The 55,913-nt window shown below is 59.9% G+C and carries 54 protein-coding genes and 2 pseudogenes (1 of these 56 running past the window's edge); 25 read left to right on the top strand and 31 right to left on the bottom strand.

The genetic code is table 11. The features are described 5' to 3' along the window. Positions 1-611 carry the 3' portion of a DODA-type extradiol aromatic ring-opening family dioxygenase gene (locus GIV26_RS17500; RefSeq protein ID WP_057976653.1) on the top strand. It extends 157 nt beyond the left edge of the window, so only the last 611 of its 768 coding nucleotides appear in the window; the start codon falls outside the window, past its left edge; the stop codon is at positions 609-611. A gap of 133 nt (positions 612-744) precedes the next feature. Here the strand turns inward: GIV26_RS17500 and GIV26_RS17495 are convergent, their stop codons facing one another. Next, positions 745-2,418: a DEAD/DEAH box helicase gene (locus GIV26_RS17495; RefSeq protein ID WP_014717677.1), complete on the bottom strand. Its 1,674-nt coding sequence runs from the start codon at positions 2,416-2,418 to the stop codon at positions 745-747. 423 nt (positions 2,419-2,841) lie between these two features. Here GIV26_RS17495 and GIV26_RS17490 point away from each other — a divergent pair, with 423 nt between their 5' ends. Next, positions 2,842-3,633, top strand: coding sequence for a crotonase/enoyl-CoA hydratase family protein (locus GIV26_RS17490; RefSeq protein ID WP_236281659.1), 792 nt, complete (start codon positions 2,842-2,844; stop codon positions 3,631-3,633). A 127-nt stretch (positions 3,634-3,760) separates the two neighbouring features. On the opposite strand, the gene GIV26_RS17485 is transcribed toward GIV26_RS17490, so the two are convergent. Then, positions 3,761-4,516: a spermidine synthase gene (locus GIV26_RS17485; RefSeq protein WP_034127149.1), complete on the bottom strand. Its 756-nt coding sequence runs from the start codon at positions 4,514-4,516 to the stop codon at positions 3,761-3,763. Positions 4,517-4,639: 123 nt separating this feature from the next. Between GIV26_RS17485 and GIV26_RS17480 the strand changes: the two genes are divergently transcribed. Next, positions 4,640-5,986, top strand: coding sequence for a class II 3-deoxy-7-phosphoheptulonate synthase (locus GIV26_RS17480; RefSeq protein ID WP_054897897.1), 1,347 nt, complete (start codon positions 4,640-4,642; stop codon positions 5,984-5,986). Between the two features lie 96 nt (positions 5,987-6,082). Here GIV26_RS17480 and GIV26_RS17475 read toward each other — a convergent pair whose 3' ends face one another. Continuing rightward, positions 6,083-7,312: a winged helix-turn-helix domain-containing protein gene (locus GIV26_RS17475; RefSeq protein WP_034127147.1), complete on the bottom strand. Its 1,230-nt coding sequence runs from the start codon at positions 7,310-7,312 to the stop codon at positions 6,083-6,085. Positions 7,313-7,357: 45 nt separating this feature from the next. Next, a complete protein-coding gene (locus GIV26_RS17470) occupies positions 7,358-7,564 on the bottom strand; it encodes a DUF1127 domain-containing protein (protein WP_054920152.1) in 207 nt (68 codons plus the stop codon). Between the two features lie 70 nt (positions 7,565-7,634). On the opposite strand from GIV26_RS17470, the gene GIV26_RS17465 reads away from it, so the two are divergent. Beyond that, positions 7,635-8,516 carry a LysR family transcriptional regulator gene (locus GIV26_RS17465; protein ID WP_072448173.1) on the top strand — a complete coding sequence of 294 codons (882 nt, stop codon included), beginning with the start codon at positions 7,635-7,637 and terminating at the stop codon, positions 8,514-8,516. Here the strand turns inward: GIV26_RS17465 and GIV26_RS17460 are convergent. After that, a complete protein-coding gene (locus tag GIV26_RS17460) occupies positions 8,506-9,255 on the bottom strand; it encodes a sulfite exporter TauE/SafE family protein (RefSeq protein WP_034127144.1) in 750 nt (249 codons plus the stop codon). The genes GIV26_RS17465 and GIV26_RS17460 overlap by 11 nt on opposite strands. A 108-nt stretch (positions 9,256-9,363) precedes the next feature. Between GIV26_RS17460 and GIV26_RS17455 the strand changes: the two genes are divergently transcribed. The 3 genes from GIV26_RS17455 (at position 9,364) to GIV26_RS17445 (ending at position 11,957) form a co-directional block, all read left to right on the top strand. After that, positions 9,364-10,314: a LysR family transcriptional regulator gene (locus tag GIV26_RS17455; protein ID WP_198790750.1), complete on the top strand. Its 951-nt coding sequence runs from the start codon at positions 9,364-9,366 to the stop codon at positions 10,312-10,314. 81 nt (positions 10,315-10,395) lie between these two features. Then, positions 10,396-10,848, top strand: a complete 453-nt coding sequence (locus GIV26_RS17450; protein WP_034127142.1) for a MarR family winged helix-turn-helix transcriptional regulator — start codon at positions 10,396-10,398, stop codon at positions 10,846-10,848. Between the two features lie 689 nt (positions 10,849-11,537). After that, complete coding sequence (locus GIV26_RS17445) at positions 11,538-11,957, top strand: organic hydroperoxide resistance protein (protein WP_034126737.1); 420 nt, start codon at positions 11,538-11,540, stop codon at positions 11,955-11,957. Between the two features lie 65 nt (positions 11,958-12,022). On the opposite strand, the gene GIV26_RS17440 is transcribed toward GIV26_RS17445, so the two are convergent. Together GIV26_RS17440 and earP are read right to left on the bottom strand one after the other, a co-directional pair. Then, positions 12,023-12,595, bottom strand: a complete 573-nt coding sequence (locus GIV26_RS17440) for an elongation factor P (protein ID WP_032892737.1) — start codon at positions 12,593-12,595, stop codon at positions 12,023-12,025. Between the two features lie 49 nt (positions 12,596-12,644). Next, a complete protein-coding gene (gene earP, locus GIV26_RS17435; RefSeq protein ID WP_236281657.1) occupies positions 12,645-13,778 on the bottom strand; it encodes an elongation factor P maturation arginine rhamnosyltransferase EarP in 1,134 nt (377 codons plus the stop codon). A 132-nt stretch (positions 13,779-13,910) separates the two neighbouring features. Here earP and GIV26_RS17430 point away from each other — a divergent pair, with 132 nt between their 5' ends. Together GIV26_RS17430 and GIV26_RS17425 are read left to right on the top strand one after the other, a co-directional pair. After that, positions 13,911-14,279 carry a hypothetical protein gene (locus tag GIV26_RS17430; protein WP_054920156.1) on the top strand — a complete coding sequence of 123 codons (369 nt, stop codon included), beginning with the start codon at positions 13,911-13,913 and terminating at the stop codon, positions 14,277-14,279. A 14-nt stretch (positions 14,280-14,293) separates the two neighbouring features. Next, positions 14,294-14,776 carry a GreA/GreB family elongation factor gene (locus GIV26_RS17425; protein WP_236281655.1) on the top strand — a complete coding sequence of 161 codons (483 nt, stop codon included), beginning with the start codon at positions 14,294-14,296 and terminating at the stop codon, positions 14,774-14,776. A gap of 123 nt (positions 14,777-14,899) precedes the next feature. Here GIV26_RS17425 and cysB read toward each other — a convergent pair whose 3' ends face one another. The 5 genes from cysB to GIV26_RS17400 form a co-directional block, all read right to left on the bottom strand. Further along, entirely contained in the window at positions 14,900-15,874 is a 975-nt protein-coding gene (cysB, locus tag GIV26_RS17420) for an HTH-type transcriptional regulator CysB (RefSeq protein WP_003189876.1), read from the bottom strand. A gap of 103 nt (positions 15,875-15,977) precedes the next feature. After that, on the bottom strand, positions 15,978-16,478 hold the full coding sequence (locus GIV26_RS17415; protein WP_034126733.1) for a universal stress protein: 501 nt from the start codon (positions 16,476-16,478) through the stop codon (positions 15,978-15,980). 48 nt (positions 16,479-16,526) lie between these two features. Continuing rightward, the gene (locus GIV26_RS17410; RefSeq protein ID WP_034126732.1) at positions 16,527-17,444 is read right to left on the bottom strand and encodes a 5'-nucleotidase; all 918 of its coding nucleotides are present in this window, start codon (positions 17,442-17,444) and stop codon (positions 16,527-16,529) included. Positions 17,445-17,459: 15 nt separating this feature from the next. Next, positions 17,460-18,422, bottom strand: a complete 963-nt coding sequence (locus GIV26_RS17405) for a putative 2-dehydropantoate 2-reductase (RefSeq protein WP_072448180.1) — start codon at positions 18,420-18,422, stop codon at positions 17,460-17,462. Further along, positions 18,419-18,805 carry a hypothetical protein gene (locus GIV26_RS17400; RefSeq protein WP_034126730.1) on the bottom strand — a complete coding sequence of 129 codons (387 nt, stop codon included), beginning with the start codon at positions 18,803-18,805 and terminating at the stop codon, positions 18,419-18,421. The genes GIV26_RS17405 and GIV26_RS17400 overlap by 4 nt, the downstream gene beginning before the upstream one ends. Between GIV26_RS17400 and GIV26_RS17395 the strand changes: the two genes are divergently transcribed. Together GIV26_RS17395 and GIV26_RS17390 are read left to right on the top strand one after the other, a co-directional pair. Next, entirely contained in the window at positions 18,804-19,223 is a 420-nt protein-coding gene (locus GIV26_RS17395; RefSeq protein ID WP_034126729.1) for a pilus assembly protein PilZ, read from the top strand. The two genes, GIV26_RS17400 and GIV26_RS17395, sit on opposite strands and share 2 nt — an antisense overlap. 145 nt (positions 19,224-19,368) lie before the next feature. Next, on the top strand, positions 19,369-20,445 hold the full coding sequence (locus tag GIV26_RS17390) for a 3-deoxy-7-phosphoheptulonate synthase (RefSeq protein ID WP_003189871.1): 1,077 nt from the start codon (positions 19,369-19,371) through the stop codon (positions 20,443-20,445). A 69-nt stretch (positions 20,446-20,514) separates the two neighbouring features. Here the strand turns inward: GIV26_RS17390 and GIV26_RS17385 are convergent, their stop codons facing one another. Next, entirely contained in the window at positions 20,515-20,796 is a 282-nt protein-coding gene (locus tag GIV26_RS17385) for a GNAT family N-acetyltransferase (RefSeq protein WP_003189869.1), read from the bottom strand. A 611-nt stretch (positions 20,797-21,407) separates the two neighbouring features. On the opposite strand from GIV26_RS17385, the gene oprI reads away from it, so the two are divergent. Continuing rightward, on the top strand, positions 21,408-21,659 hold the full coding sequence (gene oprI, locus GIV26_RS17380) for an outer membrane lipoprotei OprI (RefSeq protein ID WP_003172710.1): 252 nt from the start codon (positions 21,408-21,410) through the stop codon (positions 21,657-21,659). Positions 21,660-21,837: 178 nt separating this feature from the next. Here oprI and GIV26_RS17375 read toward each other — a convergent pair whose 3' ends face one another. The 3 genes from GIV26_RS17375 to GIV26_RS17365 form a co-directional block, all read right to left on the bottom strand. After that, a complete protein-coding gene (locus GIV26_RS17375; protein ID WP_019820319.1) occupies positions 21,838-22,803 on the bottom strand; it encodes a L,D-transpeptidase family protein in 966 nt (321 codons plus the stop codon). A 97-nt stretch (positions 22,804-22,900) separates the two neighbouring features. Further along, positions 22,901-23,194 carry a hypothetical protein gene (locus GIV26_RS17370; protein WP_003189866.1) on the bottom strand — a complete coding sequence of 98 codons (294 nt, stop codon included), beginning with the start codon at positions 23,192-23,194 and terminating at the stop codon, positions 22,901-22,903. A gap of 58 nt (positions 23,195-23,252) precedes the next feature. After that, on the bottom strand, positions 23,253-23,858 hold the full coding sequence (locus tag GIV26_RS17365; protein ID WP_034126728.1) for an arylesterase: 606 nt from the start codon (positions 23,856-23,858) through the stop codon (positions 23,253-23,255). A gap of 10 nt (positions 23,859-23,868) precedes the next feature. Here GIV26_RS17365 and GIV26_RS17360 point away from each other — a divergent pair, with 10 nt between their 5' ends. Together GIV26_RS17360 and GIV26_RS17355 are read left to right on the top strand one after the other, a co-directional pair. After that, complete coding sequence (locus GIV26_RS17360; protein WP_236281653.1) at positions 23,869-24,552, top strand: ABC transporter ATP-binding protein; 684 nt, start codon at positions 23,869-23,871, stop codon at positions 24,550-24,552. Continuing rightward, positions 24,552-27,062, top strand: coding sequence for an ABC transporter permease (locus GIV26_RS17355; protein ID WP_105226247.1), 2,511 nt, complete (start codon positions 24,552-24,554; stop codon positions 27,060-27,062). The genes GIV26_RS17360 and GIV26_RS17355 overlap by 1 nt, the downstream gene beginning before the upstream one ends. 37 nt (positions 27,063-27,099) lie before the next feature. Here GIV26_RS17355 and greB read toward each other — a convergent pair whose 3' ends face one another. Beyond that, a complete protein-coding gene (gene greB / locus GIV26_RS17350) occupies positions 27,100-27,579 on the bottom strand; it encodes a transcription elongation factor GreB (RefSeq protein WP_054897905.1) in 480 nt (159 codons plus the stop codon). 126 nt (positions 27,580-27,705) lie between these two features. Continuing rightward, positions 27,706-28,746: a hypothetical protein gene (locus GIV26_RS17345; RefSeq protein WP_054897906.1), complete on the bottom strand. Its 1,041-nt coding sequence runs from the start codon at positions 28,744-28,746 to the stop codon at positions 27,706-27,708. 240 nt (positions 28,747-28,986) lie between these two features. Between GIV26_RS17345 and GIV26_RS17340 the strand changes: the two genes are divergently transcribed. Genes GIV26_RS17340 through GIV26_RS17330 form a run of 3 tightly spaced genes read left to right on the top strand, consistent with a single transcriptional unit; the run spans position 28,987 to position 32,412 of the window. Further along, positions 28,987-29,913, top strand: coding sequence for an ABC transporter ATP-binding protein (locus GIV26_RS17340; RefSeq protein WP_054920161.1), 927 nt, complete (start codon positions 28,987-28,989; stop codon positions 29,911-29,913). Beyond that, positions 29,910-30,635 (top strand): ABC transporter permease, encoded by a 726-nt coding sequence (locus GIV26_RS17335; protein ID WP_054920162.1) that lies wholly within the window; start codon positions 29,910-29,912, stop codon positions 30,633-30,635. Before GIV26_RS17340 ends, GIV26_RS17335 begins: the two co-directional genes overlap by 4 nt. Before the next feature lie 16 nt (positions 30,636-30,651). Then, complete coding sequence (locus GIV26_RS17330) at positions 30,652-32,412, top strand: Gldg family protein (RefSeq protein WP_236281651.1); 1,761 nt, start codon at positions 30,652-30,654, stop codon at positions 32,410-32,412. On the opposite strand, the gene GIV26_RS17325 is transcribed toward GIV26_RS17330, so the two are convergent. From GIV26_RS17325 to GIV26_RS17315, 3 genes are all read right to left on the bottom strand, one after another. Further along, the gene (locus tag GIV26_RS17325) at positions 32,399-32,707 is read right to left on the bottom strand and encodes a hypothetical protein (protein ID WP_034126721.1); all 309 of its coding nucleotides are present in this window, start codon (positions 32,705-32,707) and stop codon (positions 32,399-32,401) included. The genes GIV26_RS17330 and GIV26_RS17325 overlap by 14 nt on opposite strands. Before the next feature lie 259 nt (positions 32,708-32,966). After that, on the bottom strand, positions 32,967-33,401 hold the full coding sequence (locus tag GIV26_RS17320; RefSeq protein ID WP_003189852.1) for a DoxX family protein: 435 nt from the start codon (positions 33,399-33,401) through the stop codon (positions 32,967-32,969). Positions 33,402-33,505: 104 nt separating this feature from the next. Then, a complete protein-coding gene (locus GIV26_RS17315; RefSeq protein ID WP_034126720.1) occupies positions 33,506-34,927 on the bottom strand; it encodes a transglycosylase SLT domain-containing protein in 1,422 nt (473 codons plus the stop codon). Between the two features lie 236 nt (positions 34,928-35,163). Here GIV26_RS17315 and GIV26_RS17310 point away from each other — a divergent pair, with 236 nt between their 5' ends. The 7 genes and pseudogenes from GIV26_RS17310 (at position 35,164) to GIV26_RS17285 (ending at position 44,345) form a co-directional block, all read left to right on the top strand. Next, positions 35,164-35,970: a TatD family hydrolase gene (locus tag GIV26_RS17310; RefSeq protein ID WP_054897912.1), complete on the top strand. Its 807-nt coding sequence runs from the start codon at positions 35,164-35,166 to the stop codon at positions 35,968-35,970. A 96-nt stretch (positions 35,971-36,066) separates the two neighbouring features. Next, positions 36,067-37,536, top strand: a complete 1,470-nt coding sequence (locus tag GIV26_RS17305) for a methyl-accepting chemotaxis protein (RefSeq protein ID WP_202691369.1) — start codon at positions 36,067-36,069, stop codon at positions 37,534-37,536. 222 nt (positions 37,537-37,758) lie between these two features. Then, a pseudogene (locus tag GIV26_RS17300) lies at positions 37,759-42,436 on the top strand (RHS repeat-associated core domain-containing protein). Beyond that, the gene (locus GIV26_RS17295) at positions 42,433-42,843 is read left to right on the top strand and encodes a DUF6896 domain-containing protein (RefSeq protein ID WP_096144406.1); all 411 of its coding nucleotides are present in this window, start codon (positions 42,433-42,435) and stop codon (positions 42,841-42,843) included. Before GIV26_RS17300 ends, GIV26_RS17295 begins: the two are co-directional and overlap by 4 nt. 291 nt (positions 42,844-43,134) lie before the next feature. After that, positions 43,135-43,476, top strand: a complete 342-nt coding sequence (locus GIV26_RS27400; RefSeq protein ID WP_442962912.1) for a polymorphic toxin type 47 domain-containing protein — start codon at positions 43,135-43,137, stop codon at positions 43,474-43,476. Beyond that, positions 43,476-43,865, top strand: a complete 390-nt coding sequence (locus GIV26_RS17290) for a hypothetical protein (protein WP_236281649.1) — start codon at positions 43,476-43,478, stop codon at positions 43,863-43,865. The genes GIV26_RS27400 and GIV26_RS17290 overlap by 1 nt, the downstream gene beginning before the upstream one ends. A gap of 117 nt (positions 43,866-43,982) precedes the next feature. Beyond that, positions 43,983-44,345 (top strand): Mpo1-like protein, encoded by a 363-nt coding sequence (locus GIV26_RS17285; RefSeq protein ID WP_054921817.1) that lies wholly within the window; start codon positions 43,983-43,985, stop codon positions 44,343-44,345. Between the two features lie 9 nt (positions 44,346-44,354). On the opposite strand, the gene GIV26_RS17280 is transcribed toward GIV26_RS17285, so the two are convergent. From GIV26_RS17280 to GIV26_RS17270, 3 genes are all read right to left on the bottom strand, one after another. Next, complete coding sequence (locus tag GIV26_RS17280) at positions 44,355-45,152, bottom strand: acyl-CoA thioesterase (protein WP_236281647.1); 798 nt, start codon at positions 45,150-45,152, stop codon at positions 44,355-44,357. A gap of 89 nt (positions 45,153-45,241) precedes the next feature. After that, positions 45,242-46,003 carry a CHAD domain-containing protein gene (locus GIV26_RS17275; protein WP_236281646.1) on the bottom strand — a complete coding sequence of 254 codons (762 nt, stop codon included), beginning with the start codon at positions 46,001-46,003 and terminating at the stop codon, positions 45,242-45,244. Positions 46,004-46,045: 42 nt separating this feature from the next. Further along, complete coding sequence (locus tag GIV26_RS17270) at positions 46,046-46,324, bottom strand: hypothetical protein (protein ID WP_003189839.1); 279 nt, start codon at positions 46,322-46,324, stop codon at positions 46,046-46,048. A 216-nt stretch (positions 46,325-46,540) separates the two neighbouring features. On the opposite strand from GIV26_RS17270, the gene GIV26_RS17265 reads away from it, so the two are divergent. Then, the gene (locus GIV26_RS17265) at positions 46,541-47,578 is read left to right on the top strand and encodes a patatin-like phospholipase family protein (protein WP_054898472.1); all 1,038 of its coding nucleotides are present in this window, start codon (positions 46,541-46,543) and stop codon (positions 47,576-47,578) included. A 115-nt stretch (positions 47,579-47,693) separates the two neighbouring features. Here GIV26_RS17265 and GIV26_RS17260 read toward each other — a convergent pair whose 3' ends face one another. From GIV26_RS17260 to kdpF, 7 genes and pseudogenes are all read right to left on the bottom strand, one after another. After that, entirely contained in the window at positions 47,694-48,383 is a 690-nt protein-coding gene (locus GIV26_RS17260; protein WP_014717644.1) for a response regulator, read from the bottom strand. Between the two features lie 36 nt (positions 48,384-48,419). Further along, positions 48,420-48,506 (bottom strand): annotated as a pseudogene (locus GIV26_RS27395) (outer membrane lipoprotein carrier protein LolA); the annotation flags it as partial. Between the two features lie 17 nt (positions 48,507-48,523). Continuing rightward, positions 48,524-51,166, bottom strand: coding sequence for a sensor histidine kinase (locus tag GIV26_RS17255; protein WP_236281645.1), 2,643 nt, complete (start codon positions 51,164-51,166; stop codon positions 48,524-48,526). A gap of 127 nt (positions 51,167-51,293) precedes the next feature. Then, complete coding sequence (gene kdpC / locus GIV26_RS17250) at positions 51,294-51,839, bottom strand: potassium-transporting ATPase subunit KdpC (protein WP_236281643.1); 546 nt, start codon at positions 51,837-51,839, stop codon at positions 51,294-51,296. A 109-nt stretch (positions 51,840-51,948) separates the two neighbouring features. Beyond that, a complete protein-coding gene (gene kdpB / locus GIV26_RS17245) occupies positions 51,949-54,006 on the bottom strand; it encodes a potassium-transporting ATPase subunit KdpB (RefSeq protein ID WP_236281641.1) in 2,058 nt (685 codons plus the stop codon). Positions 54,007-54,021: 15 nt separating this feature from the next. Continuing rightward, positions 54,022-55,716: a potassium-transporting ATPase subunit KdpA gene (kdpA, locus tag GIV26_RS17240; protein ID WP_236281638.1), complete on the bottom strand. Its 1,695-nt coding sequence runs from the start codon at positions 55,714-55,716 to the stop codon at positions 54,022-54,024. Between the two features lie 9 nt (positions 55,717-55,725). Beyond that, positions 55,726-55,815 carry a K(+)-transporting ATPase subunit F gene (gene kdpF, locus GIV26_RS17235; protein ID WP_003218754.1) on the bottom strand — a complete coding sequence of 30 codons (90 nt, stop codon included), beginning with the start codon at positions 55,813-55,815 and terminating at the stop codon, positions 55,726-55,728. Positions 55,816-55,913 lie beyond the last annotated feature (98 nt).

Genomic DNA, 55,913 nt, shown 5'->3' with positions numbered 1-55,913 from the left:
GCGGCAGTGCTGCCCCCGAAACCTGGCACGACTTCGGTGGCTTTCCGCGCGAGCTGTTTGCGGTGCAATACCCCGCGCCGGGTGACCCGCAGTTGGCCAGTGAGATCGTCGAACTGCTGCACGCCGACGGCCTGGCTGCACGTATTGACGAGCAACGCCCCTTCGACCACGGCACCTGGGTCCCGCTGTCGCTGATGTACCCGGCAGCGGACATCCCGGTGGTACAAGTGTCCTTGCCCAGCCGCCTGGGCCCGGCTTTGCAGACTCGAGTCGGGCATGCACTCGCGAGCCTGCGCGAACAGGGTGTGCTGCTGATCGGCTCCGGCAGCATCACCCACAACCTGGGCGAACTGGATTGGCGCGCCGGGCCGGAGACGATCACACCGTGGGCCCGGGAATTTCGTGACTGGGTGGTCGACAGACTCGCGGCCAATGACGACGCCGCCTTGCATGACTATCGCCGCCAGGCGCCACATGCCGTGCGCAGCCATCCCAGCGATGAACATTTGCTGCCGCTTTACTTTGCGCGGGGTGCGGGCGCAGATTTCAGCGTGGCGCACCAAGGCTTCACACTGGGTGCCTTGGGCATGGATATCTATCGCTTTGGCTGAAACCGTTATACCTGTGGGAGCTGGCTTGCCTGCTCTCACAGTTGATCGCGTCGGAGCCTAAAACATGAGGCGAAAAAAAATCCCCGAACCAGTCGGGGATTTTTTATGTGCGATCAATCAGCCCAAGGGCGGATCAATCTTCGCGGTAGCGACGCAGCTTGAGCTGCTTACCGGCAACGCGAGTGTCTTTCAGCTTGGCCAGCAGTTTTTCCAGGCCGTCTTCCGGCAACTCCACCAGGGAGAAGCTGTCACGCACCTGGATGCGACCGATGGCTTCACGTGCCAGGCCACCCTCGTTGAGGATAGCGCCCAGCAGGTTCTTGGCCGCGATACCGTCACGCGCACCCAGCGCGGTACGGCAACGAGCACGGCCTTCAGCCAATGGCACTGGAGCACGACGCTCACGGTCACCACGGTCTGGACGGTCACCGGAACGCTCTGGACGATCACCGCGTGGCGCGCTGTTCGGAACCAGTGGACGTTCTTTTTCGATGGCTGCCAAGGTCAGGGCCTGACCATTGGTAGCTTTGCGCAGCAGGGCTGCAGCCAGGGCACGCGGGGTGCAACCGATATCGGCGGTCAGGCGGTCCAGCAGGTCGCCGTGGGTCGATTCAGCGTCAGCCACCAGTGGCGCCAGGCTGTTGGTCAGTTTCTTGATGCGCGCATCGAGAACGGCCTGGGCATCCGGCAGGCGGACTTCGGCAACTTTCTGGCCGGTAACACGCTCGATCACTTGCAGCATGCGGCGCTCACGTGGAGTCACCAGCAGCAACGCACGACCTTCGCGACCGGCACGGCCAGTACGGCCGATACGGTGAACGTAGGACTCTGGATCGTAAGGCATGTCAACGTTGAACACGTGGGTGATACGTGGAACGTCGAGGCCACGGGCAGCAACGTCGGTCGCCACAACGATGTCCAGACGGCCATCCTTGAGGGAGTCGATCACGCGCTCACGCTGGTTCTGGGCAATGTCACCGTTCAGCGCAGCGGCTTTGTAGCCTTTGGCTTCCAGGGCGCTGGCCAGGTCCAGGGTCGCTTGCTTGGTGCGCACGAACATGATCAGGGCGTCGAAGTCTTCGACTTCCAGCAGGCTCAATACAGCCGAGGTCTTCTGGTCAGCGTGAACCAACAGGTGAGCCTGTTCGATCGCGGTGACGGTCTGGGTCTTGGTCTGGATCTTCACGTGCTCCGGATCGCGCAGGTGGCGTTCGGCAATGGCACGGATGGACTGCGGCAGGGTAGCCGAGAACAGTACGGTCTGACGGGTCGCTGGCAGTGCCTTGAAGATGACTTCCAGGTCATCCATGAAGCCCAGCTTCAACATTTCGTCAGCTTCGTCCAGAACCAGGTGGTTCACGGTCGACAGGACTTTTTCGTCACGACGCAGGTGGTCGCACAGACGGCCCGGAGTGGCGACAACGATCTGTGCGCCATTACGGATTGCCTTGAGTTGTGGGCCCATAGGCGCGCCGCCGTAAACGGCCACAACAGTTACACCCGGCATTTGCTTGGCGTAGGTTTCAAAGGCGGTTGCTACTTGCAGCGCCAACTCACGGGTTGGCGCCAGGATCAGGGCTTGCGGCTCGCGCTTGGCAGGATCGATGCAATGCAGAATAGGCAGGGCGAACGCGGCGGTTTTACCGGTACCGGTTTGCGCCTGGCCAATCATGTCCTTACCGGCCATGATGATCGGGATCGATTGCTGCTGAATCGCCGAAGGTTCTTCGTAGCCGGTCGCTGCGACGGCTGCAAGAATATTCGGGTTAAGATTAAAAGCGGCGAAGCCGCCGGTTTCCTGGGTCATGGGTCTGCCTCTAAGTGCATCCGCAAAGACCCATGCTCCAAAGCTGCGCATGCCGTGTTGAGACTCAAGAGTCGCCCTGGCTGCTTTGTCGGCGGGGATTTGCGAAAACGAATGAATGAAAAAGATTCGTCAAGGAAGAGTCCGCTGTGCGGACGTGCAGCCGAAGCTGACTTCGGGGAATTGCGCTACCTAAACGCGGCCCGGTTAAAGGCCGGCGCGCACTATACCGGAAATAGCTGAAAAAGGGAGCTTTTTTTATCGCCAGGCGCCGATAAACCGCACTGGGTCACGCGCTTTGCAGATCCGTGCGCCAGGGTCTATTTTTCAAAGGCCCGGCCCTGTTGGTCATCGAGCTTAAACGGTTCACCCACCCATTGAGACCCTTTGGTCTGAAACCTCACCTGCGCCCCGAGGGCACACCCGATGAATCAAGCCAGCAGTAGCCGTGTCAGCCGCGCACTTGAGGGCCATGTTCTATTGCTAGGCCTGGACCGCGTGACCAAGCGCAACGCCTTTGACCTGGATTTGCTCAATGAACTGAGCCTGGCCTATGGCGAATTTGATCGAAACGATGACGCACGGGTGGCCGTGGTGTTTGCCCATGGCGATCACTTCACCGCAGGACTGGACCTGGCCAATGTCAGCGGCGTAATGGCCGGCGGCTGGCAACCGCCGCTGGGAGGGTGCGACCCGTGGGGGGTGTTTGCCGGCCCGCGCGTGAGCAAGCCGGTGATCGTCGCCGCCCAAGGTTACTGCCTGACCATTGGTATCGAGTTGATGCTGGCGGCGGATATCAACCTCTGCGCCAGCAATACCCGCTTCGCCCAGATGGAGGTGCAACGCGGCATCTTTCCGTTTGGCGGCGCGACATTGCGCTTTCATCAGATTGCCGGCTGGGGCAATGCGATGCGTTGGCTGCTCACCGGCGACGAATTCGACGCCCATGAGGCCCTGCGCCTGGGGTTGGTGCAGGAAGTGATGGCCAGTGAAGACCTGTTGCCCCGTGCCATTGAATTGGCCAACCGCATTGCCCGCCAGGCGCCGCTGGGTGTGCAGGCAACGTTGATGTCGGCACGCCTGGCGCGCATGGAGGGTGAGGCCGTCGCAGCCGCCGCGCTGCCGCCCATGGTGGATAAACTGCTCAACAGTGAGGACGCCAAGGAGGGTGTTCGGGCGATGGTCGAGAAGCGGCCCGGGGTGTTCAAGGGGATTTGAACAAACTGAATTAGCCGTCGCCAGTGAGAGCCTCTTCGCGGGTAAGCCCGCTCCCACAGGGGATTGCATTTCAACACAGAGTGCAACTCGACTGTGGGCTTGCCCGCGAAAGCGTCCGAACTGACAACTAAGTTGCTGGCCGAATCGCCTTGATCAACGGCTGCAACGAATACCCCAATCGCGGCGCCAAGGCTTCGGCGCGGGCTGACAGCGCATCCAGGTCCAGCACCTGATCCAGCTCCGAAGGCACCAATAGAATCACATTGCCCTCCTTCACCGGCAGCTCCCAATAATGCCGGTGGTACAACCCACGCAGCAACGCCGCCCCCAGCGGCTTGCCGTCATCGGTGGCCCACTGGTTGATCACCAGCCAGCCGCCCGGGTTGAGTTTCTTCTGACAGTTTTCCAGGAAGGTCCAGGCCAGATGCCCCACGCCCGGGCCGACATCGGTGTAGAGGTCGACGAAAATCAAATCGGCCGATTCAGCACTGTCGAGCAATTGCAGCGCGTCACCAATGCGGATGTACAAGCGCGGATCGTCATCCAGCCCCAGATATTCAATCGCCAGGCGCGGCACATCGGGGCGCAGCTCAATGGCTTCGACATCCTCCAGCGCCAGGAACTTGAGGCATGCCTGGGTCAACGTGCCCGCGCCCAGGCCGAGGAACAACGCACTTTCCGGCTGTTCATGGCACAACGCGCCGATCAGCATCGCGCGGGTGTAGTCGTACTCCAGCCAGCTCGGGTCAGCAGTGAACACACAGCTTTGCTCGATGGCGTCGCCAAATTCGAGAAAGCGGTAATCAGCCACTTCAAGCACACGGATCATGCCGAATTCATCATGGACTTCGGCCAGCAGGCGCTCGACACGCTCCTCGCTCATCACTACTCCTAAAGGGTTTACCGCACGACAAAGGCGCGATTGTCGGCCAAGCGGCAACCACAGGTCACGCACTAATTGCTGCTAACATTGACGCCCTAACATCCACCTGCAAACGAGTTCATGATGAGCCACCCCTGGAGTCCCGATAGCTGGCGAGCCCTGCCGATCCAGCAGCAACCCCGATACCCGGACGCCGCGCACTTGGAGCAAGTGGAGCAGAGCCTGGCGAGCTACCCGCCCCTGGTGTTTGCCGGCGAAGCCCGCGAATTGCGCCGTCAGTTTGCCGAAGTGACCCAGGGTCGTGCCTTCCTGCTGCAAGGTGGCGATTGCGCCGAGAGCTTCGCCGAGTTTTCCGCCGCGAAGATCCGCGACACCTTCAAGGTGCTGCTGCAGATGGCCATTGTCATGACCTTCGCCGCCGGTTGCCCGGTGGTGAAAGTCGGGCGCATGGCCGGCCAGTTCGCCAAGCCACGTTCGGCCAACGATGAAACCATCGACGGCATCACCCTGCCCGCCTACCGTGGCGATATCGTCAACGGCATCGGCTTCGACGAAAAAAGCCGCGTGCCAGACCCGGACCGCCTGTTGCAGTCCTACCACCAGTCCACCGCCACACTCAACCTGCTGCGCGCCTTTGCCCAGGGCGGTTTTGCCGACCTGCACCAAGTGCACAAGTGGAACCTGGATTTCATCGCCAACTCCGCCCTCGCCGAAAAGTACAGCCAACTGGCCGACCGCATCGACGAAACCCTGGCCTTCATGCGCGCCTGTGGCATGGACAGCTCGCCGCAATTGCGCGAAACCAGCTTTTTCACCGCCCACGAAGCGTTACTGCTCAACTATGAACAAGCCTTCGTGCGCCGCGACAGCCTGACCAACGATTACTACGACTGCTCGGCGCATATGCTGTGGATCGGCGACCGTACCCGTCAATTGGACGGCGCCCATGTCGAGTTTCTGCGCGGGGTGAACAACCCGATCGGCGTGAAAGTCGGACCGAGCATGAACCCGGAGGACCTGATCCGCCTGATCGACATCCTCAACCCGGATAACGACCCTGGCCGCCTCAACCTCATTGCCCGTATGGGTGCAGGCAAGGTCGGCGACCATTTGCCCAACCTGATCCGTGCCGTGCAGCGCGAGGGCAAGCAGGTGCTGTGGAGTTGCGACCCAATGCACGGCAATACCATCAAGGCCAGCAGTGGCTACAAGACCCGCGACTTTGCGCAGATCCTTGGCGAAGTGAAGGATTTCTTCCAGGTGCACCAGGCAGAAGGCAGCTATGCCGGCGGGATCCATATCGAGATGACCGGGCAGAACGTCACCGAATGCATCGGCGGCGCACGACCGATCACCGAAGATGGCCTGTCAGACCGCTACCACACCCATTGCGACCCACGGATGAATGCCGATCAGTCGCTGGAGTTGGCGTTCCTGATTGCCGAGACCTTGAAACAGGTAAAGCGCTGACGTTTTATCGACGGGGATGACGCCATCGCGGGCAAGCCCGGCTCCCACAGAAAAACGCGTTCAAATGTGGGAGCCGGGCTTGCCCGCGATAGAGCCTTAAAGGCTGACATCCCGGTTCAGCATCGCAGCCCTCAACCGGGCAGCACTGGGCCGCTGGCAATTGAGCTGGATCTGTTCCAGCCCTAGCCAGTCGGCCATCTTTCGTAGGTTCAAGGCCAGCGCCAACATACCTTCCTCATCCAGCCCAGGTTCTTCCTCGTGCACGGCATGCACGGCCAGGCGCTCATGGGCACGCTCGGCCCGCAGGTCGACGCGTGCGGCAATGCGTTCGTTGTGGAGAAACGGCAGGACGTAATAGCCGTACACGCGTCTTTCTTGCGGAGTGTAGATCTCCAGGCGATAGCGAAAGTCGAACAAGCGCTCGGTGCGGCTGCGCTCCCATATCAGCGAATCGAACGGCGACAACAATGCACTGGCCGGCACGTTGCGCGGCAGTTTGGGCGCCGCCAGGCAATACGCTGGTTGTTTCCAGCCCCGCACCTGGCACGCCAGCAGTTGCCCATCCTCAACCAGCTCGGCCAAGCGGTTGCGGCTGTCGGCGGGGTCGAGGCGGAAATAATCGCGCAGGTCTTTTTCGGTGGCGACACCCAATGCAGTCGCACTGTGCAACAGCAAGCCACGCTGCGCTTCACCTTCACTCATGGAGACCCTGAGCACCTCTGCGGGAATAACACGCTCGGGCAGATCATAAAGCCGCTCAAACCCTCGACGACCGGCAACCGTGACCAGGCCAGCGGCGAAGAGCCATTCCAGCGCGTGCTTTTCATCACTCCAATCCCACCAGGGACCGGCACGCTCCTCGCGGGTCGACAAGCTACCCGCCCCCACGGCGCCCTGCTGTTCGACGGTGCGCAACACGCGCTGGATCGTCGCCTGCTGTTCACGGCCAAAACGTGCCATCTGCGAATAGATCCCCTGCCCTTGCCGGGCGCGCTCCATACGCCAACCCATCAGCGGGTACAGCGCCAAGGGCAGCAGCGACGCCTCATGCCCCCAGTATTCAAACAGAGAACGCCGCCGCCCCAGGCTCCAGGCCGCCTGCTCAAGAATCGATGGGGAATAAGAACCAAGGCGGGAAAACACGGGCAGGTAGTGGGAACGCACCAGCGCATTGACCGAGTCGATCTGTAAAACGCCCAGGCGCTCGATCAAGCGGTTGAGGTGCGTGGCCTTTATCTGTGCAGGCGCCTGGCGCCCGGAAAACCCCTGGGCAGCCAGCGCCATGCGTCGAGCTTGCTTGAGTGAAATACACAGGTCGGCGGGCATGGCGATCTCCATTGAGGCTCGCGCCCTACCCTACTGCATCCGGGCTTATTTTCGCAGCGGGTCTTCCCAGAAATGCCGATGGCTTTCCTGCGCGACGTCGGCGCGATTGAGCCCGATGTCCTTGAGTGCGTCATCGCTCAGGGTCGCCAGCATCTGCCGCTCCTGATGCAACAGCTGCCAACGCGCGAATGTGTGAAAAAGCCCAGCAAACAGCCAGTTATCCGTCGATATGAAACCTTTTTGACCTTTCATCTTCTCGCCCTCCAGTGGGGATGACGACAGTGTGTGCCTGGCATTATGATCAATCCAACGAATGTTTCTTATGCATTACATCTCGGAGATTGATCAATTGTCCGCCTATCCCAGCATCGACACAGACGTGCTGCGCACCTTCGTCGCCATTGCCGACCAGGGCGGTTTCACCCGTGCCGGCGAGACGGTCAATCGCACTCAATCGGCGGTCAGCATGCAGATGAAGCGTCTGGAAGAAGACGTGTTGCAGCGCAAACTGTTCGAGCGCGATGGCCGGCAGGTACGGCTCACACCCGAAGGCCAGGTGCTGCTGGGTTATGCGCGGCGCATCCTGAAATTGCACAGTGAAGTGTTCAATACCCTGCGCGAGCCGCATATGGTGGGATTGGTGCGCATCGGCACGCCGGATGACTATGTGATGCGCTTTCTGCCAGGGATCCTGAAACAGTTCTCCAAAGCCTACCCACTGATTCAAATCGAAATGCACTGCGAAGCATCGACCGTATTGATGCAACGGCGGGACTTGGCGCTGACCGTGATCAGCCGCGAGCCCGGCAATGATCTGGGTGAGTTGTTGCGTACCGAACGCATGGTATGGGCAGCATCACCGTGCTTTTGTGTGGAGGAGCACGATGCCCTGCCTCTGGCGGTGTCCGGCGACGAGTGCCTGTACACCCATTGGGCACGTGCGGCATTGGACGCGGCCGGGCGAGATTATCGCCTGGCCTATCACAGCTCTAACGGAGCAGCGATCCTGGCGGTGGTGAGTGCGGGCCTGGCGGCGATGGTCAGCATGGAAAGCCTGGTCACCGACGACCTGCGAGTGCTCGGCAGCGACGAAGGCTTCCCGACTTTGCCGTCGATGAACCTGCGCTTGCTGCGTAACCCGCAGATGACCTCGCCGATCACCGAGTGCCTGGCGGACTACATCGTCGAAGGCTTCAAACTTTAAAGGTAAGCATCACCGCGCACACCACCAAAAAGCCACAGAACAGGCCGCGCAACAGGCGCTCCGGCAAGGCATGAGCCACTTTCACGCCCCAACTGATACTCAGCAGGCCACCCACCGCCAGCGGTAGGCCGATCATCCAGTCCACCTCGTGGTGCCAGGCATAGGTGACCAGGGTCACACCGGTACTGGGCAACGCCAAGGCCAACGACAACCCTTGGGCAACCACTTGAGTAGTGCCGAACACACTGGTGAGTACCGGTGTGGCCACCACCGCGCCGCCGACCCCGAACAGCCCGCCCATGGAGCCGGATGCCGCGCCCAAGACGCCAAGCCAGGGCCAGGAATAACGCATTTGCGTGGTGGGCGGCGCGTTGCGGGTGAACATGCGCAGCAGGTTGTAGGCAGACAGCGCCACCAAGAACGCAATAAAACCAATGCGCATGGCGCCCGCATCCAGCCCCACCGCCCAGATCGATCCCAGCCAGGCAAAGCAAAAGCCGGTCACACCCAAGGGTAAGGCGTGACGCAACTCGATGCGGTTACGTTGGTGATAGCGCCACAGGGCGAGCATCACGTTCGGCACAACCATCACCAAAGCGGTGCCCTGGGCAATTTGCTGATCCAGCCCGAACAACACGCCGAGTACCGGGATAGCAATCAGCCCGCCGCCGATGCCAAACAGCCCACCCACGGTGCCCAACGCCGCACCCAATGCCAAGTACATCACTAGATCCCACACCGCTCGCTACTCCGCAATTCCAAGCTTTGCATGCTACGCAGTCGGCTCTGGCGCGGAAACGCACAGCAACGCACAATGGCTGTGCCAATCTCGCATAAGCGTCGAGCCATGAACCCCAACACCTTGACCGACCAACTCAGCCTGTTTCTGGATGTGCTGGAAGCCGGCAGCTTTTCCGCCGCCGCGCGCCGCCATCCGCTGACACCTTCCGCCGTGGCCCGGCGTATCGACAGCCTGGAGAACTCAGTGGGCAGCCGCCTGTTCCAACGCAGCACCCATGCAGTAGTGCCCACCTCGGCGGGCCTGGCCTTTGCCGAGCGGGCACGACGGATTGTCAACGAGTTGCAGCTGGCGCGGGCTGAAGCGGTCTCGCTGAGCCATGCGCCGGAGGGGTTGATCCGGGTCGATGCGCCCGCAGCATTCGGCCGCCGGCATCTGGCGCCGGTCATTGCGGACTTTTTAAACCTGTACCCAGGACTGGACGTGCACCTGCACTTGATCGACAGCTTTGTCGATATGCAGGGCGCGCATCTGGGCAAGGTCGATCTGGTTCTGCGCGCTGGGCATATTGTCGATACCCGGCTGGTCGCTACGCCGTTGGCGAGCATTGTGCGTATCGCCTGCGCCAGCCCCGCGTACCTGAAAAGCCGTGGCACGCCGGCCCATCCTCGAGAGCTGAGCGAACATGAGGGCCTGGACTGGGACGGGCTGGCGCCAATGTTCGCCTGGCGCTTCGAACTGGACGGGCGTCGCACCACCTATCGCCCCCGGCGCATCCGCATGAGCGCCAACAATGCCGAAGCCCTGCTTTCGGGTGCACTGGCCGGGCTGGGCATCGCTCACCTGCCGACCTGGTTGGCCAGTGAATACCTGGTACGCGGTGAGCTGTTGCCGCTGTTTTGTGAAGACGGTTTGCCGAGCCCGGAAACCGCCGGCATTTATGCGCTGCGCCTGGAGCAACAGCCCAATGCGCGCAGCCGATTGTTGCTTGAATATCTTAAATCCCGTTTCAGCCCGGTGCCGCCTTGGGATCTGGCATTGCAAAGTGGCTTGGTCTGACGCCTCCGGCAAGAATTACCTGGCGCATTAAAGATTTGCCCGCTAGATTCCAGCCCAGACATGCTTTTTCGAGACGCCACCATGAGCAAAAACCCTGATCCTTGCGAATCGCTGTTGCTGGACAACCAGCTGTGCTTCGCCCTGCACTCTACTTCATTGCTGATGACCAAGGTCTACAAGCCGCTGCTCCAAGCCATCGGCCTGACCTATCCGCAATACCTGGCCATGATGGTGCTGTGGGAAGAGGATGAATTGACCGTCAGCGAAATCAGCAGCCGCCTGCTGACGGACCCAGGCTCCATGACGCCACTGCTCAAGCGCCTGGAAGCCGAGGGCCTGCTCAGCCGTACCCGCAGCCGCGAAGATGAACGAGTGGTAGTCGTGGAACTGACCGACACCGGGCGCGCCTTGCAGGAGAAGGCCAAGGATGTTCCGCAATGCATCCTGGGCGCCAGCGGGATGGCGCTGGAGCAATTGCGCAAGCTGCAAGGAGACCTGATCGCGTTGCGCGCCAATCTGCAAACCAGCCTCTGACGCAACGCACACCTAAAAAGTGGGAGCTGGCTTGCCTGCAATGGCCATAGCTATCTACACAACTTCGGCACGACGCTAAATCTGTGGCGAGGGAGCTTGCTCCCGTGACGGCCTGGCAGCCGACACAGATATAACTGATGCCCCCGCGATCCAAGGTGGGAGCTGGCTTGCCTGCGAAGACGGCCTGACAGTCAACACAGTTGGACCGTGTACATATCCATTCATGCGGTAACGGCCACTTAGGGTTCCGCTTTTACAGCGGCTCACTTTTGAAAAGCCGGAATGCCGGCCCAGACAAAAGTAAGCAAAACGCTCTTGCCCCACCACTCGGCACCTCGCCCAGGCTCGGTGTGCCCGTAATCCGCCAGCGTGGTTTAACGGGGCGCCTAAGATCAAAAGCAGATCAAGATCAAGAGCGGCTCGCTTCGCATCGTGGTTACCGTTGAGCTAACAGAGTTATGTAGATACCTATGCTGCGATTGCGGTACATCAGTCAACAATGCATTGACTGACACACCGCAATCGCAGGCAAGCCAGCTCCCACTTTTTGCTCTGCGGTGCCCTCAAATTTTTCAATCAGCCAAAAAACTTAAAAATTAACTTGCGCACTAAACATTAGCGCTATACATTCGCCTCACCAACTACTTAGCGCACAAATGTTTAGCGCTAAACATAAAGAGGAACGCCCCATGCAAACGCTCTATACCGCAGTAGCCACCGCCACTGGCGGCCGTGATGGTCGCGCCGTTTCCAGCGACAATATCCTCGACGTCAAACTGTCGACTCCCAAGGAGTTGGGTGGCGCCGGTGGCCAGGCCACTAACCCCGAGCAATTGTTTGCTGCCGGCTACTCCGCCTGCTTTATCGGCGCACTGAAATTCGTTGCCAGCCAGACCAAACGCAAAATCCCGGATGACGCTTCGATCACCGCCCACGTTGGCATCGGCCAGATCCCGGGCGGCTTCGGCCTGGATATCGACCTGCATGTCAGCCTGCCGGGCCTTGCCCAGGATGACGCGCAAAGCCTGGTCGACGCCGCGCACCAGGTCTGCCCGTACTCCAACGCCACCCGTGGCAACGTTGATGTACGCTTGCATGTAACGGTCTGAAAAACAGACGCCCATGAAAAAGCCCGACTCAAGGTCGGGCTTTTTTCGTATCGCCGGGGCCAGAATTACTTCTTGGCGCGACCTTTGTACGAACCACCTTCACGGGTGTCGATCTCGATCATGTCGCCGATTTCGATGAAGTCTGCAACGCTCAGCTCTGTACCATTCTTCAGTTTGGCAGGCTTCATCACCTTGCCGGAAGTGTCACCGCGAGCGGAACCTTCGGTGTAGTCAACCTGACGCACGATGGTGGTCGGCAGCTCTACGGAAACCAGGCGATCTTCGAAGAAGATAGCTTCGCAGACGTCTTCCATGCCTTCTTCGATGAACGGCAGAACGGCTTCGATATCTTCAGCGTTCAGCTCGTACATGGTGTAGTCGGTAGTGTCCATGAACGTGTAGGTGTCGCCGCTGATGAAGGACAGGGTCGCTTCTTTGCGGTCGAGGATTACGTCGTCCAGTTTGTCATCGGCGCTGTAGACGATCTCGGTCTTGTAACCGGTCAGCAGGTTCTTCAGCTTGGTCTTCATGATTGCGCTGTTACGACCAGACTTGGTGAACTCAGCTTTCTGAACCAGCCAAGGGTCGTTTTCGAGACGGATCACTGTACCGGGTTTCAGTTCTTTACCAGTTTTCATTGCGTATATCCGAAATTTGGATGGGATTGACAAAAATCAAGGTGGCGTATCATATCCAACTTTCATAAAACTGTACCAGCGCCGTCGCAAGATCGGCCTGCAAGCCTTGTTCCAGACACCACTTCTCAGCGTGCTGGGTGACCTCGGGCCAGTGTTCCAGCAGCATTTTCCAGGACTGTGCCATATCGCCATCAGCGTTCCAGGCTTGCCAAAGCGTGACGACGGCAGCCTTGGCGGCCGGTGAAAGTGCAGCAGTGTACAGTTCCAGGAAGGCATCGAGCTTGTCCAGGTGGATGTCTTCGTCCTGGCGGTAGATGTGCCATAGCATTGGCCTCCCCGCCCACTGGGCACGCACGAACGAGTCTTCGCCCCGTACGGCGTTGAATTCGCAGCACCATAGCAATCGGTCATATTGCTCCTGACGCACGAATGCAATGACCTGAACGGTCAGCGCGCCGCGCACCTGAATGTCTCCCGCCGACAAACTGCTCACCCCCAGCCAGCATTGCACATCCCCCAGAATGCGCCCTTCCGGCACCAGCAAGTGCGTCCTGCGCCCATCGGCTGCCAGCACGTCCAGCCAGCCGGCCAAGCCATCATTCTCATAGGCAAACAGCGACATCAAACGCGCGCCGGCCGTCGGAGCAACACCCAGGCTTTGCAGGAACTGTTGCTGCGCGGCGGCGTCCTGCTGAAATGCCCGGCGTCGCTCCAACAAGCCGGCTTCACGCAACAGGCCGCCGGTGCCAGGGCGAAACCCGGGGAAGAAAAAGTATTTCTGCACGCCTTTGTACTTCACCGAAGGCAAGCGATGACAACCCACCACCCAGTCTTCAGCGCTGAGGTAATCCAGGTTCATCCACAATGGCGCAAGTTCACACTCGGCCATGCGGTCCATGTACTCAGGCGGTAGCTGGCAAGCGAACGCAGCAATCACCACATCGGCCGGGTGCGCGCCTGGCCATTCGGCCGGCCAGTGACGCACTTCGACGCCCTCTTGCCATTGCTGGCCCACCTGCACATCAATGTCCGGGCACATGCGTTCGAAGGCCCGCAGGTCATCGACCCACAAGCGCACGTCACAGCCATGCTCCACCACCAACTGCCGGGCCAGGCGCCAGGTCACGCCGATGTCGCCGTAGTTGTCGACGACACTGCAAAAAATATCCCAGCGGGCTTTCATTCCGGGCTCCATCAATCAAAGGTTCGATTGTCCGCATAAATGCGTGGATGCAGAAGGCTTGATCGCGATTATTCTGCACGGAGGCTGTGCGACAATCACCGTCATGCCGTCAATGCCTGCCAGGAGGCTCTTATGTCTGACCGTCCGTTATCGCTGCTCAAACTCTGCATCGCGATTGCCGCAGGCGTGTGGCTAGGGTTTATCGCCATTGCGCTGACCACCTGGCTGGCGTCTCGCTACCTGTTCCCCCAGAGCCTGGCGCCGGTGGCACAGGCGGTTCAGCAATTGGGCAAACCGGCGATGGTTGAGCCGCAGCCACCGAACCGTCTGTTCGAACAGTACCAACAGAACCTGCAAAAACAGGCACAACAACAGGCCCTGGACCAGGCCCGAAGCAACGCGCGTAACCTGTCCAACCCCAAATGCCAGTTCTGGCTGCAACAAGACCAGAACGCCCCCAATGAAAAGACGCGGGCCAATGTCCTGCAATTCTGCGATTGATGCCAAATACCGCCATGAATAAACACGCCGTGCTCCAGTTGATCCTGGAAAAGCTCACCGTCGACCTCGACATCGTCCAACGCGCCGCGCAGACCGCCTACGAAACCGCGACCCACGAAGAAAACATTGCCGAGAACAAATACGACACCCTCGGCCTGGAGGCTTCGTACCTGGCCACCGGGCAGGCCCGGCGAGTGGAGGAGATCAAGCAATCGCTGGTGCTGTGCCAGCAACTGCAGCTACGGGCGTACGATGATCAACGCGGGATAGAGATAGGCACGCTGGTGGGCCTGGAAGACGAGGACGGTCGTCAGCAATGGCTGTTCCTGGCGCCGGATGCAGCGGGTTTGAAAGTGGATGTGGTCGGGCAACCGGTGACCGTCATCACGCCGCGCTCGCCGTTGGGCAAAGGCCTGTTGGGCAAGCGTATCGATGAAGAGGTGGAGATTCTGGTGGCCGGCGCTCGGCAGCACTTTACGGTTACCGAGGCCAGATAACCTACACCCCTGTAGGAGCGAGCTTGCTCGCGAAGAAACGCAAGGGTGCTGCATGCTACCTGGCGCCCCGCGTTAACGTTGGCGATCTTCGCGAGCAAGCTCGCTCCTACAGGGTCACCGCGGTCAGTGGACGGGCAATTCAACGCCGTCGAACAACTCTTCCAGCTCTTGCTTGTTGTGGCACTGGATCGCCTTGGCCATCACTTCACGGGTCAGGTGCGGTGCGAACTTCTCGATGAAGTCGCACATGAAGCCGCGCAGGAAGGTGCCGCGGCGGAAACCGATCTTGGTCACGCTGGACTCGAACAGTTCGCTGGCATCCAGCACCACCAGGTCTTTGTCCAGGTTGGTGTCGACCGCCATCTTGGCGACGATCCCGACGCCCAGGCCCAGGCGAACATAGGTCTTGATCACGTCGGCATCGGCAGCGGTGAACACCACCTTGGGCGTGAGGCCGCGATGGCTGAACGCTTCGTCGAGCTTGGAACGGCCGGTAAAGCCGAACACGTAGGTCACGATCGGGTATTCAGCCAAGGCTTCCAGGGTCAGCTTCGGCAGCTTGGCCAAAGGGTGCCCCTGGGGCACAACCACGCAGCGGTTCCAACGGTAGCAGGGCATCATTACCAGGTCGCCGAACAATTCCAGGGCCTCGGTGGCGATGGCAAAATCGACGGTGCCGTCAGCGGCCATTTCGGCAATCTGCATCGGCGAACCCTGGTGCATGTGCAGCGCTACGTCCGGGTATTGCTTGATGAAATCACGGATCACCGGCGGCAATGCATAGCGCGCCTGGGTGTGAGTGGTGGCGATCGACAAGGTGCCTTTCTTCTCGTTGGAGAACTCCTGGGCGATCTGCTTGATGCTTTCGACTTTACGCAGGATCTCGCCGGCGGTGGTGATGATGCGCTCGCCGGCTGGAGTGACGCGGGTCAAGTGTTTGCCGCTGCGTGCGAAGACTTCGACGCCCAACTCGTCTTCGAGCAGGCGGATCTGCTTGCTGATACCAGGCTGCGAGGTATAGAGGCTTTGAGCGGTAGCGGAAACGTTGAGGTCGTGGTGCGCCACTTCCCAGATGTAGCGCAGTTGTTGAAGCTTCATATGAATCCCTCAAAGCAGATAGACGCCACGGGTATCAGCGACGGTATATAACTATATTAAAGGTTTAACGGATAAATCTAGAACTTTTTATCGTTTTTACCGATCAACTATCGTCACTGCGCCGACGCTGCAGCGACGGCACCAGGTAAACCGGCACCGGGGACAACTGCAACACCCGTGCGGCGGTACGCCCAAGGGGGACGGCCACGCCGGTTGCCTGGCTATGACTGCCTACGACCAGCAAGTCGACGGACAGTTTTCGCAACTGGTCGAGAATCACCTCGCAAGGGTCCCCCTGGATAACCTTGACCGAGCGAATCCATTGCAGGTCCTGCTCCCCTTCCTCCCACTCCTCGCGAAAGCTGTCCAGCACGCGCTGTTCAATCGTCGCCATCACCGTGCTCAGCCCCTTGCTCTGCCATTCGCTCAAGGCGGTTTCATCAAGGTAGCTCTGCAACACCGATTCGGCGAACAAGCCAATGGGCTCGACCACGTGGATCACATACAGGTCAGCCTTGAACGTTCGCGCCAGCGCCACTGCATGTTGCATCACATAGGGTGCATACAGACCGAGGTCCGTGGCAAACAGCATCGAGCGAATCATAAAACCTCCTGGACTGCCAGGATGGCGGGAATTGAATGAGCTTAGCAGCTAGCTCTCGGTCTGGATTCTCAACTCATTGCTGATGCCATGGGGCACGTGCCCGGTGGCCACTACCTCCCTGGCTTTCTCGCAATGGCCGGCCTGGTCATCGAAAAACACATCGGCGGCAAAGGCTTCCAGAAACGCGGATTTTTCCAGGCCACCGAGGAACAGCGACTCGTCCAGGCGGATATCCCACTCGCGCAACGTGCGGATCACGCGTTCATGGGACGGTGCCGAACGTGCGGTGACCAACGCGGTACGGATCGGGCAGGCCTCATCGGCAAACTCGCGTTGCAACAGGTTCAGTGCCGCCAGGAAGCCCTTGAACGGACCGCCGTGCAAAGGCTGGCGCGCCGACTCTCGCTCGCTGGCCTGGAAGGCTGCCAGCCCGCCGGCCTGGTAGACACGCTCGGACTCATCGGAGAACAGCACGGCATCGCCATCGAATGCGATGCGCAGCTCTTCGCTGGAAGCGCGGCGCGGGCCGCCGGACAAAATCGTCGCGGCCGCAAACCCGGCATCGAGGGCACTGCGCACATCTTCAGCATGGGTGGAGAGAAACAGATGACAACCGAAGGCGGCCAAATAGGGATAGGGACTACGCCCGCCTACAAAAGCGGCGCGGGAAATATCCAGGCCGTAATGCTGGATCGAGTTGAACACCCGCAGCCCGGTATCGGCACTGTTGCGCGACACCAACACCACCTCGACCCGCGCACGCCCCAGGCTGGCATTCAGGCTCAGCAGCTTCTTGACCAGCGGGAAGGCATCGCCAGGCTCGAGGGTTTCTTCCTCGTGCTCGATCTGGTATTTGCGGTAAGCCTCGACCCCTTCAGCCAGATAAACCTTGTGGCTGTCACTCAGGTCGAACAGCGCTCGTGAGGAAATCGCCAGCACCAGTTTGTCAGCCAATCCCTTCACCATGGTAGTTCCCCCCAATCAGCGGTTGTGCCGATCAATAAAACTCAAGGCCTGATAGAGCGCCTGCATGCGTGGCAGTTCGCAACCGGCCGCTTTGGCAGCGGCCAAGGGGCGGGCGTAGATGGCCGCCAGCTCCAGCGGCCGCTTGTGCAGATGGTCGTGGTACATGCTGGGCAGGTAGTCGTCCATGGTTTCTGTCATGGCGAACATCTGCCCAGCGTAACTGGCAGGAATTTCATGCCCGCAGGCATGAGCGCCCTGCACCACCTCGGCCATCAGCGCCTGGATCAACTCGCGGCTGGACTCATCGGCCATCATGGCCGTGGTGCCCGTGCCCAGCAATACAGAGAGGCCGTTGAACGGCACGTTCCAGACCAGCTTGTGCCAACGCGCCAGATGCACATTGGCCATGGCCTGGGACTCGATGCCAGCTTGATGAAACAGCCCGGCGCCGGCTTCGACAATCGCCTGTTGCTGCACCTCGTCGTTGGCCGCCGCGCCACTGTGATAGCCCAGGTTGACCCGGCCCAACGCCTGATGCTCGACCACACCGGGGGCCGAGCGGTGCACACCGATGTAGCACAGGCCGCCCAACAGATGCAGCGACGGCGGCAGGTGTTCACGCAGGCTGTCTTCCACATCGAGGCCGTTTTGCAAGAGCACCACTTTGGCGTCCGGCGCCGCCACCTGGGCGATGGTTGGCGCCAGGTCCACATTGCCGGTGGACTTGGTGCCCACCAGTAGCCAGTCGCACGGCGGCATGTCGGCGGCGCTGGCATAGGCCTGCACCGGATGCAGGTGCAGTTGCCCATGCACCGTACTGTTGACGTGCAGGCCATGCCTGCTCACCGCGGCATATTCGCTGCGCAACAGGAAATGCACATCGAAGCCGGCACGCGCCAGCATCAGTCCGTAGTAACCACCAATGGCACCGGTACCGATAATGCCAATGCGTGGCGACGGGGCTGCAACTGCTGTCATGGCAAATCCTCTGGTATTCGATTGAGCGCCTGGTTTACGCATTCGGCGAGGTCGGATGCTGTAAGACGTGCCTGTAATTGCCCAAGGAATTGACCCTCGCACACCAAGAACAACGCCGGCAAATGAAAGATCTGGTAGCGTTCCACCGCACCGCCGTTGTGCCCGGCATCCACCCAGCACACGCGGTCCACCGGCAAGTGCCAGCCAGGCAACTGCTGGCGTGCCCAGCGGCAACTGGCACAACCGACACTGGTGAACACTACCAGCGAAATACCTGGCAATCCCAGCAATTGCTGGTCAATATCCAGGTCGGTCAATTCCAGTTCCTTCACTATACTGCTGCCATTGCCGTCAACTGGACGGCGCTCGGAGTCCGTGTACATGGGTCGTTTTTTACCTCACCCTGATGATGTCGCTGTCGAGTTGATCCAACGTCCCTCTCCCGCCCTGCCCCGCCAACGCCTGCACACTATCGGCCGCGGCGGCGTCGCCTGCAATTGGCCACGTGCCTGGCGCGCCGGCACGGCGGTTGATCTGCATATCCCTTCCCTGGGGCCCAGCGCCCGTTATCCGGGCTATGTCGCCTGGTGCCGCAAAGTCGAACAGGGCTATCGCATCGGTATTTGCTTTACCGATGAACACGCCTTGTTCGGTGCACGAATGGGTGAGCAAGTGTGCCAGATCGAGCGTTACTGCCGCCTGCACGAAGATGCCGAGCCAACGCCTGCGCAACTTGAAGCCATGGCCCGTGACTGGGTGTCGCGCCATGCTGGCGAGTTCTCCCATGAGGCGATTGTGTAGCCAGCGCTGGATTAAACCGGGCTTTGCCCATTGTCGCGGGCCCGTGTTACGCGCTAAGGTTCCTCCCCCCTGCATTCAAATCATGCTGTGCCCGCCGCACGGGGATAGCTGGCGGCCGGCACCCGTGACCCTGGCGAGTAACACGATGGCTGATTTACCGATCAATGACCTTAACGTTGAATCCAACGAGACCCTGATCACCCCCGATCAGCTCAAGCGCGAAATCCCCCTGAGCGACGCTGCCCTGCAGACCGTCACCAAGGGCCGCGAAGTCATCCGTGACATTCTCGACGGCACCGACCACCGCCTGTTCGTGGTGATCGGGCCCTGCTCTATCCACGACCTCAAGGCCGCCCACGAATATGCCGAGCGCCTCAAGGTGCTGGCGGCAGAGGTGTCCGACACCTTGTACCTGGTCATGCGCGTGTATTTCGAGAAACCGCGTACCACCGTCGGCTGGAAAGGCTTGATCAACGACCCATACCTGGACGACTCCTTCAAAATCCAGGATGGCTTGCACATCGGTCGCAAGCTGCTGCTGGACCTGGCTGAAATGGGCCTGCCCACCGCAACCGAAGCCCTCGACCCGATCTCCCCGCAATACCTGCAGGACCTGATCAGCTGGTCGGCCATCGGCGCACGTACCACCGAATCCCAGACCCACCGCGAAATGGCGTCCGGCCTGTCCTCGGCCGTAGGCTTCAAGAACGGCACCGACGGCGGCCTGACCGTGGCGATCAATGCGCTGCAATCAGTCTCCAGCCCTCACCGTTTCCTGGGTATCAACCAGGAAGGCGGCGTGTCCATCGTGACGACCAAGGGCAACGCCTACGGTCACGTGGTGCTGCGTGGCGGCAATGGCAAGCCCAACTATGACTCGGTCAGCGTCGCATTGTGCGAACAGGCACTGAACAAGGCCAAGATCAAGCCAAACATCATGGTTGACTGCAGCCACGCCAACTCCAACAAAGACCCGGCGTTGCAGCCGCTGGTGATGGAGAACGTTGCCAACCAGATCCTGGAGGGCAACCAGTCGATCATCGGCTTGATGGTCGAGAGCCATTTGAACTGGGGTTGCCAGGCGATTCCAAAAGACTTGGCCGATTTGCAATACGGCGTGTCGATCACCGATGCCTGCATCGACTGGTCGGCCACTGAGACCACCCTGCGCAGCATGCATGCCAAACTCAAGGACGTGTTGCCCCAGCGCAAACGCACCTGAGCCAATACCTGTTTCGCGCACACAAAAACGCCGGGCCAAGCCCGGCGTTTTTTATTGGCAACTGGTCAGTTACAACTTCGCAGCATGGCGCTGGTGGCGCTCCATATAGCGTTCGACATAGGAGCATGAGGGGATCACCGTGTAGCCAGCCTCTTCGGCAAACTTCAAGGCTTCCTCGGTCAACGCAGCCGCAATGCCTCGCCCCCGCAGTGCGTTAGGCACGAAGGTGCGATAGATATCCAGGGTCTGCTTCCCGAGGTCCATGTAGGTCAGGTAGGCACGATGACCGTCCACATTGGTCTCGAACTGATGACCAGCCTGGTCATGGTGGATGGACAACGCCTCGCTCATCACTACTCCTCGCGGGTCTGAATTAACGACCCTACCTTACCGATGTTTTTCCGGCGAAGGAACATCTACGCCACCCCGTGCCGGTTTCGACAGCGAGAAAACCGTGAGCGCTCACAACCAGCACATAGGGAATAGTAGGCACCAATCCTGAAATTGCTCAAGGCGCACTCGTCATCCCCTGCCGCTGGTGGATATAGAAAGGGCCTCGATCAACCGGTGACCGATAGCCTGAACATTGCCGGCAGTTGAACCTTGAGACGAACTGGCGCACTTAAAGTCACCTCTAGATGCGCGAAAGATACCTTGCGCAGTAAAGCCAAGCGCAACCAAAGTGCCCCGCTTCGTTATATAAAATTTCATCTGTTTACAAGGCTTAACACATGCGGGCCGGCCCTTTCAGCCTGGATCCAATGTTCGTCGAGGTGCAAAAATCTGGACAGTTTTCATACAGACCGCCAAAAGATTAGCCAAAATAGATTCGGCACAAGAATTTTTTTGCTTCTTGCGCAACGTCAGTTTACTTACTACAAGTAATGGGTAGTATGTACGCCGGCTATTAGCTCACTCTGAGAAAGTAGCCATTAAATTGAAAGTCCTTGAAGGGGAACACGATGAACAACGTTCTGAAATTCTCTGCTCTGGCTCTGGCCGCAGTTCTGGCTACCGGTTGCAGCAGCGTCTCCAAAGAAACCGAAGCTCGTCTGACTGCAACTGAAGACGCAGCAGCTCGCTCCCAGGCCCGTGCAGACGAAGCCTACCGTAAAGCTGATGAAGCTCTGGCTGCTGCTCAAAAAGCACAACAGACTGCTGACGAAGCTAACGAGCGCGCTCTGCGCATGCTTGAAAAAGCAAGCCGCAAGTAATAATCCTTCGGGGTTGTTATCAAGCCGATCCATTTATGGGTCGGCTTTTTTTTGCCTTTGATTTGGCGTGTGGGAGCGGGCTTGCTCGCGAAAGCGGTGGATCAGTCAACATCAATGTTTGCTGGGCCGACGTCTTCGCGAGCAAGCCCGCTCCCACAGGGATATTCGCTCAGGCTTATTATTGAAGATCGAGCGGGGTGCTGGACGCCACAGGTGCGCCGCCTGGCACTCCAATTTCGGTCGGCAAGCCATCCTCGGCGGCGACCACATCACGCACCTGGTCCCAGTTGACCCGCAGGTTATTGGACAGGTCTTCGCGCTTGAGCAACGCATTGATGACAGCGGTGTGCTTGTCGACCACCGATGGCGTACCGTCATCGTTCAACGGCGTGTGAGCCTCAAGGTAAACCTTGCCACCACTGCTGCCGAACTTGTACGCGTCATTGATGATGCGCACTGACGTGCCTACCGGCACCATGCCCGCCATTTCCAACACGTTGTTATTGAACATGCGGAAGCAACCGTGGCTGGTGCGCGTGCCGATACCAAACTTCATGTTGGAGCCGTGAATCAGGTAACCCGGCGTGCCCAGGGTGAACTTGAAGGGCCCCAGCGGGTTGTCCGGGCCGGCAGGCACCACGTTGGGCAGCGGGTCACCGTTGGCGGCGTGCTCGGCCTTGATCGAGGCCGGTGGCGTCCAGGTCGGATTCGGCGTCTTGGCGATGATACTGGTATGGGCGATCGGCGAACCCCAGCCTTCCCGGCCAATGCCCAGGGGGAAGGTATAGACGACGTTTTGGCCTTTTGGATAGTAGTAGAGCCGGTATTCCGCCAGGTTGATCACAATGCCTTCCCGCGGCCCGGGCGGCAGGATAAAGCGTGTCGGCAGCACAATCTCGGTGCCCGCCCCCGGCAACCAGGCATCGACACCCGGGTTGGCCGCAACCATTTCCGAATAGCCCAGGTCGTAGGTGGTGCCAAGGTCGGCAAAGGTGTCTTCGTACTTGGCCTTGATCACTTGGACCTGGCCAACAATGTCCTCACCGGGCGGCGGCAAGGGCAACTGCAAGGCCGCCGCCGAGCCCGCCGCACAAAGCGCAGCAAGAGACAGGCAGCAGGTGACGACGGAAAGGCGCGACAACATCCGGAAAATCCTTCGCAAGACGACGGGTGGGTTAAAAGCGAGCTACAAGCTTTCAGCCGCTAGCTTACAGCTTACAGCTTGATGCTTGCAGCTGCTTCTATAACTCGAAGCGCAGCTCCGGCCAGATCGGAGGCGTGCCGCGCTTTTGCGATTCGAGAATTGCCCGGCATAACGGGCAGAGTCGCTGGTCTTGGAAAATCGAGCGGTTGACCGATGACCAGCGTGGCTGTGCCGGCAATAGAGTGCCGCAGAGCGTGCGATCGATCGAGCCGCCCAGTTCCAATTGACGCGCCACCAAATGCACCCGCACTTCCTGGCAGGCGAACAGGTCCAGCTGCTCGTCCGGCTCGATCAGTTGGTAGTTAAACAGGGACCAGGCAGGGCGCGACATCGAGGGCTCCAAATCGGGGGGGCGCCACCTTAGCCGAAAGCCTGCCGGTAGAAAAGCGTCATAACAGCGGTTTTAGCGTTGGCCAGACATTTTCCAGCAACTTGTCTTGCGCCGCGACTGCCGGGTGTAGCCCGTCAGCCTGCATCAACTCCGGATGGCCACCCACGCCCTCGAGGAAAAACGGCACAAACGGCACCTTTTCTTTCTGTGCCACATCACCGAATACCTTGGCAAAGGCTTCGACATAGCGCTTGCCGTAATTGGGCGGAATCTGCATGCCCAACAGCAGCACCTTGGCGCCGCTGTCCCGGGACTGCTGGATCATCGAAGCAAGATTTTGTTGCAATTGCGCAGGCGGCTGGCCGCGCAAGCCATCGTTGCCACCCAACTCGATCACCACCACGTCCGGTTTGTGCGTTGCAAGCGCCGCGGGCAGGCGCGCGAGGCCTCCCGCGCTGGTGTCGCCACTGATGGAAGCATTGACCACTTTATCGTCAAAACCCTCCTGCTTGAGCCGTTGCTCCAGCAACGCGACCCACCCTTTGCGGGTATCCAGGCCGAAACCGGCACTGATACTATCGCCAACGATCAGGACTGTACCCGCCGCTGCGTTCTGGGCCATGCACATCAAGGCCAGGCCAGCACTCAAAAACCACACTCGCATCGGATTCTCCATGGGCGCAAGCATTCTCACCGCGCGAAACCTTAGCAAAGTGGTTCCCAGCGCGGAAGGTGAACTGACTATCCTGCACGAACTGAGCCTAGAACTGAACAAGGGCGATAGCCTGGCTATCGTCGGCAGCTCCGGTTCCGGCAAATCCACGCTACTGGGCCTGCTGGCCGGCCTCGACCTGCCCAGCAGCGGCGAAGTCACCCTGGCCGGGCAAGCCCTGAGCACCCTCGACGAAGACCAGCGCGCACGCATCCGTGCCGAGCATGTGGGCTTCGTATTCCAATCCTTCCAATTGCTCGACAGCTTGAATGGACTGGAAAACGTGATGCTGCCGCTGGAGCTGGACGGTCGCCAGGACGCCCGCGAGCGAGCCAAACACCTGCTGGAGCGCGTAGGCCTGGGCCAGCGCCTGACCCACTCGCCCCGTCAGCTGTCCGGTGGCGAACAACAACGCGTGGCGATAGCCCGCGCGTTTGCCGCCGAACCGGACGTGCTGTTTGCCGACGAGCCCACCGGCAACCTCGACAGCCATACTGGCGAGCGCATCAGCGATCTGCTGTTCGAGTTGAATAAAGAGAGCGGTACGACCCTGGTACTGGTCACCCACGACGAGCGCCTGGCCCACCGTTGCCGACGCCTGATCCGCCTTGAAGCCGGCCTGATGGTCGCGCCCCTGGAGCCTTGATGGCACGTTTGCCGCTGTTGCGTCTGTTCAGCCTTGCCATGCGTCAGTTACTGCGCGATGCCCGCGCCGGCGAATTGCGCGTGCTGTTCTTTGCCCTGCTGGTGGCCGTGGCTGCCAGCACCGCCATCGGCTACTTTGGTGCACGCCTCAACGGCGCCATGCTGCTGCGCGCCACCGAATTCCTCGGCGCCGACCTGGTGCTCGAAGGCAGCTCGCCGGCCCGGCCCGAGCAAATCAAATCCGGGACCGAACTGGGCCTGGATCACGCTCGTATCGTGGAGTTCTCCAGCGTTATCGCCACCGATAATGGCATCCAGCTCTCCAGCATCAAGGCGGTCAACGAGCAGTACCCCTTGCGCGGCGAGCTTAAAAGCAGCACCGAGCCCTTCGGTACGCAAACCCCTGGCGGTGGTCCCAAACCCGGTGACGCCTGGGTGGAAGCACGATTGCTGACGGCGCTGGACCTGAAAATCGGCGACAGCATCGATGTCGGCATGAAGACCCTGCGCCTGGCGCGCATCCTGACCTACGAGCCCGACCGGGCCGGGAACTTCTACAGCCTCACGCCCAGGGTCATGATCAACCTGGCGGACCTGGACGCCACCGGTGTCGTCCAGCCAGGCAGCCGTGTGAGCTACCGCGAACTATGGCGTGCGCCACAAGGCAGCACTGCGCTGCAAACCTATCGCGACCTGGTCAAACCGGGCCTGGCTGCCAACCAGCGGCTGCAGGACTCCCGCGATGGCAACCAGCAAATCGGCGGCGCGCTGGGCAAGGCCGAACGTTACCTGAACATGGCCAGCCTGGTGGCCGTGCTGCTGGCTGGCGTGGCCGTGGCGCTGTCGGCCAACCGCTTCGCCAGTCGACGTTTCGATGCCAGCGCGTTGTTGCGCTGCCTGGGTCTGTCGCGCCGTGAAGCCATGCTGCTGTTCAGCCTGCAACTGAGCGTGCTGGGCTTGCTGGCAAGCCTGGCCGGCGCCCTGCTCGGCTGGCTGGCGCAATTTGGCCTGTTCTACTTCCTGCACGACCTGCTGCCCGCCGACGTACCGCCAGGCGGGTTGCTGCCGGCTGTCGCCGGGATCGGCACCGGGCTGGTCGCCCTCGCCGGCTTCGCCCTCCCGCCGCTGGCCGCACTGGGGCGGGTACCACCGCTGCGGGTATTGCGCCGCGATTTGCTGCCTATTCCTTCAAGTACTTGGATGGTCTACGGCGCGGCACTGTTTGCCTTGGGCCTCATCATGTGGCGCTTGAGCCTGGACCTGGTATTGACCTTCGCATTACTCGGCGGCGGTGTAGTCGCTGCGCTGCTCCTGGGTGGCTTGCTGCTGTTGTTACTACAGAGCCTGCGGCGGTTACTGGCTCGCGCCTCCCTGCCATGGCGCCTGGGCCTGGGCCAATTGTTGCGTCACCCGTTGGCGGCAGCGGGCCAATCCCTGGCCTTTGGCTTGATCCTGTTGTCCATGGGGTTGATCGCGCTGTTGCGGGGCGAATTGCTCGACACCTGGCAAAACCAGTTGCCCAAGGATGCGCCCAACTACTTCGCCCTCAATATCCTGCCAGCCGACAAGGACGCCTTTGGCGCCCGGCTGCTGGACGTCCAGGCACAAGCAGCGCCGCTCTACCCGGTGGTGCCGGGGCGCCTGATCAGCATCAATGGCGAAGCCGTGCAGGAGATTGTCAGCAAGGACTCCAGTGGCGACCGTGCCACTCAACGTGACCTGAGCCTGACTTGGGCAGCCGACCTGCCAGCGGGTAACGTCCTGACGGCAGGTACCTGGTGGTCGGCGCAACCCACTGACGGGGTTCCTGGCGTGTCGGTGGAAGCCAAAGTGGCCGAGAGCTTGAAGCTCAAGCTCAACGACCATCTGTTGTTCACCATCGGCGGGGAAAACCGTGAAGCGCGGGTCACCAGCCTGCGCACCATCAACTGGGATAACTTCCAGCCCAACTTCTTCATGATTTTCCAACCGGGCACCTTGAAGGATCTGCCGGCGACCTACCTGACAAGCTTCTATCTGGCTCCCGGCCATGACCAACAGATCGTCGACCTCTCACGGGCCTTCCCGGCGGTGACTATCCTGCAGGTCGAGGCCCTGCTGGAGCAGTTGCGCAGCATCCTTGCCCAAGTAACGCTGGCAGTCGAATACGTGCTGTTGTTTGTCCTCGCGGCGGGCATGGCGGTGTTGTTCTCTGGCCTGCAGGCCACCCTGGATGAACGAATCCGCCAAGGTGCATTGCTACGCGCCTTAGGTGCCGAGCGTAAGTTGCTGGTCAAGGCCCGACGCATTGAGTTCGGCCTGCTGGGCGCCGTCAGTGGCTTGTTGGCGGCACTGGGCACCGAACTGGTGACCTGGGTGCTGTACCGCTATGCATTTGACCTGGCGTGGCACCCCCACCCGTGGTTGTTACTGCTGCCCGTAATCGGTGCCTTGCTGATTGGCGCTGCCGGGGTATTCGGCACGCGCCGCGCACTGAATGCCAGCCCGCTGACCGTTCTGCGCGAAAGCTGACCCCCGATGGCGCGTACTCTACCAAGGGTACGTGCCATCAGGCCGGCTTTACATATTCGATCTTGGTGATCCACCAGCACACCTCTCCGCCTGGGGTCTGTACGACTGCCTCGTCATCCACCTCCTTGCGCAGCAGGGCCCGTGCCATGGGTGAGTCGATGGAGATGTAATCCATACGGTCGTAGATCTCGTCATAACCCACGATGCGAAAACGCTTGGCCTCGCCCTGTTCGTTTTCGATTTCGACCCATGCGCCGAAAAACACCTTTCCCTCCTGCTCGGGCATGTACTCCACCACCCGCATGTCTTCCAGGCGTTTGCGCAGGTAACGCACCCGTCGGTCGATCTCGCGCAGCAGCTTCTTGTTGTACTGGTAATCGGCGTTTTCACTGCGATCTCCCAGGGAGGCTGCCCAGGTCACTTTACGCGTGGTATCCGGACGTTTTTCACGCCATAGGTAATCCAGCTCTTTTTTCAGCGCTTCATGACCCTCTTTGGTAATCAGCTTGGTACTCAAACGCTCACATCCCCAGGCAATGTCTAATGGTGCCGATACGCCAGGGCATCATGCCCAGGCAGCGGCTGGCTGGGACTGATGATAAATGAACCCTGGAAAGTATCCAGGCCGGCGCCCCCTGTAACCTCACCCATGGCCCTCCAGGACTTGATCCAACTCAAGCAGCATGCCCTGCATGCGCTGGCGCATGCCGGACAACTGCAACATCATCATTGTCAGCTTTTCGGCTTTCTGACTGACCTCCAACCCCTGCTTCTGCAAATAGGTATGGCGCTGCTCAAGTTCACGGCCTTTTTCATCCAGTTGGCTCTGCTGCTGTTGCAGGGACGCCTGCCACTGTTCAAGCATTTGTTCTTTCTCGAGGACGGCGCATTTTTTTTGCGTCAACTCTTGGGCGACCTTGGCCAGATTGCTCAGCGCGCTGTCCATTTCAAGCAAAGAGGTATGTTCCAGGTGGGCAGGCGGGTCCAAGTGGTCGGGCTCGGGTGGCTCCAGCCGCAGGTTGTTTGGCTCAAACTGACTGTCATTTTGTTCATCCGGGACAGGCGGCGCACTGGTCTTGACCTGCAACTGCGGTATCGCGGCCAGCGACTGCGCCGGCTCTTCAAAGGTGTCTTCATCCACAGGCTGCGGCACAGCCGTGGGTGCGCGCGGATTTCGGGGAGGCGCAACCATTTGCGACGAAAAGCGAATGGACGGCACGATCACTGCGCTGCTTTCGATCGCAGGCAACGCCGGCGCAGACATACCCAAGGTGATCACCTTCATGACCAATGCCTTCTTGATGATCACCGAGTGATGATCCTCGGGCCTGGCAGGCGGCAGCCGGCAGCCCTTCAAGTCAATAAAGTGAAAGGGAACCTCAGCGTCGCCAATCGAGCTTGCCTTCGAACCTGACGCGGCCGCCATCATCAGGATCTGCTTGAAGACCTGCATCGCTGATTGCAGGTCCTCTTTTGAATCAACCCCCCCCAGAAAATAGCGTTCGAGCTTTTTACGTAATACCGCGATATAGACCCGGGAGTGACCGGGTTCGGTCTCCTCATCCAGGCTATACACGAGAAAGTTGGACCCGGTTTGCGTGACAGCGAACCCACACAGCAACGCGCCGTTAACGGGCGCGTCTTCGTCGTTACGTTCAAGAACAAGAGTACGTAGAAGCATCATGGCAATCAGGCCTCATTACAAAAGAAAAAACCTTATATAAACACCAGATAAACATCCGAGCTTTAATAAGTCTTCCAAACAAAACAATTGTTTCAGCGAATTATCGAGCCGAACGTAGGATTCTTCTTATTAGTTACGTCTCGCGTTCCCAAGCCACTTTATTGAACGTACCCTTTTTAAAGCTCTCTCCCATACGGCCGGCACCTCTCACACGCCCTGCAAAACTTATTCGGTAAAAATATGATCGAGATAAGCAACTTGACAAAACAGCTGGGCAAAAAAAGCGTTATCACCAACCTCTCCTTCTGCGCCCAGCGCCAGGAGTGTGTGGCCCTGCTGGGAGAGAGTGGTGCAGGAAAAACAGCACTGCTGAGTTTGATTGCCGGGGCAATCAAACCTACTTCAGGACAAATCACTATCCAAGGCTTCAGTACCCAGACCCATTCACTCCAAGCCAAAAAAGTCGTTGGCTATCAACTCCAGGAAGGCCTCAATCATCACAGGATGTCCGTCAGGCATATGCTCAATTTTATTGCCGCTATTCGCGGTTTGAGCGGTGTTGAAAAGCGCAGTCGAGTCGAGCAAGTAGTCACGCGACTGGAACTGCTGCCAGTGCTCAACTGCCCGATCGATGTGCTTCCACTTGGCTTGAAGCGCAGAGTCGCAATGGCCCAGGCACTCCTGCACTCCCCAAGCCTGCTTCTGCTGGATGAGCCTACGGAGGGACTATGCCCTGATCAACGGCTCAAGTTCAGGGCACTCATCCAATCCCTGACCGAGGAAATGACGATCATCATCGCCTCCCGCCGTTATCAAGAGTTAGCGGATACCTGCACCCGTGCCTTGGTCATCGCCGACGGCCGCCTGGTGGCCGACGCTTCACTGCCGGATTTGCAACGCAGTTCCCGGCATTTCCAAGCGGTGACCCTGGCGGCGGACACCCCGCTGGATTTGCTGGCGCTTGCCGTATTACCTGGCGTCGCAGGCATCGAAGAAGACCGGCATGCCCCCGGCAAGGTGACTGTTCTGGCCATGCCCGGGCACTCCATCTTCCCTTCAATCAACGCGCTCATCACCCACCGTGGCTGGAACATAACGTCAATGAATCTGGAGCCGGGTCGCCTGAACGATGTCGTTCACCATCTGAGCCATGAGGTAAATCCTTGAGACTGCTAGCCATCATTTTCAAACGACAACTCGCCAGCTTTGCCTCGTCACCGAGCACTTATCTGAGTGTGGCGGTTTTTCTCGTGCTGGGTGCGACGCTGGGGTTGCACAGCCATCACTGGCTGGAACAAAACAGCAGCGATTTGCAGGCGTTCTTCGAACTGCATCCTTGGCTCTATCTGCTACTGGTACCGATTTTATCGACGCAGTTATGGTCCGACGAATCCAATACCGGGTTTTGCGACACATTGAAATCCTTACCCGTCACTCCGACGCAGCGAGTGGTTGGAAAGTTTATGGCGGCATGGATCGTCTGTGGCATCGCTTTGATGCTTAATTTCCCTTGGGTGATGGCTGTCAATTACCTTGGCACCCCCGACAATACCGTTATCGCATCACAGTTCTTCGCCAGTTGGTTATTGGCGGGAAGCTATCTCTCTGTCGGTTGCTTTGCCTGTGTGCTGACGAACCAACGCGTTATGATTTCCCTCTTGACGCTGTGCTTGTTGCTGGCCGCCAGTGGGATATCTTCAATGTTGGATGCACTGGAACAGCAGACCCCCATATGGATTATCGACAGTTTGATATCCCTTGATCCGATTTCCCGCTTCAGCGCGATGGATAACGGCAAGTTGACATTGCATGACTGCCTGTACTTCATAAGCATGATCTTGGCTTTTCTGTTTGCGACCACCCTCACACTCAACTACAGAAACAGCTGACATAGGAACGCCACTGATGGGATCCGCTTTTCGCGCGGGTATGACATTGATCGTCATATCACTACTGTTTCTGGCATTCAATTTAGTCTGGGTACCCAAACTGCCAACTGTCCGTTGGGACTTTTCCCAAGAAAACACCCACACCCTATCGCCATCGGCGCGGCAATTACTCGTTTCACTTGAAAGCCAACTGGACTTATATTTCTTCAACACCCTCAATGCACCGCAAAAAAAACCGGTATTGAAACGTTATGGCCGGCGCGTGGAAGACTTGCTCAAGGAATTCGAAAAAGCTGCCAACGGCATGATCAACTTACATATTATCAACCCCACCCCGTTCTCTGAGGACGCCTATAAAGCCAGCTTGTTTGGCCTTGATGACACACAAGGATTCCTTGGCCTTATCGGTACGCGTGCCGGCCAGGGCGCCCAACGCATCCAAGCGTTCAGCCCTGAGCATGAATCATTGCTCGAGTATGAAATCAGCCACCTGATCTACAAGTTGATGCACCCTGATCGCCCCACTGTTGGCCTACTGTCGGGACTGCCCTTGGACAAATCGGCCGGTGGGTTACTGGAGTTGATGCGCGAGCAATTCAGTGTGGTGGAATTGGCAGCGAACATCACCCAAGTACCGCCCTCCATGAACACACTGATGGTTGTACAGCCACACGCTCTATCTGGTCGAGCCCTATATGCCCTTGAGCAATGGGTACTCAAAGGCGGCAAGCTGATGATGTTCATCGACCCGGTGAGCGAGATAGGCGCCGACGCCATATCCACAAACGCCAGGCTGGATGCGCTGCTGACCGCATGGGGTATCCAGATGCCTGCGGACAAGTTGCTGGTCGATAATCTTTATGCCTCATCAGCAACGCCCGACACCGGAATGCCCGCGGTACTGCACCCGGCCAGGCTACATCTGCCAAGGCAGGCAATGACCAGGTCGGATATCAGCACCTGGGGACTGCATTCGGTCATCGTATCGAGCAGCGGCGCGCTCTCCTTGGCCCCCAAAAGCCGCTCGCTGTTGACCCCGCTTCTGCTGAGCTCACGCCAATCGGCATTGGTGGACGCAGAACGCTTTGCTTCCGCTACCACGTTCGACTCACTCATAGATGAATCAGCGACTTCAGGACAGCGCCATGTCATCGCCGCCCGCCTTGACGGGCCCGCTTATTCAGCGTTTCCCGACGGCCTGGAGGGCCAGCCGCCCGGGCTGCAGAGGGCAGAACAGATCCAGATGGTGATCGTGGCCGACACGGACTTGCTCGCGGACACGCTCAACAACGCCCTACCCAACGGCAACGCGCAGTTTGTATTGAACACGTTGGATAATCTGGCGGCGCCCGAGGCACTCAGAAATATTCAATCCCGTGTGATGCGCCAACCACTGCGCAGGCTAGAACACATGCGCGACGAAGCCGCACAGGCTTATCGCAAAAGTGCGACTGCGATGGAGCGACGACTTGAGCAGACAGAACAAGCATGGCGCAGGTTGAACCCACCCCACACCAGCCTCATGACCCAAGCCGTGGATACCACTACCCAGTTGCAGGCACTCAACAAAGAGCGCCTGCAATTGCCTATCGAGTTGCAGGCGCTCAAGACCCAGGCATACGCCCCGCTGCTGCGTTTCGAACGATATCTGCAATGGCTGATGGTCGCCACAATACCGCTGCTGCTGTGCCTGATTGCCTGGGTACTTTTCCTATACCAGCGAAGGCGTCGAACATCTACGTTGGCGGCCTATCACCACTCGCTCAGCGACGGGTAATCAGGCCTTGGCGGGCAATGCGTGTCAGTTGATGGATCACCTCAACGGCGTTGCTGGCATTCGGTGCCTGGATCACTGCCAGGTCGAAACTATCGCTGGCAAAACGGGCCAGGGAATCGCCGTCTTCAACAAACTGGATCAGGAACGCCGAAGGTCGACCGGAACGGCGTGGCCAGCCGTCCAGATAACGCAGCAGCGTCGGCTGGTGCTTACCGCCCAGAAGGATTTTCGGATTGCGTTGAGTCAGGTCCGCGGTGATCGGGGCCAGGCGTATGAGAGGGCGTAGTGCATTCATCGTGTCGTGTCTCTGCCTCAAAAGTCTGCGGGCAGGTGAGAGGCAACACCGAACCAGCGCTTTAGCGGTATTTCGAAGAACGCCCTGCGTGAGCAAGCGTGCTTCTGTCGGGCTGCATTGAGTCCCAGTGGCGCCCCGCAATTAGCTGTTTAAATCGGCGCATGAGCAGCATCCTAGAGAAGCCGGTGGGGCAGTGTCAAGAATCCCGGGCAACGAAAAGGCCCGCATCAGCGGGCCTTCTGTACAGCTTGCTAAACGATCAGTGAGTGATCGCGCGGTCGACAGACAATTTGCCCGCACCTTCCAACAACACCGCCAACGCGCCGCCGAGCAACGCCAGTGCGAACTCATAACCGTTGTTGGCCATGAACAGCCCGTTGTGGATGTGTACAGAGAAAATCGCCACCAGTGTCAGGAAGGTCAGGCCCAATGCGGCAGGGCGAACCAACAAACCGATGATCAGGGCCAGGCCGGCGAAGAACTCGGTACCGCCCGACAGCAGCGCCATCAGCGTGCCCGGCGCCAGGCCGATGCTTTCCATCCATTGTGCGGTGCCCGCCAGGCCACCACCGCCAAACCAGCCGAAGAGTTTTTGCGAACCGTGGGCAGCGAAGATGATGCCGACGAAAATTCGCAGAATAGTCAGGCCATAACCGGCGCGAGTGGACAGTACACGGGTAATCATTGGGCTCATGGGGGTAAATCCTTTTCCAGGTAGGGGTTGGTTGGCCGCTATATTAATCAGTTTAAACAATGATAAAAGCCAAAATATTGCCTAATTGACATCTAAAAATTCGATTATTTACGCGATGCAATTTTAGCCGCGGGCGGCTCCAAGGACTCCCGCTGCCGATCGAACGCCAAATAATACTTGTTGACGCTATTAACATAGCTGACGCCGCCCATCCCTACCTGCTCCATGGCAATGCGTTCAACCTGGAAGAACCACTGATTGGGGTTAAGCCCACGGCGCTTGGCCTCGGTGCGCATGCCCTGTACTCGCTCCGGCCCCATGTTGTACGCCGCTAGCATAAAGGCCATGCGCTCACGCTCATTGAGCTTGGGGCTGGCGAAAAACTTGCGGCGGATCATCGCCAGGTAACGTGCCCCCGCTTGCACATTATTGTCGAGCGTCTCGATATTGTTGACCCCCACCCGTTGGGCCGCCGACGGCGTGATCTGCATCAGGCCGGTAGGGCCGCCGCTGTTGCGTGCGCCTGGGTCCAGGGAAGACTCCTTGAACGCCAACGCCGCCAGGTTCAGCCAGTCCATACCTTGCTCACGTGCATGTTTTTGCAGGACCGGGCGCAGTTTTTCCAGGCGCTGGCGGTCAGCCCGCGCCAACGGGTTACGGACCTGGTAGAGGCGTCGATAGATACGCTGGAATGCCACATCCTGGTCGGAAGGCGTGTGATAGGTCTTGAGAAACCGATCAATGCTGGCGCGCAGCATCGAGGCATCCTGGCGCACAAACCAGAACTCGTCGCCCGGCTCGCTGATCACCACCTGCTTGTCAAAGCGCAACTTGGGCAGAATTTTCGACCAGCGTTGGGCAATGGGTTTTTCCACGATCGTCAGGTGAAAAATCCCGGCCTGCACCATCTCCAGGACGTCTTCCACCGCCAGGCTGGGGTCAACCCATTCGACTTTCACGGGGGGGCGCTTGTGCAGAGCCAGTTTTTGATTGACCTGACTGATGGCATCCGCCGCCGCACTGCCCGTGGTCAGCGTCAGCGTGCGACCTGACAGTTGCTCCAGCCTGGTAAAGCGTCGTTCACCCTTGACGCCCACCAGCCACAACGGCACATCGCTGACAATCGGGTCGCTGGCGCTGACCTTGTGCACGCCCTTCACGTCCAGCAACTCACCGGGCGCCACCAGGTCGCCCTCGCCACGGGCCAGCGCGCCGAGTAACTGGTCCTTGGCCTTGGGGATGATCTTGAGATTGATGGCCTGCCCATCACGGGCATGGCCATTGAGGTACTGCTCGAAGGCACGCAACCGATGGTATTCGACACCGATGGCCTGGCCCTGCACTTCACCGGAACTGTTGCGGCTCTGGTTGACCAATACGCGCAGAGTGCGGCTGGAGCGAATTTGCGCGAGGTCGCGGACCTTGCCGGGCTTGGCCACTTGCAGCGGCCCATCCAGACGTGCGACCGCCGCCATGGGCAGCAGCAACGTCAGGCACAACATAAGCAACGCCGAGGGTCGGATCATCCGCTCTCCGAAAAGAAAACTGGCCAGCACCTTCGCGAATAACGACGTGCTGGTGGTCAGAAACAGAGCGCTTTATGCGCTGGCAAGGCGTGCAACGGCGCCACGGTGGTAGGCAATCGGTCCACCACAATGTCGCTTGCGACGTTCAAAGACAGCGTTAACGTGTTGTAGTTCTTGGTTTTTCTTATCAATCTACAGCTCTGATATGCTTTCCGGCCGCAGGCGGAGATAGCACCATGCAACTCATTGATATTGGCGTCAACCTGACCAACCCCAGTTTCGACGAGAGGCACACGGCCGTTCTCGAACGCGCTTACGCCGCTGGCGTGCAGCAATTGGTACTCACCGGCACGAGTGTCGAAGGCAGCGAACAGGCACTGCAATTGTGTGTAAAACTCGACGAAAGCGGCCAGCGCCTGTTCAGCACCGCCGGCATTCACCCTCACTCTGCCAGCGACTGGAACAGCGACAGCGCCCAACGCCTGCGCAGCTTGCTGGGCGACAGTCGAGTGCGCGCCGTGGGTGAATGCGGGCTGGATTTCAACCGGGACTTCTCCCCTCGCCCCCAGCAGGAAAAAGTCCTCGAAGAACACCTCGCCCTGGCCGTCGAGCTGCAACTGCCGGTGTTTCTCCATGAGCGCGATGCCAACCAGCGTCTGCTGGAGATCCTCAAGGACTACCGCGACCACCTGCCAGCCGCCGTGGTGCACTGCTTCACTGGCGAACAGGCAGCGCTGTTCAGCTACCTGGACCTGGATTTGCACATTGGCATCACGGGCTGGATCTGCGACGAACGCCGTGGCACCCACCTGCATTCACTGGTCAGGGACATTCCCCGAGGCCGCCTGATGCTGGAAAGCGATGCGCCCTACCTGCTGCCACGCACGTTGCGCCCCAAACCAAAGAACGGTCGCAATGAGCCGGCGTACCTGCCCGAAGTACTGCGCGAAGTGGCCCTGCACCGTAACGAAACAATGGAAGACCTGGCGCTGCACAGCACCGCGTGCGCCCGGCGCTTTTTCGGCTTGCCTGCCATCGATTGATGCGGCGCATTGACCCATATCAAAAGCGCTGTTCTGAATAGCGGCACAATAATGGCACCTTGCCAATACCGTTTCCGCTATCAGAGAAAACCTTCCATGGGTGCCTGGCTTAGCAATATCTCGCTCAAATACAAATTCTGGGCCGTCAACGCGGTCGCCTTCATCACCACCCTGCTGCTGGTGCTGTACGCGGTACAGCTTGAACAACAGGCGCGTAGCCAGGCGTCACAGGCATCGGCCCAGGCTCAGGGACGCTTGCTAAGCGCCTGGCCAGCCGACAGAGCCTTGCCCACTGGTGAGCAATGGCTCGCATTTTCCAAAGGCCAGATCCCCCAGGACCTGCCCGCCCTGAGCGCTGCCAACGGCTGGACTGAACTCAACCCCATGCCGTTGTTCGGTGAAAACCCGCTGATCGGCGCCGAGGTGATCAGCCGGGCCGACGGTCAGCAGGTCGCAGTCCTCGCCTACGCGCCGAGCCTGAGCCAGGTGTTCAGTGAACGCTTCGCCAATTACGCCGTTGCCGTGGCAGTCCTGATGCTGGCCATGCTCGGCGCCTCGCAGTTGTTGATCCGCTTCCTGCTCAGTCAGCTCAACACCCTCAAGGACGTAATGCTGCACGTTGAAAAAACTGGTGACCTGTCGGCGCGGGTGCCGTTGGCCTGCAAGGATGAAGTCGGCCAGATGGCCAGCGCCTTCAACGCCATGCAAGCCGGTTACCAGCGCGTGGTCAATACCGTGGCACGCACCGCCCGGCAACTGGACGACGGCGCCGCACGCCTGGCCAGCAGCATGAACGAGGTGCAACACGGCATGCTGGGCCAGCAAAGCGAAACCGACCAGGCCGCCACCGCCATCAACGAAATGACCGCCACCGTCTACCACATCGCCCAGCACGCGGGCGCCACCCGTGACTTGTCGCAGTCCGCCGACACCCTCGCCGGCAGCGGCCAGGCCGTGGTCACCCGGGTACAGCGTTCGATCGCCGGGCTGTCCAGTGGGGTACAGCAGACCGCCGAAATGATCCAGAAACTGGCCGAAGACAGCCAGAAAATCAACGGCGTGGTCGGGGTGATCCACAGCATCGCCGAACAGACCAACCTGCTTGCCCTCAACGCCGCCATCGAAGCCGCCCGCGCCGGGGAAATGGGCCGCGGTTTCGCGGTAGTCGCCGACGAAGTGCGCAACCTGGCCAAGCGTGTGCAAAGCTCCACCGACGAAATCACCCGCATGGTCTCGGCGCTGCAAGCCGGTACCCGCGACGCCGTGGACTTCATGCAGGAAAGCTCATTCAAGGCCGATGACTGCGTCCAGCAGGCCCAGGAAGCTGGGGTGGCCTTGGCTGAAATCACCGGGGCCGTGGCACAGATGCGCGAAAGCAACACCCAGATCGCCGTGGCCGCCGAGCAGCAAAGCCATGTTGCCGAAGAGATGAACCGCGCCGTGGTGAGCATTCGCGATGTGACCGAAAACACCGTACATCAAACCGTGGCGTCGGCGACTACCAGCAATGAACTGGCGACGCTGGCCGGGGAGTTGAGCAAGGCGATTGGGCAGTTGAAGTTGTAAGACTGTTCCAGCTGTAATCCGACTCCTACGACCAAGCCTCGGTTTACCTGAAGTTAAGACGAAATTTCCTCGCTATTTCCGCGCATAACGCCGACTTCTTTTACCTGACAACCGCTGCAAAGTCCCTCGCCTGATCAAACAGTGCGAGGGAGTGCAGATGCTGGTGTTCGTTAGAGCCCTGATAAATGGGGCTGTCTCTTGATCGCGGTGCTGGCCAACCTGATGCTGGTGCCGATGGATCCCGAAGCGCCGAAGGTTGAGCGCGTATTCGCGGACTTCCGCACCTGCCTGAATACCTTTGATAAGTGGACCGACAGCTTTTTAAGTGGTTCGGCACTTAGCGTGGAGCAGGTGTTCAAGGTTGGGGAAGACGTCGCACTGGTCGCGCCGATCTCTTCCGACAAACCCAGCCGCACCGTCGCTCAATGCAAAGCCCAGGGTGGGCTGACGCTGGTGCATCTGTTCGAAAGCACGCAGTTCGTGCCTATCGGCAACACGCCCGTGAGGCTGCAAGCCGTTGCACAGGACGGCATCCCGGTAGGCGCGCCACTGCATCGGACCATTGGCCCCAGCGGCATTCTTGAAGTCAGCGACTGTAGCCGCGACCAACAGTACGAAATCACCTTTTATCCCACTGTTTCCAAGGTTCACGTCCAGGCGCTGTATGCGTCCTATGAGTCTGTGATCGCCGGGCTGGAAACGGATTTGCGCACGGCATGGGCCGAGCACTTCAAGCCTCGATGGGCAGACTTTGCCAAAGCGCCGGCTTACAAGCGCAGTGCCTTACAGGGCGTGGCCTTTGCTGCCGGGCTGGGCAACGCGCTTTATAACCTGTGGGACAACATCACCGAGCTGTACGACCTGCTCGCCAACCTCAAGACCAACAGCGAAACGTTGCTGAAATACCTGTCCGAGGCCGAGCTGAATGCGCTGCTCAAGCTGGGCAAAGACACGCTGGCCAAGGGGTTGCTGGTACTCAGTGATGAGCCGCTGTTGTTTATCTACCTGTCGGCGCTGATGGCCTGGGTACGCATGCTGCCGCCACCCGATATGTACGAACTGCTGGGTGAAATCACCGGCGAAGTCTTGATCAATCTGTTGCTGATCTGGGCCACGCGAGGCATTGGGGTCCAGCTGCGCCTGGGCGCGCAGACGCTCAGTCACGTCAAATCCGGGCGGGCGCGGGCGTTGTTGGAGTTGCTGGCCAAGCAGGTGGCGGGGCCTCGGCTGGAAACCCATGTCGAGGCCGCCAAGCCGGTTTTGCTGAGCAGTGCGGCGACGCCGGTCAAGGCAGTGCCGGCTGTGCCGTTGAAGGCGGGCGACACGCTGGTTTCGAACCAGGTGCCAATGGTGCGTGGCAAGACCCAGCGCACGACATTGGTCCGTCAGGAGCCTGTCGATGATGTGCCGGCTGTGGCGTCGAACCCGAAGGGGGATGCGGCGGCGCCTGCGGATAAAACCGTCACCCACGGTTGCCCGGTGTCGATGGTCACCGGCGAGGAATTGCTGACCCTCACCGATAGCGCGCTGGATGGGATCTTGCCGTTTGAGTGGACGCGGCTGTATCGCACCAGTGCGGTGGAGGCCGAGTGTGGATTGGGGTTTGGCTGGAGCCATGCGCTGGCTCATCGGCTGGTGGTGTCGGGCGATTCGGTGGTGTGGACCGACCATGAGAACCGCTCGACTACCCTGCCCTTGCCCACCGTTTCTCGGCCGGCGATCACCAATAGCCTGGCCGAAGCGGCGATCTACTTGGGTTCGGCGCCTGACGAACTGGTGCTGGCCCAGGCCTCGCGTTTCTACCACTTTCGCGACGGTGTGCTGACAACCATCAGCGATGCGTATGACAACCGGCTGCGCCTTTGCCGGGATCGTTCAGGGCGGATTGAGCGGCTGGATAACGGCGCGGGGCGCTCGTTGCTGTTGCGTTATGAGCTGGATCGCATTGTCGCGGTGGACTACCAGGTTCATCGCGCCAAAGGGCGTGAGCCCTACGTTTGGGAAACCGAGCAGAACATCGTTTCCTACGCCTATGACGAAGCTGGCCGACTGGTGTGTGCGACCAATGCCGTCGGTGAAAGCGAGCGTTATCGGTACGACGATCAGCACGTCATTCTCGAGCGGCAGTTGGCCGGAGGCGCGAGTTTCTATTGGGAATGGGAACACGCGGGCAAGGCGGCGCGCTGCGTTCGGCATTGGGCGAGTTTTTCGCAGATGGACACGCGTTATGCCTGGGGCGATGACGGGCGCGTCACCGTGCATAACGCCGATGGTAGCCAGGAAGTCTATGTCCATGACGACCGGGCGCGCTTGGTGCAGCGCATCGATCCGGACGGCGCTCAGCATTACAAATCTTACGATGACAAAGGCCGACTGACCGTCGAGCAAGACCCGATGGGCGCGGTGACGGCCTATCAGTATGACGACGCCGGACGCTTGGTCGCGCTGTTTCCGGGGGATGATGAGCCAACGTCCTACGAGCATGACAACGGTTTTGTACGAGTTGTCAGGCGTGGGGAGGCGGTCTGGAAGTATGAGCGTAATGACCAGGGCGATGTTACGCGTAGGACCGATCCCGATGGAGAGGTTACTGACTACAGCTACAACAAGCACGGGCAACTGACTGGAGTTTGGTACCCGGATCACAGTTGCCATCGACTGGTGTGGAACGAACGTGGGCAGTTGCTTGAGGAGCAATTGCCCAATGGTGGGATCAAGCGTTATCGCTATGACGATCTGGGGCGGCAAGTTGCCTGTGAGGATGAGCATGGTGCGCTGACGCAATATCACTGGGACTGCGTCGGTAGGTTGATTCGTCTTGTATTGCCAGGCGGTGGTTGTAGGGAATTCAGCTACAACCCCTACGGCAAAATCATCGCCGAACGCGACGAACTCGGCCACGTCACCCGCTACGAATACGCCGATGGCCTGCACCTGATCAGCCGCCGCCTCAACGCCGACGGCACCCAGGTCAAGTACCGCTACGACAACGCTCGGCTATTGCTCACCGAGATCGAAAACGAAGCCGGCGAAACCTACCAACTCGACTACCACCCCAACGGCCTGATCCGCCAGGAAACCGGCTTCGACGGCCAGCGCACCGCCTACGCCTACGACCTCAACGGCAACCTGCAGGAAAAAACTGAATACGGCGACGATGGCAGTCAGCTAGTCACCCGCTACGAGCGCGACCACGTCGGTCGCCTCGTCCGAAAAATCCTGCCCGATGCCAGCGTTGTCGACTATGCCTACGACCGCCAGGGCAACCTCCTCAGCGTCGAGGACGGCCACTGGGCGCTGGCCTACGAATACGACCGCCAAAACCGCCTCACCGCCGAACACCAGGGCTGGGGCACCCTGCGCTACGGCTACGACGCCTGCGGCCAGCTGAAAAATCTGTGCCTGCCGGACAACAACCGCCTCACCTTCAACCACGACAAAGGCGGCCACCTCGCCACCGTCGAGCTCAACGGTGAAGTACTCACCTCACATCTATTCAAGAGCGGCCGAGAACATCAGCGCCAGCAAGGCCAAGTGCTCAGCCACTACCACTACGACGACCAACACCGCCTGCACGCCCACGCGGTAACGCAGCAACAAAACCACCTCTACCAACGCCAATACGACTACGACAAAAGCGGCAACCTCACCCGCCTGCTCGACACCCGCAAAGGCGAACACCTTTACCGCTACGACCCGCTTAATCGCCTGACCCGCGCCGACCACTCCCAGGACGTACAGGAACGCTTCGCCCACAACCCGGCCGGCAACCTGCTGATGCAAGACCGCCCCGGCACGGACATCGTCGCGGCGAATCGTCTAATGATCCAGGGCGACCGCCACTACGACTACGACGCCTTTGGCAACTTGATTCGTGAGCGGCGCGGCAAGGGCCAGCAACTCATCACCGAATACCGCTACGACTGCCAGCATCGGTTAATCAGCATCACAAAGCCGAACGGCCAAACCGCCAGCTATCGCTATGACCCATTTGGACGCCGCATCAGCAAAACCGTGGACGACAAAACCACCGAGTTTTTCTGGCAAGGCGACAAGCTGATAGCCGAACACCATGCAGAGCGCCATCGCAGCTACCTCTACGAGCCCGACAGCTTCCGCCCCTTGGCCCTGTTGGAAGGTTTCGGCCCAAAAGAAACCAAGCCCTACCACTACCAACTCGACCACCTCGGCACCCCGCAGGAACTGACCAGCCCCGAGGGCGAAATCGTCTGGTCCGCCCACTACCGCGCCTACGGCCAGATCGCCCGGCTCGACGTGGGGCAAAATCGACAACCCACTGCGGTTTCAAGGGCAGTATTTCGATGCGGAAAGCGGACTGCACTACAACCGCCATCGCTACTACAATCCGGATATTGGTCGCTATCTGACGCCGGATCCGGTGAAGTTGGCGGGTGGGATCAATGGCTACCAGTACGTGCCCAATCCGACAGGGTGGGTAGACCCGCTAGGCTTGAATTCATGCCCAGGCGATGATGGGTGTAAAAAGCAAACGAGTGCTGACGATCCATCCTACAAATCGAGCGTGGATGATGGACAGCCTTCAGCTCCTCTTGTTCACGGAGTAGACGCAACCTTCTTAAATAGAACACACAGCATTGAAGGGAAGCGGTCAACCAAGCGTGTGGAAGAAATTGCTCGCAGTATGCGAAACGACGGATACGATAAAAATACGCCAATAGACGTTTTTGAGTATAACGAGCAACGCTATATTGTTGATGGGCACCACCGAGCTGCCGCTGCAAGACAAACAAAGACGCCAGTCACCATAAAACTAATCCAGAATATAGGTGACCATAACAGCTCGTTCAACAGCACCCAGGACGTAATAGACGCTTCAAATGCAGTAGGACTGGATAGACTGGAAAGGCCTAGACGATGAGAGCTCAGACGCTAGAACATTTGATCACAGAATACTTGGAGCAAGTAAAAAAGGCTACCGACTTACTTGAGCAAGTGTTTGGAACCAAAAATATCATTGGTCTGTGGCGATCCAAAAAAATCCCGCAGCGTGGGACGGTCGCTGCAAATGTCACCTACGAGCTGCACGGTATTGGTTGCAGTGTTTACTTATCTGAAATATGTGTCGACTTTGATTACGGCCCGGACGATAGGGTCGACGGTTTCGACTCGTGGAGGCTGTATATGTACGCATGCGAAACACCCAGCAAGTACAAAAAATATACAGATAAACAAGCCTTGGAACGTGAGTTCAATGCGTACCTAAAAAAGGGCAAAGCCAAGAAAATCGAAGGGTCCACATCTAATTTGTACTTCATACAGTCTTGATGCCGTTCAGGTAAATCTCCTTACCCTAGACACTCTGAATATCGAATATGGGATGGGACTTGACCTCGATAACTGTGAACCAGCCAATGCATGTGCAAACTGACCCAACAACATCGGAGGTAAGCCTTGGTGCCGATCAGTCAAGCGAACGCAATACTCAAAGCAACGAAGATCAAAAGTGGGAGCTGGCTTGCCTGCGAAAGCGGTAGTGCAGTAACAGAGGCAGTGACTGACACACCGCCTTCGCGGGCAAGCCCGCTCCCACAGGGGATCTGCGCTTAACAGACTGGAATCCTTCCCACATTCACACCCACGGCGCTACTCTTTCCCACCGATGGTTTGGATGAGGCTTTTCGCAGAACGGGTATACCCAGGTCCGAATACAGCGTATCGAAATGGGGCAAAGACCAATATGGCAAATCATTTCCAACAGAACGGCGAGTAAAAACCGGTCCCAATAGAGGAGCGGAAGTGAATATTGACGATCCTATGCTCGTGCCAAGTAAAGAAGGCCCGAAATCACCTCATATTGGCTATCAAACACCTGGAAAGAGAGGCGACGGAGGAGCCAAAAGAGGCCATATACTGCTCCAACTGGTTCCTGTCAGCCGGTCCAGAATAGGTGTCCCCTGATGAGTTACCTGGAAGACGAAATAGACGAAGCCTGTAATGCGCTGAACCTCGACACTGGAAAGCTTGATTCGAGCGAACTCAACTTGTTGATAAGCTCTCTGACGAGAAAATTCTTCAAAGCGCAGAGCAATGTGCTTGATCCCATCGAACTGAACGAGAAAAGCACCGAACACAACCCTGACTTTTGGAAGGAGATGCCGCATCGCATTAGCGGGAATGGCCTGGTTCTGCTGGTATTTGACTCAGCGTATAGCGCCTGGAGAATGGAAAACGCTCGAGTGCTAGCCTCTGTGTTAGGCGAAACCACCGGATATCCGTTTTGGATAACCGATAAAGAGCTGACGTTCCTGGTACACATGGATGATCATGACTGTGTCATTTGGGCATGAGGGTCACTCCGCCTAAATTGCAGCCTATGACCCCCATAGCCAGCCCCAATTCGCCACCTCGCCCACCTCAACCTAAACTCTGTTCAAGTTGTTTCAACGGACAGAGGATTCTCCACCATGGGCAAACGTCACCCCAATCTCCCCGCCTGGCAATGGCGTCAGTACCCACAGAACCATCAGCACCCAACCAACCTGGCGTTGCACCTGATTGCCGTGCCGCTGTTTATCGTCGGTTTCCTGCTGATCGTGTCGGGCGTGTTCAGCCTTAGCCTGGCCAGCTTCGCGGTCGGTGTCATTGGCATTGTCGCGGGCCTGGCGTTGCAGGGTCACGGCCATAGCCTGGAAGCCCAGGCCAGTGAGCCGTTCAGTGATCGCAAAGATGCGGTGCAGCGCCTGGTGGTTGAGCAGTTCGTGACCTTCCCGCGCTTTGTGCTCAGCGGTGGCTGGTGGCGCGCCTGGCGGCAGCGGCACCACCACTGACCGGCGGGTTCAGGCGAACACCACCACGGTCTGGCGGCTGAGGGCGATCAACTCGCCGGTCGGGCTCCACAAGGCAGCGGCAGCGTGGCCATAGCCGTCGCGGGCGTGTTCGATGTTGACGTGGTACTGGCACCAGTCGAGCGTAGTCAGGTCTTGCAACGGCTGGATGAACTCGATGGTCCAGGTCAGGGTGCTGCCCGGCGCGGGCTTTTTCAGGTGTGGCAGCAACGCCGGTGGCCAGGCGTCGACCAGGGCGAGGATATGCGCCTCGGTCAGTGGCTCCTCTTTCACATCCCCCCGCAACCGCACCCAGCCGCCCATGTCGCGGGATTTATTGCCCGTAAACGGCAAGCCACCGACACTCCAGCGCATTGCCAAATGACGCATGAATTCGGGGGTAACACCCTTGATATAGGGCAGTTCCTGGCACTCATCCCACTGTTTGAATACCGGTGGCGGCTCACTTTCCACGTCAATTTCGGAGGGGCGAGAGGCGCCAAAACTGGCCTGGACCAGGGTCGCCACTTCACCGTTCTGCACCACGCGCCCGAGCAACTGGCTGACCGCCTTGCCTTCGCGCAGCACTTCGACTTGATAGCTGGCAGTTACATCCGGCGCTACCGGGCCGACAAAGGTGATGGCCAGCGAGCGCAGCGGTCGGTCCGCCGGCACCTGGGCGCGCAGCGCCTCGTACTGCAAGGCAGCGACCAGCCCGCCAAAGGTGGCCCGGCCCTGGGCCCATTCGGCAGGGATGGTGACATCCAGCGGATTGCTACGGGCAGCGTCGAGCAAATCACTAAAGCGCATGGCGACCTCACATCAAGAAAATCCTGGAGGAATCTTAACCATCGAATTGCACAGGCACAGCGCCCATTCCGGCCAAAAACCGGACCGGTTTAAAAACACTCGGCGCTGAGCGTGTCCAGCACGCGGTCGGCCTTGCCTTGCGCCTTGAGCATGGTGCGCTGCCACACCGCTACGCAGGGTTGCAGGTCCGGCTCGTGCCCGGCCTGGGCCAGCCACTGCCAACAGTCATGCCAGTCACCCAGCGCGCTCTGGGCTTTCTTCAAGTGCGACAGGGCGTCGGTGGGTAATTTGTCCAGCTCGGGATACGCCTCGGCGGCATAGCGCACACGCTTGATCAGCAACCGTAGCCGGTGGCGGTCATGATCGGGGTCCTTCAAGGCGCCATCGAGTGCCTGCCATTGCTTGGCCAGGCGTTTCTGGATGCGCGGGCGCAAGCCCTTGAGCAGTTTCTGATGCTGGGACGCGCGGATAAACCGTGGGAACGCATCCAGAATCAGCAGCAAGTGCGCCAACTCCGGGCTTTGCGCCACTTTGCGATAAGCCTCGGGCTGCAGACGCAGGCGTCGATCAGCCGCGTCGTGATGACCGTGCTGATGCAAATACGCCGCCAGCACCTCTCGGTCGCGTAGCGGCGTAGTCAGTTGGCCAACCGTGCTGGCGGCCAATTCAAGCTGTTCGACACCGGGCAGCCCGCGCAAAGGGCGCAACAGGCTGCGCAGGCGGCGTACCGTGGTGCGCAAATCATGCAAGGCTTCATCGTCAGTGACGGCGGCGAGGCGAGCCTGGCAGCTCAGTAACCCTACTTCCAGGCCAATGACCTGAGCGACTAACTGATTGACCAACGCTGACATCCTGCCCTCACTTTCCGATGAAAAATCCTATCCGCCGCAGGGTCATCGCCCGGCGCGAGACTCACGAATGTAGAACCGCGCCTTTTCGGCCTTGTTGGAGCAACCCTCGAACGCTTCAAACTGCTGCTGAGTCTTGGCGCCAGTCAACAGCGACAAAGCCTTGGAGTAGCTGACAGTGCCAGCAAAACCTTCGGCCTTGGCCAGGTCCAGCTCTTTCCAGGCGGCGTCCAATTGCGAGCCACAGCTGTCGCGATACGCGGTTTTCCCGGCACAGCCAGCCAAGGCCAACACGATCACAGGCACACAGATCCAGGCTTTCATTGATGACACCTCAAATATACAAATTCAGTCGTAGCCTGTAGACGTTGCCTACAGGGAAAAGTGCCTTGTCCTTAGCCTGAAATCAGTAGTACCTATTGCCAGAGCATACCCGAGGCTGATCGCCAGCCTGGAAAAATATTGCGCGCTGTCAGCAAGGATTGAAGCAGGCCCCTTGATGGGTGCATTGTGGGCCCCTGTTTTGCGAAGGATCTGGCCATGAAGAAACGTGTTGCCTTAGTGCTGGGCTCCGGTGGGGCCAGGGGCTACGCCCATATCGGGGTGATCGAAGAAATCGAACGACGCGGCTATGACATCGCCTGTATCGCCGGCTGTTCCATGGGCGCCGTGGTGGGTGGAATCTACGCCGCCGGCAAGCTCGACGAGTACCGCAACTGGATCGAAAGCCTGGACTACCTCGACGTATTGCGCCTGGTAGATGTGAGCTTTCGCCTGGGAGCGATTCGCGGTGAGAAGGTGTTCGGGCAAATCCGCAAGATTGTCGGCGATATCAATATCGAGGAGCTGCGCATCCCCTACACCGCCGTCGCCACCGACCTCACCAACCAACAGGAGATCTGGTTCCAGGAAGGCTGCCTGCACCAGGCGATGCGCGCCTCGGCGGCCATCCCCAGCCTGTTCACACCGGTGATGCAGGGCAACCGCATGCTGGTGGACGGCGGCCTGCTCAACCCGCTGCCCATCGTTCCGGTGGTGTCGAGCCATTGCGACTTGATCATTGCGGTCAACCTCAATGCCACCAACCAGAAACACTACCAATTGCCGGTGATTCCGCGCCCGCCGGCGTTCAAGAGCCGCTTCAACAGCCTGGCCAAGTCACTGGGCTCCCACCTGCCATTTCGCCGCAAGCAGGCCGAGCAGTTGATGAAGCTGGAACAAGAAGCCTTGCAGGCCCAGGCCGCCGAAATCAACCCGTGGCTGGAGTCTGCCGAACCCGAAGCCCAGCAACCTGCCGCGGCGCCCGAGAAAGCCGGTGCACCGAAGTCGGCCACCGGCTCGTTCATCATCGACAACGTCGGGCCAGCCTCGTTGCTGGACCTGATCAACCAGAGTTTCGAGGTGATGCAAACCTCATTGGCACAATACAAGATCGCTGGGTATCCGCCCGATGTGCTGATCAACGTGCCAAAGCGGGTGTGCCGCTTTTTCGAGTTCTATAAAGCGCCGGAATTGATCGCTTTGGGGCGGGAGATTGCCAGTGATACGTTGGATCGGTATGAGAGTGAGCAGAGTTGAGCGTGTAAGTGTTGCGGATGGCCTCATCGCGGGCAAGCCCGGCTCCCACAGGGGCATGCATTTCAACTGTGGGAGCTGGCTTGCCTGCGATGGCGCCAGCGCAGGCACCACAGATTCAGGCACCTAGCAACCGATACCCCACCCCCGCCTCAGTCACGATAAACCGTGGCCGGGTCGGGTCATCCGCCAGCTTCTGGCGCAGGTGCCCCACCACGATACGCAGGTAGTGGCTGTCCTCAGTATGAGTTGGCCCCCAGATGTCCTTGAGCAATTGCTGTTGGGTAATCACCCGCCCCGGATGGCGTGCCAACTGCGCCAGCACTGCGTATTCCTTGCGGGTCAGCGCCACTTCGGCACCGTCCAGCAAAACGCGGCGATAGGCCAGGTCGACCGTCAGCGGGCCAAAACTCAAGGCGGCTTCCTGGGCCTCTCCGGCCGGTGCCTGGCGCAACAGCGCACGCACACGGGCAAGAAACTCCTGGATGCCGAACGGTTTGGTCACGTAGTCATTGGCGCCACCGTCGAGGGCCTCGACCTTCTGACCTTCGCTGGCCCGCACCGACAGCACCAGCACCGGCACCGTGGACCATTCGCGAAACTCGCGCAGCACCTGTTGGCCGTCCATGTCGGGCAGGCCCAGGTCGAGTACCAGCAGATCCGGTTTGCTCAAGGCCGCTTGGGCCAGGCCTTCGTTGCCGGTGCCGGCTTCGATTACCTTATAGCCTTGGGAAGCCAGGCTGATGCGCAGGAATTTGCGGATCTGCGGTTCGTCATCAATGACAAGAATCGTCGCGGTCTGGCTCATGGTGTCTCATTAAAACCCATTAAAAAATCACCCCCCTGTAGGAGCGAGCTTGCTCGCGAAAAACCTCGAGGCACCGCGTGCGTTCAGGACGCCATCATTATCGTTAACGACCTTCGCGAGCAAGCTCGCTCCTACAAGGTTTATTCCAGGGCAGGCTGTGTCGGCAATGGCAGAAACAAGGTGATGCAGGTGCCCCGCCCGTCAATGCCATCGGCCACGCTGATATGCCCACCGTGCGCACCGACCATGCCCTGGCAGATCGCCAAGCCGAGGCCGGTGCCCTGCCCGCCTCGATCACCGCGGGCAGCGGTGTAGAACATGTCGAAGATCTTCGCACGCTCCTCCTCGGGAATCCCTGGCCCTTCATCCGCTACGGCAAAAAACAACTGCTCATCCTGCACGCCCGCGCGCAACTGCAAGCGGCCCTGGGGCGGCGAAAACCGTGCGGCGTTTTCCAGCACATTGACCAGGGCCTGCTCAATCAGCGCCGCATGCACATACAACAAGGGCAGTTCCGGCGGCACATCGGTGCTCATCTGCAACGGCGCCAGCACGGCGCGCAATCGCCCAAGGGCACTGCCGACAATATCGCCGGGCGACACCCAATCGCGTGCCAGTTTCAGCGCACCGTGGCCCAGGCGTGTCATGTCCAGCAGATTCTGGATATAACGGTCGAGGCGCTCGGCCTCATCGCGAGTGCCTTCGAGCAATTCGCGGCGATCCTCCAGGGGGATGGCTTCACCCAGGGCCAGCAGGCTGTCGATGCTGCCGCGCATGGAGGTCAATGGCGTGCGCAAGTCGTGGGACACCGACGCGAGCAAAGCACTGCGCAGTTGTTCGGTTTCGCCGTGCAGGCGCGCCGATTCCAACTCCTGCCCCAATTGTGCCCGCGCCAGTGCCTGGGCCAGCGGTTGGCTCAACGCGGTGAGCAAGCGTCGACGTTGCCCGCTCAATTCCAGGCCAGGCTTGGCACTGACACCCAGCAACCCCAAGGGCCCCTCTTCACCTGACAGCGGCCACCACCACCAACGCCCAAACGGCAAGGTGCCGGTGCCCATGCCGGCCGGCTGATCATGCTGCCAGGCCCAATCGGCGGCGGCGCGTTCAGCTTCGGTGAGGGTCAACGGGCCACCGGTCTCGACCTTCCAGCCGCCCTGTCCATCGCGATTGACCAGGCACAGATCGAGCTCGTTCCAACCTTGCAGATGGTGGGCGGCGGCACTGATGACAGCTTGGCGGTCGGTGGCAGCGGTGAGCTTGCGCGACAGGTCGAGCAGTTCGCTGGTTTCTTCCTGGGTATCGCGCAACGCCTGCAACTGGCGGCGCTGGCGTGCGGCGAGGTTGCCGGTCAACGCTGCCATCAACAGGAAGAACAACAGGGTCAACACGTCTTCTTCCCGCTGGATGGCGAAGGAAAAATTCGGCGGAATAAACAGAAAATCGTAAGTCAAAAACGACAGTGCCGCACACACCAGGGACGGCCCCAGGCTGCTGCGCACCGCCACCAACAGCACGGCGGCAAGAAACACCAGCGAGATGTTCGGCAGCGCCAACGCACTGGACACGGCCCAGGCCACTGCGGCAGCGGCGAGGGTCGCCACCACCGCCAAGGCGTAATCGAACCACACCAACCCGCGCACCTCCGGCAGGCGTGGCGGTGCAGGCATGTCATCGCTGTCGAGGACGTTGATTTCCAAGCCGCGGGCATTGCGCAACAGGCGTGCCGCCAAGCCGCCACCGAACAGGCGCCGCCGCCAGCGCATCCGTGACTGCCCCACCAGCACTAAACTGGCACGGCGTTCGGCGGCGTGCTGGATGAGGGTCTTGGCCACTTCCCCGGCGCGCAGCAACACCACTTCCCCGCCCAGCCGCTCTGCCAGTTGCTGGGCGTTTTGCAGGCGCAGGCGCGATTGCTCATCCCGCGCACGGCCGTTGTCGATGTGCACCAGGCTCCAGGGCAAATGCCGACGCTGGGCCACGCGGCAGGCATGGCGCACCAGTCGTTCGGCTTGCGCATCGCCATCCACACCGACCAACAGGCGCCCACGCACTGCCGGCGCGGCCTGACCGAGTTGGCGGTAGCCCTGGGCCAGGTCATCGTCGACGTGGGCGGCGGCAGTTTGCATGGCCAGCTCGCGCAGGGCCATGAGGTTGGTCTGGGTGAAAAACGCATCGATGGCCGCACGCGCCTGCTCCGGCACATACACCTTGCCGTCACGCAGACGCTCAAGCAGCTCGCGGGATGGCAAGTCGATCAGCAGCAGTTCGTCGGCCTCTTGCAGCACCCAGTCCGGCAAGGTTTCGCGCACTTGCACGCCAGTGATGCCACGCACCTGGTCATTGAGGCTTTCCAGGTGCTGGACGTTGACCGTGGTGAATACGTTGATGCCGGCCGCGAGCAGTTCCTGGATGTCTTGCCAGCGTTTTTCATGACGGCTGCCAGGGGCGTTGCTGTGGGCCAGTTCATCGACCAGCACCAGTTTTGGCTTGGCGGCGAGCAGGCCGTCGAGGTCCATTTCTTCGAGCATCACGCCACGGTATTCGCTGCGCAACAACGGTTGTTGCGGCAGGCCGCTGAGCAAGGCTTCGGTCTCGGCGCGGCCATGGGTTTCGACCACCCCAGCGATCAGGCGCACGCCTTGGCGCAGTTGGGTATGGGCCGCCTGGAGCATGGCGTAGGTCTTGCCGACACCGGGCGCGGCGCCGAGGAAAACTTTGAGCCGGCCACGGCCGTCCCGGGGCAGATCGGCTAACAGGGCATCGGCGCGGCCGGCGTCGCTCATGCTCGGGGGTTCCTTCAGGTATTGATAGAGAGTCTTCAAGGCCGCCATCGCGGGCAAGCCCGGCTCCCACAGTGGAATGCATTCCAAATGTGGGAGCCGGGCTTGCCCGCGATGGCGGTCGCAAGGCTTACAACGTTTCCAAAGCCATGTTCAGGGCCAGGACGTTTACTACAGGCGGGCCTACCAGAGGGCTTTCGATGTGCTCATCCAGCAACCGCTGCAAGGTCGACACCGGCACATTTCGCGCCGCCGCTACTCGCGCCAGTTGATAGGCAATCGCCTGCGGTGGCAAGTGTGGATCAAGGCCGCTGCCGGAGGTGGTCAGCGAGGCCAATGGCACCGGGCCCTGGCCCGGTACTGACTGCTTGCTGGCCTCTTCGACTATGCGAGTGGCCAAGGCCGGATTGCTCGGGCCCAGGTTACTGGCACTGCTGGACACTGTGGCAAAAGCACCGGCTGACGGGCGTGGGTGAAACCAGCGGTCACCAGTAAAGTCCTGGGCGATCAGGATGGAGCCACGCACCTTGCCGCTGGCGTCGCGCACCAGGCTGCCATTGGCTTGATCGGGGAAGGCCACTTGGGCCACGCCAGTGACTACCAGCGGGTAGGCCACGCCGGTGATCAGGGTCATGAGTACCAGCAAGCTCAGGGCTGGGCGGATGATGTTGGACATTTCAGACTCCTCAATTCAGTGGTGCGGTGGGACGCGGAGCGTCCGGGGTGGCATTCCCACGCGGAGCGTGGGAACGATCAGCGGAGCGTGGGAGCGATCAGCGGCCAGGTCAAACCAGGTGCAGCGCGGTCAGCAACATGTCGATGGCCTTGATCCCCACGAACGGCACCAACAATCCGCCCAGCCCGTAGATCAGCAGATTGCGCCGCAACAACGCCGCCGCACTCGCGGCCTGCACGCGCACGCCGCGCAGGGCCAACGGGATCAGCACCACGATAATCAGCGCGTTGAACACAATGGCCGAAAGGATCGCGCTCTGCGGGCTCTGCAAGTGCATGATGTTGAGCACGCCCAGTTGCGGGTAGATCGAGGCGAACAGCGCCGGCAGGATCGCGAAGTACTTGGCCACGTCGTTGGCGATGGAAAAGGTCGTCAGCGCGCCGCGAGTCACCAGCAACTCCTTGCCGATCTGCACCACGTCCAGCAGCTTGGTCGGGTCGCTGTCGAGGTCGACCATGTTGGCGGCTTCGCGCGCGGCCTGGGTGCCGTCGTTCATCGCCATGCCGACGTCAGCCTGGGCCAGCGCCGGGGCGTCGTTGGCGCCGTCGCCGCACATGGCAACCAGACGACCATCGTTCTGCTCATGACGAATACGCGCGAGTTTCTTCTCTGGCGTGGCTTCGGCCAGCACATCGTCCACACCCGCTTCAGCGGCAATCGCGGCGGCGGTCAACGGGTTGTCGCCAGTGACCATCACGGTGCGAATCCCCAACTTGCGCAACTCGGCAAAACGCTCACGAATACCTGGCTTGACCACGTCTTTGAGATGGATCGCCCCCAGTAACTTGCCATCGGCGCACACCAGCAAGGGCGTGCCGCCGCTTTGGGCGATCTTGTCGATTTCCCGCGACAACGCAGGCAGCAGGTCGCTACGTTGCTGGCCGATAAACGCCAGCAGCGAGTCCACCGCGCCTTTACGGAACACACGGCCCTGATAGTCGACACCGGACAAACGGGTCTCGGCGCTGAAGGGCACGGCGGTCAACGCATCCAGGCTCGGCTCGGCCTGGGGGTGCAAGGCGCGCAGGTATTCAACGATGGACTTGCCTTCCGCCGTGTCATCGGCCAGGGACGCCAGCAACGCGCCTTCGGCCAATTCGCGGCCACTGACACCAGGTGCAGCGACCACGGCCGAGCAACGACGGTTGCCGAAGGTGATGGTGCCGGTCTTGTCCAGCAGCAACACATGCACATCCCCCGCCGCTTCTACCGCGCGGCCAGACTTGGCGATCACGTTGAGGCGCACCAGGCGGTCCATGCCGGCAATCCCGATGGCCGACAACAGGCCGCCAATGGTGGTGGGAATCAGCGTCACCAGCAGTGCGACCAGGAACACCAGCGGCAAGCTGCCATTTGCAAAGTGGGCGAACGGCTGCAGGGTCACGACCACCAGCAGAAAGATCAGGGTCAGGCCGATCAGCAGGATATCCAGCGCGACTTCGTTGGGGGTTTTCTGGCGTTTGGCGCCTTCCACCAGGGCGATCATGCGGTCCAGGGTGGACTCGCCCGGGTTGGCGGTGATGCGGATGAGCAGCCAGTCCGACACCAGCCGCGTGTTGCCGGTGACGGCCGAGCGGTCGCCGCCAGACTCGCGGATCACCGGGGCGGATTCGCCGGTAATCGCCGCTTCGTTGACCGCCGCAATCCCTTCGACGACCTCGCCGTCACCGGGGATCATCTCCCCGGCGGCAACACGTACCACATCGCCCTTGCGCAGGCTGGTGGCCGGCACCACCTTGAAGCTGCCATCGGCTTCCTGGCGTCGGGCGCTCAAGCCTTCGCTGCCAGCCTTGAGGCTGTCGGCCCGGGCTTTGCCACGGCCTTCGGCCAAGGCCTCGGCGAAGTTGGCGAACAGCACGGTGAACCACAGCCACACGGCGATTTGCACGGCGACAAAGGTCGGCACGGTGGTGTCGGGCACAAAGCACAATACGGTGGTGAGGATGGCGGTCAGCTCCACCACCAGCATCACTGGCGAGCGTTGCAGTTGGCGTGGGTCCAGCTTGACGAACGCCTGGACCAGTGCCGGGCGCCACAGCGCCGAGATAGCGGTTTTGGCGGGCTCCTGGGGTTTGACCGGGGCCGCGTTTTTTGCAGGCATATTCATTTTCATATCCCTTAACTAGAAGCCCATGCTCAAGTGTTCAGCGATGGGGCCCAACGCCAGCGTCGGCAGGAAAGTCAGGCCGCCCACCAGCAAAATGGTCACGGTCAACAAGGTCACGAACAGCGCGCCATGGGTGGGGAAGCTGTTCTGGCCAATCGGTGCGGTCTTCTTCATCGCCAGGCTGCCGGCCAGGGCCAGTACCGGGAGGATGTAGCCAAAGCGGCCGATCAACATGCCCAGGCCGAGCATCAGGTTATGGAATGGGGTATTGGCGCCGAGGCCGGCAAACGCCGAACCGTTGTTGGCACTGGCCGAGGTATAGGCGTAGAGCAACTGGCTGAAGCCATGGGGGCCAGGGTTGCTGATGGCACCTGCCGGGCCGGGCAGGCTGGCGGCGATGGCACTCAAGACCAATACGCCGACCGGCATAACCAGCAGAGTCACCACCAGCAATTGCACTTCCTTGGCCTGGAGTTTCTTGCCCAGGTATTCGGGGGTGCGGCCGATCATCAAGCCGGCGAGGAACACCGCGATCAACACGTTGAGCAACATGCCGTACATACCGGCACCCACGCCGCCGAAGATCACTTCGCCGACCATCATGTTGACCAGCGCGACCATCCCACTAAGGGGGCTGAGGCTGTCCTGCATGCCATTGACCGAACCGTTGGACGCCGCAGTGGTGGTCACCGACCACAGCACGGTACCGGTGGTGCCGAAGCGTGTTTCCTTGCCTTCCAACGGTGCGGTTTGCTCCACCGCCGGGTTGTTCAGGGTTGGATTGGGCTGGTACTCGGACCACAGCGACGTCGCGCCGCCGATCAGGAACAACGCCAGCATGCACGCGAGGATCGCCCGGCTCTGACGCAGGTCTTTGACGTAATGGCCGAAGGTAAACACCAACGCTACCGGGATCAGGATGATCGAGGCCACTTCAAACAGGTTGGCCCAGGCTGTCGGGTCTTCAAACGGATGCGCCGAGTTCACGCCGAAGAAGCCACCGCCGTTGGTGCCCAGTTGCTTGATCGCAATCTGGCTCGCGGCCGGCCCTAGGGGAATCACCTGATCCACGCCTTGCAGCGTGACCGCATCAACATAGTGGGCGAAGGTTTGCGGTACGCCCTGCCACACCAGAAACAGCGCGAGCACCAGGCACAACGGCAGCAGGCCGTAGAGGGTGGCGCGGGTCATGTCGACCCAGAAGTTGCCCAGGGTCTGGGCAGATTTGCGCCCGATCCCACGGCACAAGGCGACCAGGACGGCGAGACCGGTCGCCGCACTGACGAAGTTCTGCACCGTGAGGCCGGCCATCTGACTTAGATAACTTAGGGACGCTTCGCCGCTGTAGTTCTGCCAGTTGGTATTGGTCATGAAGCTGACGGCGGTGTTGAACGCCATGGTCCATTCCTGGCCCGGCAGTTTCTGCGGGTTCAGTGGCAGGGAGCCCTGAAATAAAAGGATCGAGAACAACAACGAGAAGCCCGCCAGGTTGAATGCGAGCAAGGCCAGCATGTATTTCTGCCAGCTCTGCTCCTGCTGCGCATCCACGCCCGAGAGGCGATAACAGGCTTTCTCGACAGGCCCCAGTACCGGGGTGAGCCAAGTGCGCTGGCCTTCCATCACCTTGTAGTAGAACCGCCCCAAAAAGGGTGCCGGCACCAGTACCACGGCAAAGAAGGCGATGATCAGCCAATAGTCATAACTGTGCATAGCCCGCTCCTAGTTCCGATCCGCGCGTAACAGCGCAACCAGCAGATAAATGAACAGCGCCACGGCCAATAGCAGTGACACTCCGTCCAGAACGCTCATGGAAATTTCCCCGTCTTGCGGCGATTGCCGCGTGTGGGGGCATTGTCCGCAGGAGCGGTGTAAAGGAACGAGAGCGAGGGGCCGGGTGGGGCGTAAAG

The organism is Pseudomonas sp. PA-1-3F (genome assembly GCF_021609665.1).
Taxonomy (GTDB): Bacteria; Pseudomonadota; Gammaproteobacteria; order Pseudomonadales; family Pseudomonadaceae; genus Aquipseudomonas; species Aquipseudomonas paracarnis.
This window is presented reverse-complemented; position numbering and strand designations above follow the sequence as displayed.

Bases quoted from the DNA above. Each gene is read 5' to 3' on its own strand.
- GIV26_RS17390 (WP_003189871.1), top strand. From the start codon at position 19,369: ATGGCTGATTTACCGATCAATGACCTTAACGTTGAATCCAACGAGACC.
- GIV26_RS17285 (WP_054921817.1), top strand. From the start codon at position 43,983: ATGGGCAAACGTCACCCCAATCTCCCCGCCTGGCAATGGCGTCAGTAC.
- GIV26_RS17400 (WP_034126730.1), bottom strand. From the start codon at position 18,805: ATGTACACGGACTCCGAGCGCCGTCCAGTTGACGGCAATGGCAGCAGT.
- GIV26_RS17280 (WP_236281647.1), bottom strand. From the start codon at position 45,152: ATGCGCTTTAGTGATTTGCTCGACGCTGCCCGTAGCAATCCGCTGGAT.
- GIV26_RS17275 (WP_236281646.1), bottom strand. From the start codon at position 46,003: ATGTCAGCGTTGGTCAATCAGTTAGTCGCTCAGGTCATTGGCCTGGAA.
- GIV26_RS17425 (WP_236281655.1), top strand. From the start codon at position 14,294: ATGAATAAACACGCCGTGCTCCAGTTGATCCTGGAAAAGCTCACCGTC.
- GIV26_RS17345 (WP_054897906.1), bottom strand. From the start codon at position 28,746: ATGATGCTTCTACGTACTCTTGTTCTTGAACGTAACGACGAAGACGCG.
- GIV26_RS17450 (WP_034127142.1), top strand. From the start codon at position 10,396: ATGAGCAAAAACCCTGATCCTTGCGAATCGCTGTTGCTGGACAACCAG.
- GIV26_RS17330 (WP_236281651.1), top strand. From the start codon at position 30,652: ATGGGATCCGCTTTTCGCGCGGGTATGACATTGATCGTCATATCACTA.
- GIV26_RS17440 (WP_032892737.1), bottom strand. From the start codon at position 12,595: ATGAAAACTGGTAAAGAACTGAAACCCGGTACAGTGATCCGTCTCGAA.
- cysB (WP_003189876.1), bottom strand. From the start codon at position 15,874: ATGAAGCTTCAACAACTGCGCTACATCTGGGAAGTGGCGCACCACGAC.
- GIV26_RS17320 (WP_003189852.1), bottom strand. From the start codon at position 33,401: ATGAGCCCAATGATTACCCGTGTACTGTCCACTCGCGCCGGTTATGGC.
- GIV26_RS17265 (WP_054898472.1), top strand. From the start codon at position 46,541: ATGAAGAAACGTGTTGCCTTAGTGCTGGGCTCCGGTGGGGCCAGGGGC.
- GIV26_RS17290 (WP_236281649.1), top strand. From the start codon at position 43,476: ATGAGTTACCTGGAAGACGAAATAGACGAAGCCTGTAATGCGCTGAAC.
- GIV26_RS17495 (WP_014717677.1), bottom strand. From the start codon at position 2,418: ATGACCCAGGAAACCGGCGGCTTCGCCGCTTTTAATCTTAACCCGAAT.
- oprI (WP_003172710.1), top strand. From the start codon at position 21,408: ATGAACAACGTTCTGAAATTCTCTGCTCTGGCTCTGGCCGCAGTTCTG.
- GIV26_RS17270 (WP_003189839.1), bottom strand. From the start codon at position 46,324: ATGAAAGCCTGGATCTGTGTGCCTGTGATCGTGTTGGCCTTGGCTGGC.
- GIV26_RS17455 (WP_198790750.1), top strand. From the start codon at position 9,364: ATGAACCCCAACACCTTGACCGACCAACTCAGCCTGTTTCTGGATGTG.
- GIV26_RS17255 (WP_236281645.1), bottom strand. From the start codon at position 51,166: ATGAGCGACGCCGGCCGCGCCGATGCCCTGTTAGCCGATCTGCCCCGG.
- GIV26_RS17310 (WP_054897912.1), top strand. From the start codon at position 35,164: ATGCAACTCATTGATATTGGCGTCAACCTGACCAACCCCAGTTTCGAC.
- GIV26_RS17395 (WP_034126729.1), top strand. From the start codon at position 18,804: ATGGGTCGTTTTTTACCTCACCCTGATGATGTCGCTGTCGAGTTGATC.
- GIV26_RS17410 (WP_034126732.1), bottom strand. From the start codon at position 17,444: ATGGTGAAGGGATTGGCTGACAAACTGGTGCTGGCGATTTCCTCACGA.
- GIV26_RS17370 (WP_003189866.1), bottom strand. From the start codon at position 23,194: ATGTCGCGCCCTGCCTGGTCCCTGTTTAACTACCAACTGATCGAGCCG.
- GIV26_RS17315 (WP_034126720.1), bottom strand. From the start codon at position 34,927: ATGATCCGACCCTCGGCGTTGCTTATGTTGTGCCTGACGTTGCTGCTG.
- GIV26_RS17295 (WP_096144406.1), top strand. From the start codon at position 42,433: ATGAGAGCTCAGACGCTAGAACATTTGATCACAGAATACTTGGAGCAA.
- GIV26_RS17475 (WP_034127147.1), bottom strand. From the start codon at position 7,312: ATGCCCGCCGACCTGTGTATTTCACTCAAGCAAGCTCGACGCATGGCG.
- GIV26_RS17415 (WP_034126733.1), bottom strand. From the start codon at position 16,478: ATGATTCGCTCGATGCTGTTTGCCACGGACCTCGGTCTGTATGCACCC.
- GIV26_RS17445 (WP_034126737.1), top strand. From the start codon at position 11,538: ATGCAAACGCTCTATACCGCAGTAGCCACCGCCACTGGCGGCCGTGAT.
- earP (WP_236281657.1), bottom strand. From the start codon at position 13,778: ATGAAAGCCCGCTGGGATATTTTTTGCAGTGTCGTCGACAACTACGGC.
- GIV26_RS17465 (WP_072448173.1), top strand. From the start codon at position 7,635: ATGCATTACATCTCGGAGATTGATCAATTGTCCGCCTATCCCAGCATC.
- GIV26_RS17355 (WP_105226247.1), top strand. From the start codon at position 24,552: ATGGCACGTTTGCCGCTGTTGCGTCTGTTCAGCCTTGCCATGCGTCAG.
- kdpF (WP_003218754.1), bottom strand. From the start codon at position 55,815: ATGAGCGTTCTGGACGGAGTGTCACTGCTATTGGCCGTGGCGCTGTTC.
- GIV26_RS17385 (WP_003189869.1), bottom strand. From the start codon at position 20,796: ATGAGCGAGGCGTTGTCCATCCACCATGACCAGGCTGGTCATCAGTTC.
- GIV26_RS17470 (WP_054920152.1), bottom strand. From the start codon at position 7,564: ATGAAAGGTCAAAAAGGTTTCATATCGACGGATAACTGGCTGTTTGCT.
- GIV26_RS17360 (WP_236281653.1), top strand. From the start codon at position 23,869: ATGGGCGCAAGCATTCTCACCGCGCGAAACCTTAGCAAAGTGGTTCCC.
- GIV26_RS17365 (WP_034126728.1), bottom strand. From the start codon at position 23,858: ATGCGAGTGTGGTTTTTGAGTGCTGGCCTGGCCTTGATGTGCATGGCC.
- GIV26_RS17375 (WP_019820319.1), bottom strand. From the start codon at position 22,803: ATGTTGTCGCGCCTTTCCGTCGTCACCTGCTGCCTGTCTCTTGCTGCG.
- GIV26_RS17490 (WP_236281659.1), top strand. From the start codon at position 2,842: ATGAATCAAGCCAGCAGTAGCCGTGTCAGCCGCGCACTTGAGGGCCAT.
- kdpB (WP_236281641.1), bottom strand. From the start codon at position 54,006: ATGAATATGCCTGCAAAAAACGCGGCCCCGGTCAAACCCCAGGAGCCC.
- GIV26_RS17485 (WP_034127149.1), bottom strand. From the start codon at position 4,516: ATGAGCGAGGAGCGTGTCGAGCGCCTGCTGGCCGAAGTCCATGATGAA.
- GIV26_RS17480 (WP_054897897.1), top strand. From the start codon at position 4,640: ATGAGCCACCCCTGGAGTCCCGATAGCTGGCGAGCCCTGCCGATCCAG.
- GIV26_RS17325 (WP_034126721.1), bottom strand. From the start codon at position 32,707: ATGAATGCACTACGCCCTCTCATACGCCTGGCCCCGATCACCGCGGAC.
- GIV26_RS17305 (WP_202691369.1), top strand. From the start codon at position 36,067: ATGGGTGCCTGGCTTAGCAATATCTCGCTCAAATACAAATTCTGGGCC.
- kdpA (WP_236281638.1), bottom strand. From the start codon at position 55,716: ATGCACAGTTATGACTATTGGCTGATCATCGCCTTCTTTGCCGTGGTA.
- kdpC (WP_236281643.1), bottom strand. From the start codon at position 51,839: ATGTCCAACATCATCCGCCCAGCCCTGAGCTTGCTGGTACTCATGACC.
- GIV26_RS17340 (WP_054920161.1), top strand. From the start codon at position 28,987: ATGATCGAGATAAGCAACTTGACAAAACAGCTGGGCAAAAAAAGCGTT.
- GIV26_RS17430 (WP_054920156.1), top strand. From the start codon at position 13,911: ATGTCTGACCGTCCGTTATCGCTGCTCAAACTCTGCATCGCGATTGCC.
- GIV26_RS17405 (WP_072448180.1), bottom strand. From the start codon at position 18,422: ATGACAGCAGTTGCAGCCCCGTCGCCACGCATTGGCATTATCGGTACC.
- GIV26_RS17260 (WP_014717644.1), bottom strand. From the start codon at position 48,383: ATGAGCCAGACCGCGACGATTCTTGTCATTGATGACGAACCGCAGATC.